This window comes from Octadecabacter sp. R77987 (genome assembly GCF_042466115.1).
Taxonomy (GTDB): domain Bacteria; phylum Pseudomonadota; class Alphaproteobacteria; order Rhodobacterales; family Rhodobacteraceae; genus SW4.
Genome location: NZ_JAXHBQ010000001.1, coordinates 225232 through 282370 on the forward strand (window position 1 = coordinate 225232; position 57139 = coordinate 282370).

The following is a 57139-nucleotide window of genomic DNA, read 5'->3' on the forward strand; positions in this document are numbered from 1 at the left end:
TTCCTCGATCTCTTCCTTGAGGCCATCATAAAGGTCGTCGAACATCTGCGCGACAAGGTCCTCGTCGTTGAGTTCGCTTAGAATGATGTCATCGTCTTCGGACATGGGTTGCTCCCGCATGGGTGTTTCTTGGGGGTCAGAATTGCGCCGAAACGTCGCAACTGGCTGAACCGATTGCGACACTGCCTGAACCGTGACCGACTTTGATGCAAATGAAAAATGTGTGGATTTGTGATGTGGCGCTTTCATTTGTTCCCGTTATGTTCTAAATTTTTGTCATGTCCCATGCACCGCCCCCCTTGCACGGTGCCGCCCTTGGGCGCGCAGCGCAAAGCAACGCCACCAACCGGTTCGAACCCTACGCCCGCGAGGCGGTGGATGACGGCTGGGCGCGCGATGATGATTTGCCGCCCCTGCGCACCCAAGTGCGCATAGAAACGCCGCGCCGTGCCATTTCGCGCAACACCTCGCCCGATCTGTCGTTTGACCGGTCGGTCAATCCCTATCGCGGGTGCGAACACGGCTGCATCTACTGTTACGCGCGCCCCGGTCATGCCTATCTGGGGATGTCGCCGGGTCTTGATTTCGAGACGCAGCTGGTGGCACGCCCCACCGCCCCCGACCGGCTGCGCGAAGAACTGTCGCGCAAAGGGTATGTGCCCGATACACTGGCGATTGGCACCTATACGGACCCCTATCAACCGATTGAAAAGTCGTATGAAATCATGCGCGCGCTGGTGCAGGTTCTGGCGGACTTCAATCACCCGCTGGCGATTGTCACCAAGGGTGTTCTGATTGAACGCGACATTGATCTTCTGGCGCCGATGGCAGCAAAGGGGCTGTTGCGGGTCGGCATTTCGCTTACCAGTCTGGATGCGCGCGTGTCGCGCCTGATGGAGCCGCGTGTGCCCGCGCCCAAGCGACGGCTGGCCACGATCCAGCGCCTTGCCGAGGCGGGGATACCGGTGCGTGCGATGGTGTCGCCGGTGGTGCCGGGGCTGACCGATCACGAGGTCGAGGGGATCTTGGCGGCTTGCGCGGATGCGGGCGCGGTCTCGGCCAGCTCGATTGTGCTACGCCTCCCGCGCGAGGTGGCGCCGCTGTTTGCCGAATGGGTGCAGGCGCATTTTCCCGACCGCGCGGCGCGGATCATGAACCGTGTGCGCGACCTGCATGGCGGCAAGGATTACGATCCGGCCTTTGGCACACGCATGACGGGGCGGGTGAATGGGCGGCGCTGTTGCGCGGGCGGGTCAGGGTTGCGACGGCGCGGCTGGGTCTGGATCGCAAACTTGCGCCGCTGCGCAACGATCTGTTTGCGGTGCCGCCGCGGGCGGGTGATCAATTGGCACTGTTCTAGCCGCGGCGTCGACCGCGGCGGGGTGCGCGCACGGGGCCGGCCCCGTCGGTGCCGTCCGAAGCCGAGGAAAACGCGCCAAGCTGCGTGGTGATCTGGTCCAGTGTCGGACGCGGACCTGCGGGACGTGTTTCAAGGGCGTCACGCATGGCGCGCAGGTGTTCGGGCATGGTGCCACAGCACCCGCCGATGATCGTCGCCCCCGCATCGCGCGCCAGGACCGCGTAATCGGCCATCAGCGCAGGCGTGCCATCATAGTGGATGTGGCCATCGTGGTATTTCGGAATGCCGGCGTTGCCTTTGGCGATGACCGGCTGTTCCGGTCCCACGGCGGCAAAGCCCAGGATCGTGCGCATCAGATCGGACGCGCCTGTGCCGCAATTTGCCCCGAATGCCAAGGGGTTATGGGCCAGCTTGCCGACCATCTTGACCATGTCGGCACTGGTCAGCCCCATCATCGTGCGCCCGGCCGTGTCAAAGCTCATGGTGCCGCACCAGGGCATGTCGGCCAGCGCGAAAGCTTCGCTTGCGGCGATGAATTCCTCGGCGGCGCTGATCGTTTCGACCCAAAGGACATCGGCCCCGCCTGCTTTCAGCCCCTCGGCCTGTTCGTGGAACAATTCCACAGCGCGTTCATGGGTCAGCGTGCCCATGGGCGCCATGATTTCACCGGTCGGGCCCACTGATCCGGCCACGACAACCGGCCGGCCGGCCTTGTCGGCAACGTCGCGGCCGATTTCGGCGGCGATGCGGTTCAGAGCATGGACGCGCGCTTCGGCCCCGTGCAGTTTCAGGCGCGAGGCATTGCCGCCAAAGCTGTTGGTGAGGAAAATGTCGCTCCCCGCATCGACGGCCCCTTTGTAAAGCGCGGTAATCCGGTCGGGGTGCTGTTCATTCCACATTTCGGGCGCGTCACCCGACATCAACCCCATGTTGAAAAGGTTCGTGCCTGTCGCGCCATCGGCCAACAGCCAGTCGCGGGTTTCAAGCAGGCGGGAAAGGGCGTTTGTCATGATCTGGCGGCCTGTTCATTTGGCCAGGGTCAGCCCCAGCCGGTAAGATTTGCCACAGGGCCATGACACGGGTTGCCCCCGTTTTCAAATGTATTTTCTGCATAAAGATTATCATCCTGCCGGGCGAGCGATGTGCCGCGCAGGCGCGGCGGGTGGTGAATGGCATAGGCTAGGACCAGACCGGCACGCAAAACGGCAATCCAGCTGGGCGCGCAAAGGTAAAGCGGCTGCCAGCGTGGTGCGAAACTTTGTTTGAAGCGGATCAACCCCGATGCAGGGCGCGCCAGTCTTTCAGGCAGACCAATCGGCGCGGCAGCAAGCCCAAGCGCGGCGATACCTTCGTGCTGCGCGGCCGTGATCGCGGCCACGATCAGCGCGTGCATCGTGCCATCGGGCAGATCATCGCCGTGGCGCATCAAATCAAGCGACCACGCATCGGCGCTGGTGTGAAAGGTGACGAATCCGATCAGGGTTTCACCTGCATGGGCCAGAAACACCCGTTGTTCGCGCAGGGCGTGCAGATCGAACCGGCCCATCGACACGCCTTTTTCGCCACCGTGGCGCGTCGCCCATGCGCGGGCCAGCAAGCGCATCTCGGCGATGGGCAGGGTGGCGGGCTGGCTGATTGTCACGGTCTTTTCGGCGTGGCGCAGTTTGCGGCGCAACTGGCGGTGTTGCGGCCCCTCAAGCGACCATTGCGCGGGTGTGATCAGCGCCTCGGCCCCGATCCGGCGCACGGCCCATCCGGCGCGGCGCGCGCGCAGGGCCGTGACGGCGCCGCATTTATACAAGGCAGGGCGGCGGCCCAATCGGCGCGCGATCCGCGCAATATCGGTATGGTCGGCGGCACCCTTGGGCGTACCGATGGCGCAGGCGTGCCCCATGACAGCTTGCACCATCCAGCCGTTTTGCCCATCGCTCCAGAGGGATGCGCCTTGCTGGCACAGCGCCCATTCGGGATGGGGCGGGTCCTGAAGGGCGCGGGCAAGGGGCAGGCCACGCAGGGGCATCAGTGATTGCGCCGCGCGCGGTGCGCGCAGCAATGTCACAAAGGCCAGCGCGGCCGGCACAGCGTAATAGGTCACGCGAAATGCGATCAAGGCTGCCAGCACCGCCGCGTCATCCACCATCGGCAGGCAGGCCAGCAATGCCAGATCAAACGCGCCGATCCCGCCGGGTGCATTTGACAGCAGCCCGGCTCCCAGCGCCAGCAGATAGGCCGTGAAAAACAGGGCAGGTGCGGGCGCGACACCGCTGGGCAAAAGGACATAAAGCGCAAGCGCGGCGCAGCCCGTATCAATCAGGCACCAAAGCAACATCGCCCCCAGATCGCCAAGCCCGGTGCGCGCACCAGTCTTGCGCAGCATGAAAAAGGTCGCCACGGCCGCAAGCCCGATCAGCGCTGTCGCCCCCGACAGGGTTTGCGCCATTGTGCCCGGAAGGGGCAGGCCGGTCAGCGCCACCATCAACGCGGCCACAACCGCCCAAGCGGCCAGAAACGACAGGCTGACCAGCACCGAAATCTGCGTTGTGCGCCACAGCCCAAGGGCGGGCAAGCAGCGCCAGCGCACCAGGGCGCCCGTCAGGCTGCCAAATCCAAGGGTCTGCCCGAGGGCAATCGCGCGCATTCCCGCGCGGCGCGCATCCACCGGTGCCACACCCGTGGCCATCAACTTGTGGACCCCTGCGTCATATTGCCCGACCGCGCAAAAACTGGCGAAAGTCGCCAATCCCGACAGCGCCCACTGCGCGGGCGTGGTTGCCTGCAGGCTGGCCCAGACATGACCGGTATCAATGTCGCCCATCCGTTGCGCCAGCATCACGCCAAACACGACAAGTGCCGCGATGGGCAACAGGCGGCCCAGGATTTGCCAGTCGCTACCGGCGGTGGCGCGCGGCCTGGCGCGCGGGTCCATGTGAGATTTCTGTGTCATTCCGGCCCCCCGAAAACGCCGGTCCACCGGCACGTGCCAAGCCTTAGGCCGCGCAGATGAAAGGCGCGTTAACAGCGCCCGTCACGATTGCGGCGCACCGGGTAATCACCCCGATGCGCCGCATTTTTTCATTGAAAACCGCGCGATTTGCCGCGCATGTTTATGAAAATCTTAGATTTCTTGCAAAAGCTGTGCCTTGGCCTGCGCCATGCATTCGGCCATCTTGGCGCGGATCGTGGCCTCGTCTGCCTTGTCACCGATATCGGCGAACAGCTTGCGATAAACGTCCTCGTGGCCCGCTTCTTCAAAGTCGGCCTTGACCACTTCCTTGGCGTATTCGGCGGCGTCCTCGCCTGTCTTGCCCAGCAAGTCCGCGGCCCAAAGCCCCAGCAGTTTGTTGCAGCGGGCCTCGGCCTTGAACTGCATTTCGGCGTCATGGGCGAACTTGGCTTCAAAGGCGTGTTCGCGGTCATCAAAGGTGGACATGGGCGGGGACCTCTTGGTTGAAATAACGTTACATCAGATATGCCCCGCTGGGCGCTTGCCCGCAAGGGGGGCTTGGCGTATGACGCGGCCTAAGTCGCGTGCTGCCCCGCGCCCCGCACCGGGGTGCCGCCGCGACAGATGGAGCAATGCATGGCACGTCGCAAGCTGGTCTATGAAGGCAAGGCCAAGATTCTTTACGAAGGCCCCGAGCCCGGAACGCTGGTGCAATACTTCAAGGATGACGCCACCGCAGGCAACGGTGAAAAGAAGGCCGTGATTGATGGCAAGGGTGTGCTCAACAACCGCTTGTCCGAATTTTTCATGACCGGATTGGCCGCCATCGGCGTGCCGACCCATTTCATCAAACGCCTCAATATGCGCGAACAGCTGATCCGCGCCGTCGAAATTATCCCGCTTGAAGTGATCGTGCGCAACTATGCAGCCGGGTCCATGGCCACGCGGTTGGGCATGGAGGAAGGCACGCAGCTGCCCCGCCCGATCATCGAATTCAGCTACAAGGACGATTCCCTTGGCGATCCGCTGGTCCCCGAAGAATATATCATCGCCTTTGGCTGGGCGACGCAGCAGGACATGGATGATATCGTGGCGCTTGCGTTGCGGGTGAACGACTTCATGTCCGGCGTCATGCACGGTGTCGGCATCAAGCTGGTCGATTTCAAGATCGAAGTGGGCCGCGTCTGGGATGGCGACTACCAGCGCCTTGTGGTGGCCGACGAAATCAGCCCCGACAGTTGCCGCCTGTGGGATCTCGAAACCGGCAACAAGCTGGACAAGGACGTGTTCCGCCGCGATCTGGGCAACCTCACGGACGCCTATACCGAAGTCGCGCGCCGATTGGGTGTGATGCCGACGAACACCGCAACAATGCCGAAACCGACGCTGATTAACTAAACGTCGGATTTTGAGTTGTAATGCCAAGATGAAGATAAAGGTGAGACCATGAAAGCACGGGTTTACGTCATGTTGAAAGACGGGGTTCTGGACCCGCAGGGCGCGGCGGTGCAACACGCCCTTGGCGCGCTGGGGTTTGGTGGCGTCAACGGCGTGCGTCAGGGCAAGGTGATCGAGCTTGATCTGGCCGATGGCACCACCGAGGACACGGTCACGCATATGTGTGAAAAGCTGCTCGCCAATACCGTCATCGAAAGCTACCGCATCGAGGTGATCTGATGCGCGCGATGCAGCTTGATCAGTGGCGTGCGCCGCTCCAAGCTGTGGACCTGCCGACACCTGATGCGCCTGCTGGTGGCGTCACCCTGCGCCTGCTGGCCTGCGGCGTGTGCCGGTCTGATTGGCATGTCTGGACGGGGGCCGACCCCGATGTAACGCTGCCCCATATCCCCGGTCACGAATACTGCGGTGAAGTTGTCGCCGTGGGGCAGGGGGTGACGCGCTGGCGCATGGGGGATCGCGTGATCGCGCCCTTCATTCTGGCCTGTGGGCAATGCCCCGCCTGCGCGCGCGGCCAGCAAACCACTTGCGACCGCCAGATTTTACCCGGCTTTACCGCCCAGGGCGCCTTTGCCGAAATGATCGCCGTGCCCTTTGCCGATACCAACCTCGCGGCCCTGCCAGACGGCATGGATCCCGCATTGGCCGCCGCCCTTGGCTGCCGTGTAACGACCGCCTGGCAGGCCTTGACGGGTCGCGCGGCGGTGCAGGCGGGTGAATGGGTTGCGGTGTTTGGAACGGGCGGCGTGGGATTGTCGGCGGCCCTGCTGGCGCGCGGATTGGGCGCGCGGGTGATCGCGGTGGATACAGTCGCCGACAAGCTGGCCCATGCACAGGCACTGGGCGTGGATCATGTGGTGGATGCCAGCGCGGGCGACACAGTCGCACAAATCCGCGAGATCACGGGCGGCGGCGCCGATGTCGCGATCGAGGCCTTGGGCATAGCCGCCACCGCCGTGCCTGCGCTGCAATCCCTGCGCAAACTGGGACGTATGGTGCAGGTGGGGATGCCCGCGGGCGATCATGCCACCATGGCCTTGCCGATGGACGCGGTTTACGGTGGCCAACTGGCGATTTTCGGCACGCGCGGGATGCCCGCGTGGCGCTATCCGACATTGCTTGACTTCATTCAAGCGGGCCATGTGGACTTGACGCCGCTGATCGCGCGGCGCATTGCGCTGGGCAAGGTCAGTGACGAACTGGCCGCCTTTGATCATCCTGCACCGCCCGGCGTGGCGGTCATCACCGACTTTAGCCAATAACGGAGCCCGACATGAAAGCTGGCGTCATCGTTTTCCCCGGATCGAACTGTGATCGTGACATGGCCGTGGCCCTGCGCGATGCAGGCGCGGATGTGCAGATGATCTGGCACAAGGACGCGGACCTGCCCCAGGGGCTTGATATCGTGGCGATCCCGGGCGGGTTTTCCTTTGGTGATTACCTGCGCTGCGGGGCGATTGCCGCACAGTCACCGATTTGTCGCGCCGTGGTGGCCCATGCGGATCGTGGCGGGTTTGTGCTGGGGGTGTGCAACGGCTTTCAGGTGCTGACCGAAACCGGCATCCTGCCCGGTGCGTTGCTGCGCAACCGGAACCTGAAATACATCTGCCGCACGATTGGTTTGCAGGTTGAAACCGCCGATAGCGCCTTTACCCAAGGGTATCGGGCCGGCGACACCCTGCAGGTGCCCATCGCCCACCATGATGGCAATTACTTCGCTGATACCGACACGCTGGCGCGTTTGCGCGGCGATGATCGCGTGGCCTTCACCTATACCGACAACCCCAACGGATCGGTGGCCGATATCGCCGGTGTCCTGAGCGCGAACCGCCGTGTGCTGGGCATGATGCCCCATCCCGAACGCGCCGCCGAAGCCGCCCATGGCGGCACCGACGGGGCGGCAATGTTTCGCGGATTGGCCGACCAGCTGGTGACTGGCTAGTTGCCCGAAAGGGTGGCGCGGCGTAAGCTGGTGAAATGGCGCAGAACACGGACACCGACACACGGCTGGCGGCGCGCGGCAAGCGGGCCGAACGGCTGGCTTTGGTGGCGATCTGTCTGGTTGCGATCGGCGTCATCTATTTCACCAACCAGCTGCTGACCAAACGGTTTACCGAAAACACCCGCAACCGCGCTGAAATCCGCCTTGCGCTTTATTCGGCCAACCTGATCAGCGAATTGCAGCGCAATTCCATCGTTCCGCAACTGCTGGCCCGTGATCCGGCCTTGATCGGCGCGCTCAATTCCGGGGATTATTCGCAATCGACCCAGCGCTTGCTGTCGTTTGTCGATGAAATCGGCGCGGCCTCGCTGATGTTGCTGGATGTGGACGGGCGCACGGTGGCCGCGACAGATCGCAACCGGCTGGGCGAAACCCACCGTGGCGCGCCTTATTTTACGGATGCATTGCGTTCAAACGCGACCGTGTTCAGCGTGCAGGAACGCGAAAGCACCGGCTATTCCTTTACCTATTCGCGCAAGCTTGATGATGGGGGCGTCTTTCTTGGGGTGATCACCGTCGAGGTTGATCTGGCCAAACTGGAACGCAGCTGGGCGGGTATTTCGGATGCGGTTTTCGTGACCGACAGCCAGGGCCAGATCATCCTGACCACGGAAGGGCGCTGGCGCGGGCTGACCGAAGTCGAGGCGCTGGCCCGTCAGGACGCCCCGTCAGCGATCCAGCGCGCGTTGCAGGCGACGCAGGACTGGACCTCGCTTCCGATTGACGCCTATTTGCAGGGCGAAGGTGTCATGCGCCGCGAGGCCCGCGTGCCGTTTCAGGGCTGGCGCATGGTCAGTTTCACCACCTATGCCAGCGTGCGCGAACGGGTGAACAGTGTTCTGGCCCTTGAAATCATGGGGTTCGCGATCCTGCTGGCGGCCGGTTTCTGGTTCACATCGCGCAAATCTGTAGTGCGGATGCGCGTGTTCCAACGGGAATCCGCCGAACTGCGCCTGCTCAACCAGCGGCTACAGCGCGAGATTGCCGAGCGCGAAAAGGTCGAAAAAACTCTCGAGGTGGCCGAACAGACCCTTGCGCAATCTTCAAAACTGGCCGCTTTGGGTGAAATGTCGGCCGCCGTCAGCCACGAATTGAACCAACCGCTTGCGGCGATGAAAACATATCTGGCGGGCGCGCGCCTGTTGCTGTCGCGCAAGCGCCCCGACGAGGCGCTGTCGTCGTTCCAGCGGATTGATGATCTGATCGAACGGATGGGCGCGATCACCAAACAGCTGAAATCCTATGCCCGCAAGGGGGCCGACACCTTTGAACCGGTGGATACGCGCGATGCCGTGACCTCGGCCCTTGGCATGATGGAGCCGCAACTGCGCCAGCGCCACGTCAGCATCACCCGCACCCTGCCCAGCGAACCGGCGATGATCTTCGGCGACCGGATGCGCTATGAACAGGTGATCATCAACCTGTTGCGCAACGCGCTTGATGCGACCAAAGGCGTCAAAGACCCGCAGATTGATATCGTTCTGGCGGTGGGCGAAACCGTCACGCTGTCGGTGCGTGACAATGGCGAAGGCATTGCCGATCTGGATGCGCTGTTCGAGCCGTTCTACACAACCAAGCAGGCCGGTGACGGGGTCGGGCTGGGACTGGCCATTTCTTCGGGGATCGTCAACGACTTGGGTGGGCGATTAACCGCCCGAAATGCCACATCGGGGGGGGCTGTATTTGAAGTTCGCCTGCCTATCTGGAAAGAAGAGAGCGAGATTTCCGCAGCAGAATAGGGCGTGGACGAATGGCACAGGCAATGAAGATCGCAATCGTCGATGATGAAAAAGACATGCGTCACTCGATTTCGCAGTGGTTGGCGCTGTCGGGATTTGACACCGAAACATTCGCCAGCGCCGAAGAAGCCCTGCGCGGCCTTGGCCCCGACTATCCCGGCGTGGTAGTCAGCGATATCAAGATGCCCGGCATGGACGGGATGCAATTCCTCAAGAAACTCAAGGGAGTGGACAGCACTCTTCCAGTGATCATGATCACCGGTCACGGCGATGTCCCGATGGCCGTCGAGGCAATGCGCATCGGCGCGTTCGATTTTCTGGAAAAGCCGTTCAACCCCGACCGGATGACCGAACTGGCCAAGAAGGCCACGAATGTCCGCCGCCTGACGCTGGACAACCGCGCACTGCGCCGCGAATTGTCTGACGGCAGCGCCCTGATAAAGAAACTGATCGGCGCCAGCCCGGTGATGGAACGCCTCAAGGAAGATATCCTTGATCTGGGGCAGGCCGACGGCCATGTGCTGGTCGAGGGCGAAACCGGCACCGGCAAGACCCTTGTGGCCCATGCGCTGCACGCCGTGGGCGCACGCGCCAGCAAGAAATTCGTGCTGATCAGCTGTTCGGCCTATGACGAGGACGCGCTGCAAAAGCGCCTGTTCGGCCCCGCAGGGCAGGACGATCCGATTCCGGCCATGGAAGAGGCCCGCGGTGGCACCCTGGTGCTGGAAGACATCGAATCTCTTGGGCCGACCGCACAGGCGCGCCTGCTGCAGGCAATCAACGATCAGGGCACGCCCGCCGAAACCCGCATTGTCGCGATCTGCAACCTGCAAGACGAAGGCAAGACCTGCGAAAGCGAGCTGCGCGCCGATCTGTTTTACCGCCTTGCAGCCCTGCGCATCACTGTCCCACCGCTGCGCCAGCGCGGCGAGGATATCCTGACGCTGTTCACCCGTTTGGGCGAACAATTCGCCGAAGAATACGGCTGCGACGCACCGCAGGTCAGCGCGCAGGAAGCCGCGCAACTGCTGCAAGCGCCGTGGCCCGGAAACGTGCGCCAGCTGATCAACGTGGCCGAGCGCGCCGTGCTGCAAAACCGCCGTGGCACAGGCACCATCGCATCGCTGCTGATGGCCGACAACGACGAAAGCCGCCCCGCGATGACCACCGAGGGCAAGCCGCTGAAAGATTTCGTCGATGCGTTTGAACGGATGTTGATCGACAACACCATGCGCCGCCACAAGGGCAGCATCGTCAACGTGATGGACGAATTGTGCTTGCCCCGCCGGACCCTGAACGAAAAGATGGCCAAGTATGGCCTGCAAAGGTCTGATTATCTGGGGTGATCGGTCCCGCGCGTGGCAGTGATTTATCTTTTCATGTATTTCCTGACCTACGGCGTGCCGTTGATCGGGACGGCAATCCTGATTGTGCTGATCGCGAAAGTCGTCTTTCGGGGCGCATGGTGGGGTTGGCTGCTTGCAGCGGCAGGCGTGATCGCGGCAAGTTGCGTGCCGTGGTGGCTGGACCGTCAGGAATTGCAACGCGAAGTCGCCGCATTTGCCCCTGACGAGATTATCCCCGACACCCTCACCTTGGCCCCCGGTGCTTTGTGGCATATCGAAGAGGGCAATCATGCGGGCGTGACCTGTTCTTGGGAATGTGATTTCGGTGATTTTCCCTTTGTAACCAAGGTGGACAGTGGCGGCGTTGAATATGCCCTACAGCTTGGCAGCTCTGGCCAACCCATTGATCGCCATAACCTTTGGGACGGTCTTTATGATGTGACGCGCGCCCCGGGTCAGGATTTTCCTTATCAATACGCCTATATCGGGTTGTCGATCTATCGCGACTACGGCGTGCCGCAATCGGGCGATTATCGCAAGCCGCATTGGCCGGCGTCGGGCAAAGGCGTGCATATGTTGGTGGTCTTGCCAGCTGACGGAATACTGGATTTCGCAACCGCTGACGTGCTTTATCGCCGCCATAACGTGCAGCGTGACATGGCGCAGCCGTTCTTTTGGGGGCAGGCAACGCAGACCGTTCAATACCCCTCTACCAAGATGATATTTGACGACCTGCACGCGGTTGCCACGCGCTAATTGCCTGTGCGACACACTTAGACGTTGTAATATGCGCCCATCCTCCCCTATGTATAAGCCACGGACGGTTGCCATGACGCTTTGCGCAAAAGTCCGGTGAGTTTCTCTGCCAAAGGCCGCGCGGCCACAGTCGCCCCTTCGTCAGACCAAGAATGTGGTCCCTCAAGTCATTTGACGGGACCAGATAAACAGCCCGCGGGCGCTGTTGGACAACCAAAGCGCCGGGCATTGAATGGGCCGCAGTTTTCTGCGGTCGGAGAAGAAACGCGATGCAACGCGCGCAAACGACAGGCACAAGTGAACGGGGCGCAATGCCCTGCATCAGTGCCTTTGCGCCAATCGCCCTTAATAGACATGCCAGCCAGACAATCGCGCCCCCCGGCGGGATTTATGCTGCCGTGTGATCGGACAACATGGCCAAGAAAATGCTTATCGATGCGACCCACCCGGAAGAAACCCGGGTCGTGGTCGTGGACGGAAACAAAGTCGAGGAATTCGACTTTGAATCTCAAGCCCGCCGCCAGCTGGCGGGCAATATCTACCTTGCCAAGGTAACACGGGTCGAACCCTCGCTTCAGGCGGCGTTCATCGACTATGGCGGCAACCGCCACGGATTCCTTGCGTTCAACGAAATCCACCCTGATTATTATCAGATTCCGGTGGCCGATCGCCAAGCGCTGATCGCCGAGGAAAAGGCCTATGCCGAAGCGCAGAAGGCCGAAGCCGAAGCCGAGGAAAGCAAGCCCAAACGGTCGCGCCGCCGCCGCAAACCCAAGGCCGCCGAGGCTGAAGGGCAGGACGCCGTAACCTCCGCCGATCCCGTTGAAACGACCGAGGATGAAACCTCGGGCGATATCGCGGGTATGGAAACCATTGATCTGGACGAAGGCGCCAGCCCGATGGAAACCGTTGGCGAAACCCCTGTGGAAACGCCTGCGTCAGATGATGACGAACAGCCCTATGTCGCGATGGATGACGCCGCCGAAAAGGACGAATCCATCGAAGTTGTCGCCGACGAGGACGACAGCGAAGATGTGCGCCCCGTGCGCAAACCCCGCCCCAAGCGCTATAAGATTCAGGAAGTGATCAAGGTGCGCCAGATCCTTCTGGTGCAGGTCGTCAAGGAAGAGCGCGGCAACAAGGGCGCGGCCCTGACCACCTATCTGTCGCTGGCGGGCCGTTACTGCGTGCTGATGCCCAACACGGCGCGCGGTGGTGGTATCTCGCGCAAGATCACCAATGCTGCCGACCGCAAGAAGCTGAAAGAAATCGCCAACGAAATCGACGTGCCCGAGGGGGCCGGCCTGATCGTGCGCACGGCAGGCAGCCAGCGCACCAAGACCGAAATCAAGCGCGATTACGAATACCTGCAACGCCTATGGGAACAGATCCGCGAGCTGACGCTGAAATCCACAGCGCCCGCGCCGATCTATGAAGAAGGTAACCTGATCAAACGCTCGATCCGCGATCTGTATTCCAAGGAAATCGACGAGGTGATCGTCGAGGGCGAGGGTGGTTATCGCACCGCCAAGGACTTCATGAAGATGATCATGCCGTCCCACGCCAAGAACGTGAAAAACTATACCGAAGCAATGCCGCTGTTCGCCCGTCATCAGGTGGAAAGCTACCTGTCGGGCATGTTCAACCCCACGGTGCAACTGCCGTCGGGTGGTTATATCGTGATCGGCGTGACCGAAGCGCTGGTCGCCATCGACGTCAACTCGGGCCGTGCCACCAAGGAAGGCAGCATCGAGCAGACAGCGACCAAGACCAATCTGGAAGCCGCCGACGAAGTGGCGCGCCAGTTGCGCCTGCGCGACCTTGCGGGCCTGATCGTGATCGACTTTATCGACATGGACGAGCGCAAGAATAACGCGGCAGTCGAAAAGCGGTTCAAGGACAAGCTGAAAACAGATCGCGCGCGCATTCAGGTGGGCCGGATTTCCGGTTTCGGCCTGATGGAAATGTCGCGTCAGCGCCTGCGCCCCGGCATGATCGAGGCCACGACCCAGCCCTGCGCCCACTGCCACGGTACGGGCCTGCTGCGCTCAGATGACAACCTTGCCCTGTCGATCCTGCGCCAGATCGAGGAAGAAGGCGTGCGCGGCCGCAGTAAGGAAGTGCTGGTCAAGGCACCCACAGCCATCGCCAACTATCTGATGAACCAGAAACGCGATCACGTGCTGGGCATCGAGGCCCGTTACGGGCTGTCGGTGCGGGTCGAGGCTGATCCCTTCATGATCTCGCCGGACTTTGCGATTGAAAAGTTCAAGACCGCCAGCCGCGCGGTGGCCGAACCTGCCGTCAATGTGATTTCGTCCGATACGGCGGTGATGGCCGGTGTGGTCGAAGATGACGAGACCGAGGAAACCGTGCCCCAGACGCGCGACGCGTCACAGGCCACACCTGAAAATGGTGACGGCGAAGGGCAACCCAAGAAACGCCGTCGGCGTCGTCGGCGGCGGCGCGGCGGCGGCAATGGTGAAGGCAACGGCGATAACCAGAACGGTGAAAACGCCGATGTCACTGCACAAGGCGATGACGTGAAAACCGCAGAGGCACCTGCCGAGGTTGCGGCCGCAGACGACGCCCCTGCCAAGCCCAAGCGCACCCGCACGCGCCGCAAGCCCAAGGCCGAAGACACAGCCGAGGCGGCCCCGGCCGAAACGGTAGTAGAAGCCGATGCGGTCACTGACGCTGAACCCGCTGAAAAGCCGGTGAAAAAGCGCGCCACGCGCAGCCGCAAAAAGCCCGAGCCAGCAGCCGAACCGGTCGCCGAGGCGGTCGCCGAACCGGCAGCCGAGGAAGCCCCCAAGGCACCGCGCAAACGTGCATCCCGCGCCAAGGCCAAACCGGCGGCCGACGTTGCCGAAGTTGCCGAGGCCGCCGCGCCCGAACCCAAAGTGACCAAGGCTGCGAAAGCCGCAAAGGCTGAAAAACCCGCAGCACCGGCCAAGGCCGCGGATGATGGCAAGCCCAAGCGCAAGGGCTGGTGGTCACTGGGCCGCTAGGGCAGACGAAAGCAAGATCAGGACCGCTGCGCATCACTGCGTGGCGGTCTTTTTATGGGCCACGCCTGATCAGATAGGCAGTCACGGCCCCGTCCTGGGTCATTGACAGCAATTCATGCCCCGCCTGATCGCAAAAATGCGGCACATCTATCACCGCCACGGGATCGTCCGCCAGGATGCGCAGGGTCTGACCCGCTTGCAGCCCCAGCAACGCCTTGCGCGCGCGCAACACGGGCAGGGGGCACAGCAAGCCAATCGCGTCGATGTCCTGATCAGGCGTCATGCCCAAGCGATTAGGCCGCATGTGACAGACTGTCCACCAAGTTGTGACCGTTTGACAGGTGACGCCGCGCGCGTGCTGCCCTAAAGCTGGGGGAAAGGAGACCCGATGCTGACGCCCGATCTATTGCTGGATGCAACCCTGCTGCCTGCCATCGCCATCGCGATCATGGCGGGGGTGCTGTCGTTTCTCAGCCCTTGTGTCTTGCCCATCGTGCCACCCTATCTGGCCTATATGGGCGGTGTGTCGGTCAGCGACATGGACGACAGCGGCGCAAAACGCGGGCGGGTGTTGCTTGCGGCCGCCTTCTTTGTGTTGGGTCTGTCGACCGTGTTCATTCTGCTGGGCTTCGCGTTTTCGGCGATGGGGCGTGCGCTGCTGGCCTGGCAGGACTGGTTCATCACGGTCGCGGGCGTGGTGATCATGATCTTCGGCGCGCATTTCATCGGCATCTTCCGCATTCCGTTTCTGGACCGCGAAGCGCGTGTTGAAACAGGGGATCGCGGTGGCTCGGCCCTTGGGGCCTATGTGCTGGGGTTGGCTTTCGCTTTTGGCTGGACACCCTGTTTGGGCCCGATCCTTGGCACCATTCTGGGGCTGGCCGCTTCCGAGGCAGACCTCTGGCGCGGCGCAGTGTTGCTGGCGTTCTATGCCCTTGGTCTTGGCGTGCCGTTCCTGTTGGTTGCCGCGTTCTTTCCGGCCCTCAAGGGGCCAATGGCATTCATGAAACGCCATATGGCGCGGATCGAGCGGATATCGGGCCTGCTTTTGTGGACCGTCGGCCTGTTGATGCTGACAGGGCAGTTCACCGCCTTCAGCTGGTGGCTTTTGGAAACATTTCCGGCGCTGGCCGTGCTGGGCTGATGTCGCAGGGGGCGCTGCCCCCGCCTGCGGCCCCCCGGAGGTATTTTTGAACAAAAGAAGCCTTTGTGTTGTGGCTTATTTTTGCCGAAGTTCCTGTTTAGGGTGGCGGTATGAGTGAGGCTGATCTGAATATGCAGGTGCGCAGGCGGCGGGTGTTTTACATTCCCGGCTATGATCCGATTCATCCGCGCCGCTACCGCGAGCTTTACCGCAAGGAGAGCGCCGCGCAGGCCGAAATTTCCGGCTATGCGATTGGCATCAGCCCCAAACAGGGTGGCGGCGCCTATGGCTGGCATGTGCAGGCCGAGATCGGCGCGCCGGTGCAGGCGGATGTCGATGTGCTGGTCTGGTCCGACATCGTGCGCGACAGCATGTCCAACACCATCGGCGCGACCTATCTGCAACTGGCGCGCACGGCATGGACCTATATTACCAGCGGGGCGTTGCGCCGGCTGATGTGGCTGCGCAAAGGGCCGGTGATTGCCGCGCTTTATCCGGTGGGGATGTTGTTGTTGCAACTGCTGCTGGCGCTGGTTGTCGGCGGACAGGTGGGGCGGCTGGCGCTGGCGGGCTTGGGCGTGGTCTGGGATGCCCCTGATCTGGTCAACTCCCTGATCTGGTGGCCGATTTTCCTTGCGCTGGCGGTGTGGATATTGCGCTGGTTCAAACGCATGGACGGCAGGTTTTTCGCCTATTACCTGATGCATGACTACGCCTATTCCGCCAATTGGAACGGTGCTAACCCGCCCGAACTTGAGGCGCGGATGGCCGAATTTGGCGATACGATCGCCGCCGCGCTGGAAACGGACGCCGACGAAGTTCTGGTCGTTGGCCATTCATCCGGCGCGCATTTGGCTGTGTCGATTTTGGCCGATCTGATCCGCGCTGGACGGGTGCGGGCAGATGGGCCAAAGCTGGCGTTCCTGTCGCTGGGGCAAGTTGTGCCGATGGTGTCGTTCTTGCGAGAGGCGCACCGCCTACGCAACGATCTGGCGTTCCTGTCGCTGCGTGACGAACTGACGTGGGTCGATGTGACCGCCCCCGGCGATGGCTGCGCCTTTGCTCTGTGCGATCCGGTGGCTGTGTCCGGTGTCGCGCCGGACGGGAAAAAGTGGCCGTTGATCATGTCGGCGGCCTTTACCCAGACACTGAGCCCGGAACGCTGGAAGGAGTTGCGCTGGAAGTTTTTCCGCCTGCATTTTCAATACCTTTGCGCCTTTGATCGCCCCAATGATTACGATTATTTCCAGATTACAGCGGGGCCAGTCACTTTGGCCGACCGGTATCGCGACCGTCCGCCATCCAAATCGCGGATCGACGTGCCCGCCTCGAAATACACGAGCGTGGCCCCATGATCCCGCCCAAGCCGCCCGCGCGCCCCGACAAGGTGTCGCTGTGGCGCTATGTGCGCCTGTTTCGCAGCGATATCCTGTCTGCCCAGCCTGCCAAGCTATACCGCGCCTGGATGGCCGAATTCCGCACGCCGTTCTTTCGCAGCTTCATGGCCAATGATCCCACGCTTGTGCAGACCGTGCTAAAGGACCGCCCCGATGATTTCCCCAAATCCGACCGGATTGGCGCGGGGTTGCGCCCGCTTCTGGGCGACAGCGTGTTCCTGACCAATGGCGCGGTCTGGAAACGCCAGCGCCGCATCATTGATCCCGCGTTCGAGGGCGGGCGGCTACGCGATACATATGGCGCGATGTATGCGGCCGCGCAGGCTGCGGTTGACCGCCTTGGCGCGCAGGCTGACGGCACCCCGCACGAGGTCGAGGCCGAAACCAGCCATGCCGCCGCCGATGTGATTTTCCGCACGCTGTTTTCCATTCCCATCGAGCACGAAATCGCCGCCGATGTGTTCACGAAATTTCGCGACTACCAGCGCAGCCAGCCAATCCTGAACCTGGCGGCCTTTATCCCCGTGCCCCGCTGGTTTCCGCGCTTTTTCAAGGGGCAAACCAAACGCACCGCGCGCGATATCCGCGCCCTGATCACGCAACTGACGACGCAGCGCATGGATGCGATCAAGGCGGGCACAGCGCCCGACGATCTGGCAACCAAGATCATGACCACGCCCGATCCACAGACGGGCGAAACGTTTACGACCGAGGAAATGGTCGATCAGGTTGCGATATTTTTCCTCGCGGGGCATGAAACTTCGGCAAGTGCGCTGGCGTGGACGCTCTATCTGATGGCGCTTTATCCCGATTGGCAGGACAGTGTGGCAAAGGAGGCGCAGGCGCTGACCGGCCCCGATTTCAAGCTGGTTGGCAAGCTGCGTCTGTCCAAGGACGTGTTCCGCGAGGCCCTGCGCCTTTATCCGCCCGTGCCGATGATGGTGCGCGAGGCGGGCTGCCCTGAACGGTTTCGCGACCGCGGTGTGCCGAAAGGATCGCAGATCGTCCTGTCCCCGTGGCACCTGCACCGCCATGAACGCTTGTGGGACAATCCTGACGGCTTTGATCCGACCCGCTGGGCCACAGAAAACGGCAAGAAATGCCAGCGCGAGGCCTACATTCCGTTTTCCGCCGGTCCGCGCGTGTGCACCGGCGCGGGGTTTGCGATGGTCGAGGGGCCGCTGATCCTGTCGATGCTGCTGCGCGCCTACCGGTTTGAACTGGTGGAAGGGCGCGAACCTGTGCCCGTGGCCCACCTGACTGTGCGCGCGAAAGATGGCATCTGGTTGCGGATCACGCCCCGCTAGATTGGGCGGCTTTCAGCACGTAAACGCGGATCGCCGAAGCAAGGCCAACATCGCCGCGTGTTTCGTCGATTTCAATCGCGAGGCCGTTCAGGGTTTTGCCCTGCGCGCGCGCCAAATCGCGAAACGCCACCCAGAATTCCGGCTCCAGCGACACCGATGTGCGGTGGCCGCGCAGGGTGAGCGAGTGCTTTTCGGGGCGTGTCATTCGTCCTCGAACTTCAACTGATCCAGCCGCGCACGCGCCTGATCCGATTGCGCCGTATCGAGCAACCGTTGCGCCTTGGTGCGCCCGAACTTCACCGCATTGGCATCGGCGCGGGCCTTCTTTGCGGCCCGCTCCTTTTCCTTGCGCGCGTGGTTCAGGTTCACAGGCTTCATTTCGGGCCGATCATATCCTCGGGGCGCACGACAGCATCAAAAGTTTCGCCATCAACGAACCCCAGCGCAATCGCTTCCTCGCGCAGGGTGGTGCCGTTCTTGTGCGCGGTTTTGGCGACCTTGGTGGCGTTGTCATAGCCAATCGTCGGGGCCAAGGCCGTGACCAGCATCAGGCTTTCCTTCATCAGCTTGTCGATGCGCGGCGCATTCGCCTCGATCCCCATCAGCATCCGTTCGGTGAAGCTGTCGGCCACGTCACCAAGCAGCTGCATGCTTTGCAGCAGGTTATAGGCCATCATCGGGTTATAGACGTTGAGTTCAAAATGCCCCTGTGATCCGGCAAAGCTGATCGCGGCGTCATTGCCAAGGATATGTGCGCAAACTTGGGTCATGGCTTCGGCCTGTGTCGGATTGACCTTGCCGGGCATGATCGACGAACCGGGCTCGTTTTCCGGCAGGATCAGTTCGCCAAGGCCGGAGCGCGGGCCGGACCCCAACAGGCGAATGTCGCTGGCGATTTTGTAGGCAGCCATCGCGGTGGTCTTGATCGCGCCGGACATGAACACCATCGCGTCATGGGCGGCCAAAGCCTCGAATTTGTTTGGCGCGGTGACAAAAGGCAGGCCGGTGATTTCGGCCATGTTCGCGGCCACGGTGGTGTCCCACCCCTTGGCGGTGTTCAATCCGGTGCCGACGGCGGTGCCGCCTTGTGCCAACTCGTAAATGCCGGGCAGGGCAAGGTTGATGCGCGCAATCCCGTTGCGGATTTGCGCGGCGTAGCCGGAAAACTCCTGCCCCAGTGTCAGCGGTGTGGCGTCCTGGGTATGGGTGCGGCCGATCTTGATGATGTCCTTGAATTCGTCCGATTTCGCCTCAAGCCCCTGCGCGAATTTATCCAGCCCCGGCAGCAGCACATCACGCACGGTCATCGCGGCGGCGATATGCATCGCGGTGGGGAAGGTATCGTTGGACGACTGGCCCATGTTGCAATGGTCGTTCGGGTGAACGGGGTCTTTGGACCCGATCACACCGCCCAGCATTTCAATGGCGCGGTTGGCGATCACTTCATTGGCGTTCATGTTCGACTGGGTGCCGGACCCTGTTTGCCACACGACAAGCGGGAAATGATCATCGAGTTTACCGTCGATCACTTCGCCCGCCGCGGCGATGATGGCATCGGCCAGCTTGCCGTCCAGCTTGCCGGATGCCTTGTTCGCCTGCGCGCAGGCCTTTTTGATCACGCCCAAGGCGCGCACGATGGCCACGGGCTGTTTTTCCCAACCGATCGGGAAATTCATGATGCTGCGCTGGGTCTGTGCGCCCCAATAGCGGGTGTTTTCCACCTCGAGCGGGCCAAAGCTGTCGGTTTCGGTGCGGGTATCGGTCATGGCGCGGTCCTTTGGTATGCGGTTGTATGCCGTTTACGCCAGCGCGCGCCACGCTGCAACGGGCGTGTTGCCGCAACCGTTATTTGCGGAAACTGTCAAGGCTGACGACTTCGGCCTCGCTTGGGGCAAGGTCTTCGGCCATCTCCTCCATCGGCGCTTCGGGGTGGTCATCTTCGGCGTCATCATCATCGTCCTGGGTTTCAAAGCGCAGGCCGAATTCAACCGACGGATCGACGAAGGTCTTGATGGAATCGTAAGGGATATACAGCGGTTCGGGGTTGTCACCAAAGTTGAGGGTAATCGCGAACCCTTCGTCGGTGACGGTCAGGTTGTCGAACCAGTGCTGGATCACCACGGTCATTTCGCCGGGATAGCGGTCTGACAGCCAGTCGGCGATTTCCACCTCAGGGTGCATCGTATCAAAGGTGATGAAAAAATGGTGTTCACCGGGCAACCCGTGTTCGCTGATATCGGTCAATACCTGCTGGATCAGCCCGCGCATCGCGCGGTGCATGAGGTTTCCGTAGTCGATTGAACGGGTCATGCGCATCATCCCTTGGTCGTTGGTGCCAGCATACGGGATTCGGAAGCGGATGAAAGGGGCGGTTGGGGAAAAGAAATGCCCGCCCTAGATCATTCCAGCAGCCACGCCCGCCAGCGCCGTCACGACCAGCGTCAGCACCAAACCGCGCTGCATCCCCGGCATCATCACACCCGCCAGAGCGATCAAGGCGAGGGCGGTGAGATCAACACTGCCCCAGACCGGCCAAAGCAGGTTCAGGCGCCCCAAGCTGCCGATGTCTGCAAACAGCAAATGCGCGGCGAACCACAGCGACAGGTTGGCGATCACCCCGACAACGGCAGCCGTTATCGCGCTTAACGCGCCTGCAACCCTTGGCCGCCCTTCCAGCCAGTCGATCAGCGGCGCGCCAGCGAATATCCAGATAAAACAAGGCACAAACGTCACCCAAAGGGCCAACACGGCGGCCTGCACCGCCAGCCATGGCCCGCCCGCACCAAGGCCCGACTGAAACGCCACGAACTGCGTCACAAGGATCAGCGGCCCCGGCGTTGTTTCCGCAAGCCCCAGCGCGTCCATCATTTGTGCGGTGTCGATCCAGCCGAAATCGACGACAACCACTTGGGTCATATAGGCCAGCACGGCATATGCCCCGCCGAATGTGACGACCGCCAATGTGGAAAAGAACAGCCAGATATCGGTCAGGAATTCCGACCCTTGGATCAGCGCCAGCGGCGCGACCCAGATCAGCCCGCCAATGGCGATCACCCGCAGGGATTGGCCCCATGGCAGGGCAGTGGGCGCGGCGGTGGCAGTGGCGCGGGTCGTCAGCGCGCCGTAAACCGCAGCACCCCCGATGATCAACGGAAAGGGCAGGTTCAGCGCGAACAAGCCGACAAAAGCCAGCATCGCAATCGCCCAATCGGGCGGGCCGCGCAGGGCCTTGCGGGCGATGCGCAGGATCGCCTCGATCACGATGATCACCACGGTGGCCTTGATCCCGACAAACGCCGCCTGCACCAGCGGCAGGTTGCCATAAGCGGCATAGGCAAAGGCCAGCGCGAAAATCACCAGCGCGCCGGGGATCACGAACAACCCACCCGCGAGCAAGCCACCAATGATCCCGCGCATCCGCCAACCGGAATAGGTGGCCAGCTGCATGGCTTCGGGGCCGGGCAGCAACATGCAAAACGACAGCGCGCGCAGGAATTGCGGTTCTGTCAGCCACGGGCGGTCCTCGACCAGTTCCTTGTGCATCAGGGCGATTTGCGCGGCGGGGCCACCGAATGAAAGCAACCCGATCCGGCCAAAGACGCGGACCATGTCTGCGTAGCTGGTCATTTCGCCGCCCCTGCGGGCCAATCATGCCCTTCGTCAAACCCGTCGCGTGCCCAACGATAAAGCGCGTCGTAGATGTTCATGCCTGCTTCTAGTTGCGCCATGTCATCGCGATACATCCGCGACAATCCCACCGAAAGGGCCAGCAATCCGGCGGCTTGCGGACTGGCGGCGTGATCATCGGTATCAGCGGCGCGCACGACCAGCGCAAGGCGGTCCAGCGCGGGATGGGCTAGCCCGAAGGTGGCGATCATCGTATCGAACGTGCAAAGTGGGCCGCGATGGCTGAAGTGCGTGTCTTCAATGTCAAAGGGCGTGGCGTCGAACTTCTCGGCGACCGCTGGCACCTCGGACGGGGGCACAAACAGAAACTGCGCTGCAGGATCGACAAACCGACGGATCAGCCACGGGCAGGCGATGCGGTCAATCTTGGGGCGGTGGCGCGTGACCCAAAGCGGGGCAGGGCGTGCGGCAGCCGGAACACGGGGCAGGCCCGCATCACGCCAACCATAATTGCCGCCCTCAAGCACCTGCGCGCCGATCCCTTGCGCGCGCAACCACGCGGCAACCCCATGCGACAGTTTCTTGCCCTTCTGGCAGATCACAACGCAATCGCGTCCGGCAAGGCGCGCGGACAGCCCGTCACGATCGGTATGGGCCGCCCGAAAGGCCGTGGGCACCAGAAAGGGATCATCGGCGTGATCGGCGTCAATGCTGACGTCCACCAGCACGGGGGCAGCGGGGGTGCCGATCAGGCGCATGAGGGTGGCGGGGGTAATTTCGTTGAAGGCCGGCATGGCGCATCCTTTCTGAAAGGGTCAGTGGATGCATCGCTTGGGCCAAAGCCTTACGGGGCGGACGCGGACCCCATGGATCATGGGTAAGCGCCGCCAGCGGGTGCGTCAACCCAGCACGCGGCTGACCTCGCGCAGGATCTTGGCACGGATCGCGCGGGGATAATCGCGGTGGGTCAGCGCGGTTATGACAAACCCGTTGCGGGTAATCACCGCCCGCTGGAAAAAGCCGGTGATGGCCAGGCCCATGCCTTCGATGGCGATGCCGTTGATGGTGACACCTGCGCGTTCCGCCGCGATACGCGCGGCGCGCACATCCGTGCCCGCGTTTGGCGTGCCGTCACCGGAAATGTCAATCACGCGGCGCAGGCAATCGGGCGCATCAGCAAACTGGCGCAAGGAAAACAGCACCGCGTCACCAATCGCCGTATCCGATTGCACAAAGGCGCGCGGCATCGTGCGGGCGCGCACCGACAGGCCCACCACATCGGCTTCGGCGCGGATTTGGGTCCAGGGAATCGACACCTCCTGGCGGCCCACACCCGACCACTGGATCACCATGATCGCGACTTGCCCGCGGATCAGTTCATCCATGATTTCAGGGTCGATCAGTGCGTCCGCCATGCCATCGGTTTGCAGGCGGTACTCAGCCACATCAATGGAATTGGACACATCAATCGTCAGGATCAGCGCCGTGTCACAGGCCTGCGCCACCGGTGCTGCAAGCCCCAGAGCAAGTGTCACGATATGGCGCAATCCGATCCCCATCGCGCCAAGTCTATTACAGCAACCGCCAAAAGAATACCGCGCACATCGTGAAACCAACCGCGGCGATCAGCGTGATCACCGTCAGGCGGATCATCTGCTTGCGATCAAACTTGGCCAGTTCGCCGCGAAACCCAAGTGCGCCGCCCAGATAGCCCGGAAAGACTGCGACCGCGCTGGTGGCATTCGCCATCACGGGCGGCACGCCGATGAAAACCAGCGCCGGAAAGGTCAGGAATGTGCCGCCGCCGGCGATGGTGTTCAACACCCCCGCACCAAAGGCCGCCACAAGGATCAGCGCAATATCCATCACTGTTTGCCTTTCAAGGGACTCGTTTCGCCTGTTTTGCGATATTCGCGCCCGACCTGCCAGCCACCTGTGACAAATGCCCCCTCATTAAGACTTTTGTGCAAATCGCGACGAAATTGATGTTCGCGAAAGGATTCCCCCGTTATGCAGGCAGCACCAAGACCAAGAACAAGCAGGCACATGTCAGATCATATCAACGCGCAGCATGAACCGGTGGCGCGGGCACCTATTGAGTGGGTCAAGACCCTTGCGAAATACCGCGAACCGCGCGTCGGGCGCAGCTGGTTTGAACTGGCAATCACCGCAGGGCCGTTTGTCGGTCTGTGGGCGCTGGCATGGTGGAGCCTGACTTACAGCTACTGGCTGGCCCTTGCGATCGCCGTATTCAATGGCGCGTTCCTGTTGCGCCTGTTCGTGATCCAGCATGATTGCGGGCATGGATCGTTTTTCAACAACCGTGCGCTGAGCGATTGGCTGGGTCGCGCCCTTGGGGTGGTGACACTGACACCCTATGACGTGTGGCGGCGCACCCATTCCATTCACCACGGCGCACACGGCAATCTGGCGCGGCGCGGGATTGGTGATGTCTATACTATGACGGTCGCGGAATATAACGCGATGGGTTGGCTGCGCCGTTTGCAATACCGTGCCTATCGCCACCCGATTGTGTTGTTCGGGCTTGCACCCGGCTATCTGTTCTTTTTGCAGAACCGCCTGCCGCTGGGGCTGATGAACGGGGTGAAATACTGGATCAGCGCGATGGGGACGAATGTCGCGCTGGTGGTTGGGCTGTCGGTGATCTGTTACTTTGGCGGGGTCATGCCGATCCTGCTGGTGTTCCTGCCGACCACGCTTTTGGCGGCAACGGCTGGCGTGTGGCTGTTCTATGTCCAGCACCAGTTCGAGGGGGCCAGCTGGGATCACGATGCCGACTGGCAGATGCATGACGCCGCCCTGCACGGCAGTTCGCACTATGTCTTGCCAACACCCCTGCAATGGCTCAGCGCCAATATCGGCATCCACCACGTGCACCACCTTTACAGCCGTATCCCGTTTTACCGCCTGCCCGAAGTGCTGCGCGATCATGGCGAACTTGCCACCGGCAACCGGATGACGATCCGGCAAAGCATCGGGTCCGCGCGCCTGAAACTGTGGGACGAAAAGACCCGCCAGTTGTTATCGTTCGCACAGGCGCGCGGTCGCTAGGGTCGCAGCGCTATCAAAAGGGGGCGAGAGTGGCAAACGCAATCGCCGGGGTGCCTGCCTTTTCTGGATAACAAATCAACAGATGCGGGCCGGCGCGCAGCCTTGTTCCACTTGCGCCCCGGCGCGCATGCGCCAAGCCCGACCTCCCCCACGGGAGGGCTTTCATCAACGGCTGTTGTGTGTGTAAGCTGGGTTGGTTTGTGCAACACCCGTTCCGTTCGGTTTCACGCCTCCCGAGGTCGGGCTTGGCGCATGCGCGCCTGCATACGCGGCGGGTTGGGATTGCAGGGCAATCTCGCTTCCCTGACAGAACAATTGGCGCAGCCAAATGTGGAGTCAGTCGTCAACAGGCGCGGCGGGTCCGATTGTAGTGAAGTAAAGTGCAGGCTTCCGCGGGATTGCAGGGCAATCTCGTTCCCCTGACAGAACAATTGGCGCAGCCAAATGTGGAGTCAGTCCTCCACAGGCGCGGCGGGTCCCGATTGTAGTGAAGTAAAGTGCAGGCTTCTGTTGCCAGGTGCCTGCGAACCCCGCCTTACGCTGCTAGGCGCAAGGGCTTAATTTTCGACGTTTCGCACAGCTTACGCTGCGAGAGCCATCGGAGCTTTGTTGTCATTTGCAACTAGCTTTGATGTACCGATAACGGTGGTAACTCACCGAAACAAAGCAAACACCTTTAGACGTTTGTCGATCCTATTTCGCCCCCAAAGTCCCCAAATGAAGGATGATGGTGGAGGCGCAGGGTACCGCCCCCTGGTCCAATCCGGTTATTACGTGCGCGTTTATGTTCATAGTCCCGAAGGACACCCCCAAGGTAAGCGCGCGTGGGCGCAATTTCAATGGGTTTCGCACCACCTTACCGCATATGGGGTATGATCGCTGCAGCGCCCGCGCCATAGTGTGACGCAGTGCATTTCGCTAAAACCATTGATCGGAGTCTGTGATGTTGAACCCAAAACCTTTTGTTGCCGCCTTGTTCATGACCGTGCTTGGCGCGCCGGCCGCCTTTGCCGAGGCCCATAGCGTCACGGCTGATGACATCGCCAATGCGGGTGCGTGCCCCACGTCGGCGGACGGGCGGGAACGGCTGGTTTGCGCATGTCCGACGGGGGCGGGCGGTGGCTCGGTCTGGGGCAGTGGGCCTTACACGGGCGACAGCAACACCTGCACGGCGGCGCGCCACGCGGGCGCGATCGACGCGCAGGGCGGTGTGATTGTCGTGACACCTGCGGGGCGCAATGGCGAATATCCCGCGTCCACGGCCAACGGGATCACGACCCAAGGCTGGGGGTCGTGGGATCGCAGTTTCAACGTGGCGCGCGCCCAAGCCGCCGCCGAACCCGCAACAACCGCCGCTGCGGCGGATGCCATGCCAACCTTTTCGCAGGCCGAAATGGACAACGCGCCCGTTTGCACCAGCCTTGGGATTGACGCGCCCGACATGGCGCTGTGCCGCTGCCCCGAAGGCGGTGCTGCGAAATCTGTCTGGGGCAGCGGGCCTTATACCGGTGACAGCGACATCTGCACCGCCGCGCGCCACGCAGGCGCGGTTGATACCGCAGGCGGCGCTGTGCTGGTGATCAAACGCGGCGGTCAGGACGCCTATGAGGGCGGGTCGGCCAACGGGGTGACAACGCGCAACTGGGGCAGCTACGGGCGCAGCTTTGATGTGGTCATGGCCAGCAGCCCCGCCACGATCGCCGCCTGTTCGGTGATGCCTGCGGATGCGGATACGCTGGCCTGCACATGCCCGGCCGACGATGGCACCCGCCGTCCGGTCTATGGCAGCGGGCCTTACACCGCCGATAGCGATATCTGTTCCGCCGGACGTCACGCGGGCGTGGTCCCACGCGAAGGCGGCACCGTGCATGTGATCCGCATTGACGGGCTGGAAAGCTACAGTGCGACGGCCACCAATATGGTCGAAACCCGTGCCTGGGGCAGCTACCGTTCGTCGATCATCTTTGATCGCAACCAGTAAGCCCAACAGATTGGCGGCGATGCGCCAGACAGCCATCGCCGCCGGTATCAATGCGCCCTTGATTGACTTGCCCTTCGTGATCAACCACGCTGGGGCGGTTGGGGGCAGAACCATGAAAAACGACGAAGAAACGCTTGATCCGGGCGATTGGTCGCTGTCACGTGACCTTGCGCACCAGATGGTTGATGACGCGGTGCAACATATCGCCGATGTGCGGGACCGGCCTGTCTGGACGGAAATGCCCGATGCGGTGCGCGCCCATTTCAAGACACCGGCCCCCGGTGCGCCGACACCGCTGGGCGACGTTTACGACGACCTGCGCAAGAACATGCTTCCCTATTCCATGGGCAATATCCATCCGCGCTTTTGGGGCTGGTATATGGGGTCGGGGAACTTCACCGGCGCGCTGGGCGATTTTCTGGCAGCGGTCGACGGGTCCAACCTGGGCGGCGGCAACACCGCTGCGGCGATGATCGACACTCAGGTGGTGGATTGGTTCAAGGAACTGATGGGCTTTCCTGCCAATGCAAGCGGCACCTTGACCAGTGGCGGGTCCATGGCCAACCTTGTGGCCCACACGATCGTGCGCAACGCCAAGGCCGGCGTCGATGTGCGTGCCGAAGGGATCGCGGCGATGCCGCAGCCATTGCGGTTTTATGCCTCGGATCAGGTGCACAGCTGCCATCAAAAGGCGCTGGAAACACTTGGCCTTGGGGCCAAGGCCCTGTGCGAAGTCGCAACCGACGATCATTTCCGGATGGATATCCCCGCGCTGGAACGTGCCATCGCCGCGGATCGCGCAGCAGGGATCAAACCCGCCTGTGTCATCGCCACGGCTGGCAGCACCAATACCGGCGCGCTGGACGATCTGCGTGCGATTGCCGCGATTTGCGCGCGCGAGGATATCTGGTTTCACGTGGATGGCTGTATCGGTGCCTTCGTGCGGATTGCGCCGAAGAACGCGGCGCTGGTGGACGGGATCGACCTTGCGGATTCCATCGCCCTTGATCCGCACAAATGGCTGCACACCCCGTTCGAGGCGGGATGTGTCCTTGTGCGCGACGCGCAGCGCCACTTTGAAACATTTGAAATGCATGGCGAATACCTGCAACTGCAAACCCGTGGCCTGATCGCGGGCAAGTTCCTTGCTGATTATGGCTTTGAACTCAGCCGCGGGTTCAAGGCCTTGAAAATCTGGATGTCGCTCAAGGAAAATGGCTTTGAAAAGCTGGGGCGTTTGATTGACCAGAACATTGCCCAAGCGCAATATCTGGAAACGCTGGTCCGTGCCGACCCAAGGCTGGAACTGGTCGCACCTGTCGATCTGAATATCGTCTGTTTCCGGTTTGTGGACGGGATCACAGATGAAGCTGCCCTCAAGGCGCTGAACACCGAAATCATGTTGCAAGTGCAAGAGGCGGGGATCGCCGTCCCGTCAGATACGACCGTATCGGGCAAACATTGCCTGCGCGTGGCGATCAACAATCACCGCACGCGCAACGACGATCTTGATCTCTTCCTGTCCGAGGTTCTGCGTATCGCAAACGGATTGGTGGACAGCTACCGCGGCTAGATGTTCGCAACGATCAGCCAAAGGGCCATTGCCGCCTCGACACCCAGATAAAGCAGCGCCTTGTTGCGCGGTGGATTGTCCAGCACCAGCGCGGTCGCGCGGCCCACCGATGCTCCCGCATAGGCCACGCCCATCATCAGATAGGCCATGGGTTCGCCGATGATCAGACAGCCAACCCCAAGACCCACAAACAGACAGCCCACGGATGCGCGCACTTCGCTGACGCCCATTTCGCTGTCGCCCTGGCGCAGGTCCAGCGCCGACATGGTGTAACGGGGGGCCAGCCAGCCGAACGCACCAAACGCGATGCTGGCAAGCGCCATGAGGATGTTGATGATATCGACCATGATCTGTCCTTTTGCTGTGCCTTAACATGGCCCAGCCACATGCTGGGTCAAGCCGTGCTTGCCGCATTGGGGTGTCTGCGCTAACGCTGGGGTGTTCGCTGTTGCGGGGTGCAGATGCCAAACGGTTTTTCGATTTTCACGGGCGCGATTGGTGCCTTGCTGCGGCATCCCCACGTCGTTTTGCAGATCACGCTGGTGCTGTTCCTGATCAACCTTGCGATCGAGGCATGGGATCTGCGCAACTACATCACCTATGCACCAACGGGGTTCAGCACGGTTCTGCTGACCCTCGCCAACTGGGCCTTGGTGTCGATTGTCGCCGTAAGCTGGCACCGCTTTGTGCTGCGCGATGAACACCCGCACGGCCTGTTCCCACACGGGCGGGCGGGGCTGTGGTTTCGCTATTTCATTTCGTGGTTTGTCTTGGGAATCGTTGCTGGGCTGATTACCGTGGCCGTTGGTTTTGTGTTCTTCATGCTGTTCAACCTTTTGGCGCCGTTCGCGCAATCAGCCACTGGCCTGTGGTTTCAACTGCTTGAAGGCGGATCGGGCCAAGGATACGGGTTTATCGCACTGGCCGCCTGCGTGTTGGGCTGGGTGTTCCTTTATGCGCTGTTCCGGCTGGGCATGGGCCTGCCACATCTGGCCGCATATGGCGACAACCTTGCGATGGGCGCATCGCTGGCACGCACGCGGCCCCTGCGCGGGGCCATTGCCGTGACGGCGGCGCTGGCGTCACTGGGGCAGGCTGGATTGCTTAGTGCCATGATGCTGCCCTATGCCTTTGTCACGCCAAGCGCGCAGGACCTGTATCTGGCGCTGGTCTTTCAGGTCGCGCTTTATGTGATCATGGTCCTGTGCGGCGCAGCGCTTCTGACGCGGATTTATCAGGCGAGCGAACCCTGACGACACCGACCAACGCGCGCCGTGCATCGTCAGGCCGCGGGGTGGCGATCCAACAATGATGCATGGCACTTTATGGTAGCCAAGCACGTCCACCCTTTTAGATTTGCGCCTGAATCAGCCACATCGCCAGTCCGGCGGGGCGGCCTGACGCCGCACGGCGGCCTGCGGCCTTGATTGCTGTCTGCGGCGGCCTGCCCGATCAGCGCGCCGCCCGCTGCGCCATGACTACTTCGGCCAGTTCCATCGTATAGCGGGCGAGGGCGGCCAGATGGTCGTCACAGGCCCCGCCATCGCGCGCTTCCAATGCGTCGGCAATCGCGTGGTGCAGCGCGACGATCCGTTCGCGATCACGCGCGGTAAAGGTGATCATGTTCATCAGCGGCTGCATGGCTTCGACGGCGCCAGCCAGTTGATAGGACAGCACAGGATTGCCCGCACCGTCCACCAGCGCACGGTGAAAGGCGACGTCAGAGGCGCAAAACGCTTCGTCCGTGAGGCCCGGTTGGGACTGGCGAAAACACTCGGCGCGCATGGTGGCCAGATGATCAGGCGTGCGGCGCTGGGCCGACAGCGGCGCACAGGCGCGTTCCAGCGCATAGCGGGCTTCACAGGCGGTGGTGAAACTGACGTCATTCATGCTCAGTAGCAGGGTCGAAGTGGTGATTTGCTGCGCGTAGGCATCCTCGAACCGCAAACGGTTCACAAACGCGCCCCCTGTGGCGCCGCGCTGTGTGCGGATCAGGCTTTGCGCCGCCAGCCGTTTCAGCGCCTCGCGCACGGTGGGGCGGGACACGGCGAATTGTTCGGCCAGTTCCGCCTCGCTGGGCAGGCGTTCATCCACCGGCATTGCGCCGGAAATAATGGCATCGCGGATCGCCTTGGCGATCTGGGCGGACAGGTCGGCGGGATTGTTGGGATCAATTTTCATTTGTCAGACATTTAAAAGTCTGACATTTAAAACGCAAGAGCTGAGTCGGGGAGGACAGATGCTTGCACGCGTGATCAGAACGATGACGGCACCCCATTGGCTGGGGCTGTTCGGGCTTGTTCTGGCGGGCTGGATGGCACTTTACCTGATGGCGATCCCCGCCGAGTTGCGCAGCCTGTCACGGATTTACGGCAGCGATTTCTGGGCGGACCTGTGCCGCGTCACACCGGACGGCGCGGGTTTGGTGAAACTTTGGGGCATGTGGGCACTGATGTCGGCGGCGATGATGCTGCCCACAGCACTTCCGGCATTCGCGACCTTTGACGACCTACCCACATCGCGGCGTGATTTCGCGGCCCTCGCGGGGGGCTACCTTGCGATCTGGCTGGGCTTTTCGGCTGTCGCGGCGCTGGCGCAAATGGCGCTGTGGCAGGCGGGGCTGGTTGATCAAACCGGCCTGAGCCTAAGCCGCATTCTGTCAGCCGCGCTGTTGATCGGGGCGGGCGCATACCAGTTCACCGCCCTGAAAAACGCCTGTGTCAGCAAGTGCCGCGCGCCGATGGCATTCTTTATGGATCACTGGGCCAGCGGGGCGTGGCGGATGGGACTGCGCCTTGGCGCGGTTTGTCTTGGCTGCTGCTGGGCGCTGATGGCGCTGGCCTTTGTCGGCGGCGTGATGAGCCTTGCCTTTATGGGCCTCGCGACCCTGCTGATGGTGTTTGAAAAACTACCGCAATTGGGGGATCGCCTGACGCGACCCCTTGGATTTGGTCTGATCGGCGCGGGCGCGCTGGTGCTGGCCGGCATTTAAAGGAGAGCGATCATGGACGGCAATTCACACCCGCTGCGGCGCAAGATCAGCGCAACCGACTGGGCCATCAAGGGCGAGCTGTTCTTGAACTGCAACTGCACTGTGTTCTGCCCCTGTGTGGTCAGCCTTGGGGCGCACCCCCCGACCGAAGGCTACTGTCAGGCCTGGATGGCCGTGGCGATTGACGAAGGTCATTTCGAGGGCGAGGACCTGTCGGGCCTCAACATCGGCATTCTGGCCGACATTCCGGGGCGCATGGCCGAGGGCAACTGGAAGGTCGCGCTCTATGTGGATGAACGGGCCTCTGATACCGCCTATGACGGTCTGGGCCGTATCTTTAGCGGCACGGCAGGTGGCACCACGGGGCTGTTCACGATGCTGGTCAGCGAAATCATCGGCATGGAGCGCGAAAAGGTCGATATCATGCGCGAGGGCACCAAACGTGGCCTTTATATCGGGCGCAAGATCCATGGCGAGATCGAGATGATCACCGGCACCGATCCCAGCCAGCCCGTGACCATGACCAATACGCAATATTGGATGGGGCCGGATGTGATCGCCGCGCGCGGATTGAAATCCAAGGTGCGCGACTATGGCCGTGTCTGGGATCTGTCTGGCAAGTCGGGCGAGATTTGCGCGATTGACTGGAAAGGTGCGGCCAAGTGATCGACGCGGGCTACTGTCAGATGATGGCGCGCTACAACGCGTGGCAAAACAAAGGCTTGCGCGCCATTGTTGATGCGATGGATGAAGAAGAGCTGCGCCGTGATCGTGGTGCGTTCTTTGGCTCGATCCTTGGCACGCTGAACCACCTGCTGTGGGGCGATCTGATCTGGATGGCGCGGTTTCAGGGCACACCGCCCCCCGCACAGGGCATTCCCGAAAGCCCCGCCATGACATCCACGCCAACCGAATGGTCCACACAGCGGTTTCGCACGGACGGGCGCATCACCCTTTGGGCGGACAAATTGAACACGATTGATCTGATCGGCCCGCTGACGTGGTATTCCGGCGCGATGGATCGCGAGATGCACCAGCCGCTGCAAACCTGCATCGTGCATTTCTTCAACCACCAGACCCATCATCGCGGTCAGGTCCATGCCATGCTGACGGCGGCGGGGGCCAAACCCGGCCCGACCGATCTGGCCTTCATGCCCGAGGATTTCTGAATGGCGCTCATTTCCCCGTCACGCCGGCTGCGGCGCACTCCGTTTTCCGATGGCGTCGAAGCCGCGGGTGTGAAGGGCTATACGTCCTATAACCACATGCTGTTGCCGACGGTGTTCCGGTCTGTCCAGGAAGATTACCGGCATCTGAAAACGGCCGTGCAGGTCTGGGATGTGGCTTGCGAGCGGCAAGTCGAAGTGCGCGGACCCGATGCGGGGCGTTTGATGCAGATGCTGACCCCGCGTGACCTGCGCAAGATGGAACCGGGCATGTGTTACTATGTGCCGATGGTCGATGAAACCGGCGGGATGCTGAACGATCCGGTGGCCGTGAAACTGGCCGAAGACCGCTATTGGATTTCCATCGCCGACAGCGATTTGCTGTTCTGGGTCAAAGGGTTGGTCTATGGCTTCCGGCTGGACGTGCTGGTGGGTGAACCCGATGTGTCGCCACTTGCGATTCAGGGACCGAAAGCAGATGATCTGGCGGCACGTGTCTTTGGTGACGGCGTGCGCGATATCCGGTTTTTCCGCTTTGGCTGGTTTGAATTTCAGGGCCGTCAGATGCTGGTTGCCCGTTCCGGCTATTCCCGGCAGGGTGGTTTCGAGATTTACGTCGAAGGCGGCGATATCGGCATGCCCCTGTGGCACGCCCTGATGGAAGCGGGGCGCGATTTGGACGTGCATGCGGGCTGTCCCAACCTGATTGAACGGATCGAGGGCGGTTTGCTGTCTTATGGCAACGACATGACCCGCGACAACACCCCCCACGAGGCCGGATTGGGGCGGTTCTGTTCGACCCAGACGGCGATCGGTTGCGTGGGGCGCGATGCGTTGTTGCGTGTCGCCAGCGAGGGGCCGGTGAAGCAGGTGCGCGCCCTGCGCATCGAAGGGGACATCCCCCCTTGTGACCGTGTCTGGCCCTTGATGGACGGGCAGCATCAGGTCGGCGCGATCACTTCGGCGGCGTGGTCGCCCGATTTTGAAACCAATGTCGCGATTGGCATGGTGCGGATGACCCACTGGAACCCGGCGACCGATCTGGACGTTGTGACCCAGAACGGCGTGTTTCCGGCTGTGGTGCAGGAAACATTCTGGATTTAGCGCCTGTTGCGCCGTCGGAGCCTCCGGCGGGGATATTTCAGGCAAGATGAGATTGAAGGAGAGATGCGATGTTCAACGCTTTGGTGGTTGAGAAGGATGATGAAGGCAAGACGAGCGCGGCGGTGCGCGAGATCGGCCTTGATGATCTGCCCGAAGGGGATGTGACCGTCGCGGTGGAGTATTCCACGGTGAATTACAAAGACGGGCTGTGCATCGGACCGGGCGGCGGGCTGGTGCGCAATTATCCGCATGTGCCGGGGATTGATTTTGCCGGCACCGTCGAGGCATCAGATGATCCGCGCTACAAGGCGGGCGACAAGGTTGTCCTGACCGGCTGGCGCGTGGGCGAGGCCCATTGGGGCGGGTATTCCCAGAAAGCCCGCGTCAAGGCCGACTGGTTGGTGCCGCTGCCCGAGGGGTTGGATGCGCGCCAGGCAATGGCCGTGGGCACCGCCGGATTCACGGCGATGCTGGCGGTGATGGCGCTGGAAGATCACGGGATCAAGGACGGGCCGGTGCTGGTCACGGGAGCCGCGGGCGGAGTCGGGTCGGTCGCGACGGCGATTCTGGCCAATCTGGGGCATCAGGTGGCCGGTGTCACAGGGCGCCCCGAAACGGCCGATTATCTCAAGGACCTTGGCGCGACACAGATCGTGGCCCGTGCCGAGCTGAACGAGACCACCAAACGCCCGCTCGAGGCGGAAACCTGGGGCGGATGCGTCGATGCGGTGGGCGGCGAGATGCTGGCCCGTGTGTTGGGGCAGATGCAATACGGTGCTTCGGTCGCCGCCGTTGGTCTGGCAGGGGGGGCGGCACTGCCCGCCACGGTCATTCCGTTCCTGTTGCGTGGGGTGAACCTGTTGGGAATCGATTCGGTCATGCAGCCCTATGAAACCCGTGTCCGCGCATGGCAGCGTATCGCCCGCGACCTGCCGATGGCCAAGCTGGACGCCATGGTCCAGCCCGCCGTCCTGTCGGATTTGCCAGGGCTGGGACGCGATATTTTGAAGGGTCAGATCAAGGGCCGCGTGGTTGTCGACGTGAACGCCTGACGCCCCTTGTCGGCCGCTCCGTGTCGCGATTTGGTGCAAAAGTGCCTTTGCGGGGTGTTTTTTGCACAAACTGCCTGTTAGCGTTTCCCCATGTGGGGGGACGTTTGCAGCGATCCTTTCCAATTGAACAGGCGAATAGGGGCAGCGCCCCAGGGCGCACCTCTGCATTCGTCAGAACAGGAGGGATATATGTTCAAGCGTATCATGATGCCCGTGGATTTGGCCCATGTGGATAGTCTTGCGCAGGCAATGACTGTCGCGGCCGATCTGGCGGGCCACTATGGCGTCGAGCTTGTGTTTGTCGGCGTCACCGGGACGGCGCCCAGCGGTGCGGCGCGCTCACCCGAAGAATACCGCGACAAGCTGGCGGGCTTTGCGGCCGAAAAGGCCAGCCGCCACGCGATCAGCACCGCATCACATACCGTCGTCAGCCATGATCCTGCGGTCGAACTGGATGATGTGCTGGTCCGGGCCGTGGCCGAGGTCGGCGCCGACCTTGTCGTCATGGCAACCCATGTGCCCAACATGTCCGATATGATCTTGCCGGCACATGGCGGCGCCCTTGCGCGCCATACGGATGTTTCCGTCTTTCTTGTACGTCACGCCTAGGCGAGCAAGACCACAAACAACAAAACAACAAAACAACAGGGGGGCCATTCATGGTCGACGAAACAACAAACCAAGGGATACCGGAGCCCGAAGGACACTCCGAAGTGATCCAGACCGATTACGAAATCGGTCAGGACAATATCGAAACGAAAATCGGGCCGTTCAAGATCGACATTCACAACCCGGTTTTCGTGATTTCATCCGTGATGATCGTGCTGTTTGTCGCCATCGCGCTGATCTGGCCCGAAGGGTCCAAGGAAACGTTCCTTGCGGTGCGCAACTATGTGAAATCAACCTTTGACTGGTTCTTCCTGCTGTCGGCTAACCTGTTCGTGCTCTTTGCGCTGCTGCTGATCGTGACCCCGTGGGGCAGCGTGCGCCTTGGCGGAACCGAGGCCACGCCGGACTACAGCTATCCGGCATGGTTCGCGATGCTGTTTGCCGCCGGTATGGGCATCGGGCTGATGTTCTTTGGTGTGCTTGAACCGGTTTACTACTTTGGCACGCCCTGGGGCGATCAGCCGCTGGGGGGCGAATTGGGCATCGTTGACGGTGTTGTCGCAGATGCGGCCGCACTCGAGGCGGCCCGCCAGATGGCCATGGCCGCAACGATCTATCACTGGGGGCTGCACCCTTGGGCGATCTATGCGATCGTCGGTCTGGCGCTGGCATTGTTCAGCTATAACAAGGGTCTGCCGCTGACGCTGCGTTCGGCCTTTTATCCGCTGCTGGGTGAACGTGTCTGGGGGGCGTGGGGCAATGCGATTGATACCATCGCCGCCTTTGCCACCCTGTTCGGGCTGGCCACATCGCTGGGCTTTGGTGCCACGCAAGTGGCTTCGGGTCTGACCGAAGTGTTCGGGTCGGGCGTTGCCGAAGACGGTACGCGCAACTTCCTTGGGTTCCTGTGGGGCAATGCCGATACCAGTTCGGACAGTTCGTTCCTGCTGGTGCTGATCATCGCCTTCATCACGGCCATCGCGCTTGTGTCGGTCGTGCGTGGCCTTGATGGCGGGGTCAAGGTGCTGTCGGAAATCAACATGGGGCTTGCGGGCCTGCTGCTGGCCTTTGTCTTTCTGGCCGGTCCAACCCTGTCGATCCTTGGTGATTTCTTTGGCGGGCTTGTGGGCTATGCCAAGAACATCGGGCCGCTGTCCAACCCCTTCGGGCGTGAAGACACAGGGTTCCTGCACGGCTGGACCACGTTCTACTGGGCGTGGTGGATCAGCTGGTCGCCTTTCGTGGGCATGTTCATCGCCCGCGTCAGCCGGGGCCGCACCGTGCGCGAGTTCGTGATCTGCGTGCTTCTGATCCCCTCGCTGGTCTGTGTGTTCTGGATGGCGACATTCGGCGGCACTGCCATCACCCAGGTGATCGAGGGCGCAACCGAAAGCGGCGTGTTCCAGAACGTGATCGCAAGCTACAAGCCTGAAATCTCGCTCTTTGCGATGTTGGGTGAATTGCCACTGGCCTCGATCACATCGGTGCTTGCGGTGGTGCTGGTCATCATCTTCTTCGTGACCTCGTCGGATTCCGGCTCGCTGGTGATCGACACGATCACGGCGGGTGGCAAGGTCGACGCGCCTGTATCGCAGCGTATCTTCTGGTGCATCTTTGAGGGTGCGGTTGCGGGTGTGCTGCTGCTGGGGGCTGCCGGCACGGCGGGTCTGGATTCGCTTCAGGCGATGGTGATCTCGTCGGGGCTGTTCTTTACCGCAGTCCTGCTGGTCATGTGCTTTTCGATCATGCGCGGGCTGATGTCCGAAAAACGCTGATCGGGCGCTGACATGTTGTGATGGGGCCGCTCCGGTTGGGGCGGCCCTTTTGCGTTTGGCCCATGCGGGCGCCCAAACGCAAGCGGCCCACTTCACGATTGCAATCGTCACAAACTCGCGAAACACTGCGCCCATGAAACTCGATATTGCATGGGTGCGGGCCCAGTTTCCCGCCTTCGCCGAGGCACCGTTGCAGGGGCAGGCCTTTTTTGAAAATGCAGGTGGATCATATACTTGCGCACCAGTCATCGACCGCCTGACGCGGTTCTATCACCAGCGCAAGGTGCAGCCCTATGCGCCCTACACAGCTTCGGAACTGGCAGGGGCCGAAATGGACGAGGCGCGCACGCGATTGGCACAGATGCTGGGGGTCGCCACGCACGAGGTATCGTTCGGGCCGTCCACCACGCAAAACACCTATGTGCTGGCCAATGCCGTGCGCCGCTGGCTGAAACCCGGCGACGCGGTGGTAGTTACCAATCAGGATCACGAGGCCAATTCCGGCCCGTGGCGCAGGCTGGCCGAGGAAGGGATCGACGTGCGCGAATGGCGCATCGACCCTGAAACCGGCCATCTGGACCCTGACAAACTGACCGACCTATTGGACGAAAAGGTGCGCGTGGTCTGTTTCCCGCATTGCTCCAACGTGGTCGGTGAAATCAATGATGTGGCGGCGATCACCGCGCTGGCCCATGCGGCAGGGGCCTTCACGGTTGTGGATGGTGTCAGCTATGCGCCACACGGCTTTGCCGATGTGGGCGCGCTGGGGTGCGATGTTTATTTGTTCAGCGCCTACAAGACCTATGGCCCCCATCAGGGCGTCATGGTCATCCGCGAAGCGTTCGGAATGGACCTGCCCAATCAGGGGCACCATTTCAACGGGGGCAGCCTTTATAAACGGTTCACGCCCGCAGGGCCGGACCACGCCCAGGTTGCGGCCTGTGCGGGCATGGCCGATTACATGGACGCGCTGTCGGCCCAGCATGGTGGCGGGCAGGGGGCCGATGCGGCACGCCTGTCCCACGATTTGATGCGCGCGCATGAAATCGCGCTGATGGAGCCGCTGCTGGAGTATCTGGCGGCGAAAAACTCGGTGCGGATGCTGGGGCCAAGCGCGCCCGACACCCGCGCGCCGACCATTGCCTTGGAGCTGGCCGAACCGGGTGAAGGGGCGGCGGCGCGCCTCGCCAATCACGGGATCATGACCGGTGGTGGTGATTTCTATGCAGGTCGCGCGCTGGCGGGCATGGGCGTGGACCCCGACAAGGGTGTGCTGCGCCTGTCGTTCACCCATTACACATCCGCCGCCGAGGTGGACAAACTTATTGGCGCGCTAGATCAGGAGATATAGCAGCAAAACAGGCGCGCCGTGACTGATAAATCCCCGATAATCCTGTGGTTTCGCCGTGATCTGCGGCTGGCCGATCATCCGGCACTGACGGCGGCGGCGAAAACGGGGCGGCCCGTGATACCGCTGTTTATCCTTGATGAGGTCGTCGAAACGCACGGCGCTGCGCCAAAATTCCGCCTTGGGCTGTCTGTTGGCAGTCTGGCCACATCCCTGCACCGTCACAACAGCCGCCTGATCCTGCGCCGTGGGCGTGCGCTGGACGTGCTGCGCAAGGTGATTGCGCAGACGGGGGCAGGGGCCGTCTATTGGTCGCGGCTTTATGATCCGGCGGCCAAGGACCGCGACACAGGTGTGAAAGCCGCGCTGAAAGACGACGGGATCGAGGCGCGTAGCTTTAACGGGCATCTGCTGTTTGAGCCTTGGACGGTGGAAACCAAAACCGGCGGGTTCTACAAGGTTTACACACCGATGTGGAAATCCGTGCGCGACCGCGATGTTGATGCAAGCCTGCCCGAACCCGCGCTGACCTTGCCTGATACTTGGCCCGCATCGGACAATCTGGACGATTGGCAAATGGGGGCAGCGATGAACCGCGGGGCCGATGTGCTGGCCCGGCATGTCTGCGTAGGCGAGGGCGCGGCGCGTGACCGTTTGGACCAGTTCATCGCTCGGCGGGTCGCCGATTACAAAACCTTGCGTGATTTTCCCGCCGCCGAGGCCACATCACGCCTGTCCGAAAACCTGACCTACGGCGAAATCGCGCCGCGTGCGCTATGGCACGCCGGTTGGCGCGCGGTGCAGGACGGCAAGGCAGGCGCGGAACACTTCCTGAAAGAAGTCGTCTGGCGCGAGTTTGCCTATCACCTGGTGCATCACACGCCGCGCATCATGGACAGAAACTGGCGTGACGACTGGGATGCATTCCCTTGGAACGAAACGGAAAATGCTGATGTGCGCGCGTGGAAGATGGGCCGCACGGGCATACCCTTTGTCGATGCGGCCATGCGCGAGATGTATGTGACAGGCACCATGCACAACCGCGCGCGGATGATTGTCGGGTCGTATCTGACGAAACACCTGATGACCCATTGGCGGATCGGGCAGGCGTGGTTTGACGACTGCCTGATAGATTGGAATCCGGCGGCCAACGCGATGGGCTGGCAATGGGTCGCGGGCAGCGGGCCGGACGCGGCACCCTATTTCCGCATCTTCAACCCCGAAACCCAGCTGGACAAATTCGACGCCGACCGCGCCTATGCGCGGGCGTGGATTGCCGAAGGGCACGGCGATCCCACCGCCACCGCGTTGTCCTATTTTGACGCCATTCCGCGCAGTTGGAATCTGGCGCCCGATACACCCTATCCGGCGCCTGTCGTGGCGCTGGACACGGGCCGCAAGCGCGCGCTGGATGCCTATCAAAACAGGGATGGCGGGTGATTGCCCTTGGGTCATTCTTGGCCGAAGCGGAAAAAATGAAACCCTTTCCGTGACTTCCACGTAACTTGTATTAAGATATATGCGCGCCGCAAGGGTGGGGCGCGCCACTTGCAGGGGGTTGGGATGATCCTGACGACAACACAAGGGCAGGATAACCTGCCGCGCTATTTCGCATCCGTCTTTGATGTGATCAGCCGCATTCCGCGTGGTCGGGTGGACATCATCCTGCCCGACGGGCGGCATTTTCGGGCCGAGGGGCTGGATGCAGGTTTTGTCGCGCAGCTGCAGGTGCACAACGACGATCTGTTCGCCCGCCTGATCCGCGAAGGCGATCTGGGTTTCTGCGAGGCCTATATGGACGGGTGGTGGACGACACCGGATTTGCAGGCCTTCATGGACCTTGTGCATGATGACGCCGAAGAAATGTATGACGGCTTTCCGGGGCAGCGGTTCGTGCGTGCCTATGAACAGTTGCGCTTTTGGTTGCAGTCAAACTCCAAGCGACAGGCCAAGAAAAACATCAGCTATCACTATGATCTGGGCAATGATTTCTACGGGCTGTGGCTGGACGACACGATGACCTATTCGTCGGCCAAGTTTGAAACCGGACAAGAGCCGCTGGAAAAGGCGCAGGAACAGAAATACGCCAGCATGGTTGACCAGATGGGCGCAAAGGCGGGTGATCACGTGCTGGAAATCGGCTGTGGCTGGGGCGGCTTCGCCGAATACGCCGCGCGCGAACGCGGGATCAAGGTGACGGGGCTGACCATCAGTCAGGAACAGTTTAACTATGCCACGGACCGCATTGAAAAGGCAGGCCTTTCCGACATGGTGACCTTCAAGTTGCAGGATTACCGCGACGAGACCGGCAGCTATGACGGGATTGCCAGCATCGAGATGTTCGAGGCCGTGGGCGAAAAATACTGGCCGGTTTATTTCGACACCCTGCGCGACCGTCTGAAACCCGGCAAGAACGCCACGCTGCAAATCATCACCGTGCAGGATGCCCGCTGGGACGTGTATAAACGCGGCGTCGATTTCATCCAGAAATACATCTTCCCGGGGGGCATGCTGCCCAGCCCGACAGTGCTGCGCCAGCAAGTCGAAAAGGCGGGGTTAAAGGTGGCCCATTCGATCGAATTCGGCGAAAGCTACAGCCAGACCCTGCGCCGCTGGCACGATGATTTCAACGCGCGCTGGGATCAGGTGGCCGCGCTGGGATTTGATGACAGGTTCCGGCGGATGTGGAACTTTTATCTCACCTCTTGCGCGGGGACGTTTCATAGCGGAAACTGTGACGTAACACAGATCACGGTGACACGGCCCGCGTGAAGGTTGGCACCGCTGGGACAAGGAGCAGTGCCATGCCTACTTTCGGACGTTTGACCGCGGCGATCCTGTTTGCGCCGCTTTGCTGGTATGTGTCGCTGCTGGCCCTGCCGCTGTTCCCCGAAGGGCGCACCCCACCCATGTGGGCCGAAATCAATGCCGTGATCGGCCTGTTGATGGGCTGGATCATCGCCGGAAAACGCGCCGGTGACGGGACAAGTGCCGCCATCGGCTATGGCCTCACGACCTTTGCGGCGATCATATTCTGGTCGCTGTTTGCCCATTCCTTTGTGGAAATGATCGACCGGTCTTTGAACAAACGCTACGATGGCCCCTCCGAAGCGGTGATCAGTATCATGGAACTGGCTGCCGAACTGGGCATGTGGCTGGCCACGCCGCTGGTGCTGGGCACCTTGGTTGTCGGCTCGCTGATTGCCGCACTGATCACCGAATACATCGGCAGCAGGTATTCCTGAGGATGACCCCGGACAAGGGATTGGTCATTTTCGGCACCCTTCTCGACCCGGCGCTTGTGGCGCTGGTGCTGGGGCGCGATGTGGACGTTCATGAAACCGAATGGGCCGTGCTGACAGGGCATTCCGTGCGGTGGGCCAAGGGGGAAGACTTTCCGCTGCTGGTGCCCGACAAGGACGGCGCTGCCAAGGGCGTGCGCTTTACCAGGCTGACGCAGGCCGACTACGCCCGCCTTGATTACTACGAAGGTCTGTTTGGCTATCGCCGCCGCGATATCGGTGTCATGGATGCCAGCGGCACATGGCACGAGGCCGAGGTCTATTGGCCCACCAACGCCCGGTGGGATGCGGGTGTGTTGTGGGACTATGACACATGGCACAGCGAATTCGGTGCGCAGAACCTGATCGCCGCCGCCGACAAGATGGCCGGTTATGACGCCGCCCCCGATACCGTGCGCCATATCGCCCAACGCCGCGTCTATGAAAACTTCTTTGCCATGGACGAATACGATCTGCAGTTTCGCAAGTTCGACGGCAGCATGAGCCCGACTGTGGAACGCGCGGTTTTCGTCGGCTGTGAAAGCGCGATCGTGCTGCCATATGATCCTGTGCGCGACCGCGTTTTGGTGATCGAACAGTTCCGCACGGGCGTTTACGGCACGGGAGACGACAACCCCTGGACGATTGAACCCATCGCGGGCCGGATTGATCGTGGCGAAACCGCCGAGGATGCCGCCCACCGCGAGGCCGAGGAGGAAGCGGGGATTACGCTGCGCGACCTGCTGCCCGTGGCCACGGCCTATCCCAGCCCCGGTTCCTCGACCGAGGTGTTCAATCTTTTTGTCGGCTTGTGTGACCTGCCCGATGACATCACCGGCATTGGCGGTGAACTGGCCGAGGACGAGGATATTCGCAGCCACCTGTTGTCGTGGGATGAATTTGATGCGCGCCTGAATGCAGGCGGCTTTCGCGTCTTGCCCCTGATCGCCGCAGGGCATTGGTTGGCACGAAACCGTGAGGGGTTGCGTGCATCTGCTTGAGTTCGCACCAGCGCGCCCCTAGACAGGAGGGCAAGCAAGAAAGGCCCGAAAGATGCAGATAAAATCCGACCTCGCCGATACTGTTGGCAACACCCCCCTGATCAAACTGCGCGCCGCGAGCGAGGCCACAGGCTGCACCATTCTGGGCAAGGCGGAATTCATGAACCCCGGCCAGTCCGTCAAGGACCGCGCGGCGCTGTTCATCATCCGTGATGCGATTGCCAAGGGGCAGCTGAAACCGGGTGGCACGATTGTCGAAGGCACCGCCGGAAACACAGGCATCGGCCTTGCGCTGGTCGGGGCCTCGATGGGGTTCAAAACCGTGATCGTCATTCCCGAAACGCAATCGCAGGAAAAGAAGGACATGTTGCGCCTGGCAGGGGCCGAACTGGTGCAGGTGCCCGCCGCGCCTTATCGCAATCCCAACAACTATGTCCGCTATTCGGGGCGGCTGGCGGAAAAGCTGGCGCGCGAAACCAATCAGGGTGTCATCTGGGCCAACCAGTTTGACAATGTGGCCAACCGGCAGGCCCATATCGAAACCACGGGGCCGGAAATCTGGGACCAGACGGGCGGCAAGGTTGACGGGTTCGTCTGTGCTGTCGGGTCGGGCGGCACGCTGGCCGGTGTCGGCATGGCGCTGCAACCCAAGGGCGTGAAAATCGCGCTGGCCGATCCCGATGGCGCAACGCTGCACAGCTTTTACACGACGGGCGAACATGCATCGTCCGGCAGTTCGATTTCCGAAGGGATCGGGCAGGGGCGTATCACCGCCAACCTTGAAGGGTTCACGCCCGATATGTCGTTCAACATTCCCGACAGCGAGGCTTTGCCGATCGTGTTCGACCTGCTGGAACACGAAGGGCTATGTCTGGGTGGATCATCGGGCATCAACGTCGCCGGTGCAATCCGCATGGCGCGCGAAATGGGGCCGGGCAAGACCATCGTGACGGTGTTGTGTGATTACGGCACGCGGTATCAATCCAAGCTCTGGAACCCCGAATTCCTGCGCGAAAAGGGTCTGCCGGTCCCCGGCTGGCTGACGGCCGCGCCGCAATCCATCCCTGGTGTATTCGAGGACGTATGACCCTGATGCGCATCATTCGCTTCGCGGCGCTGTGGTTGCTGCTTGTCCTGCCCCTGGACGCCATCGCGCAGGACACAAGCGACGACACAGCCGCCGCCGAGGCCGTTCAGGCTGAAACCCTGACCCGTGAAACCGTTGCAGGCATTGATTATGGCCAGTGGGACAGTGTGGCCAGCCGCGCCGAATCCGCCCTTGAAGCCGGGCGCGCATCAAGCTTTGCGCTGGAACAACTGCGCGCTGAACTGGTTGAGTGGCGCGACACGTTTCTGGCGGGTCAATCGGTCAACAGCGCGCGGATCGAAACCGTTTCGGCCCAGATCAGCGCGCTTGGTCCAACAACCAACGAAGCGGGCGATCCGATCGAGGAATCTCCGGCGATTGCCGCGCGCCGCTCGGTTCTCAACGATCAGCTGGATCGCTTGCAAGCGCCTGTGATCCTTGCCGAGGAGGCGCATACACAAGCCAACGGGCTGATCAGCGAAATTGACACGCTGATCCGTGACCGTCAGGCGCAGGCGCTTTATGCGCGCGACACGTCCCCCCTGATGCCGCAGAACTGGACCGCGACCTGGGACGCGGTAAAGTCGGGCGGCGTGGCCATCTACAACGAAGCGCGCGCCACCCTGAACAACCAGGTCCGCCGTGCGGTCGTGATCAGTGCAGCGCCCGCCGCAGGCCTGTTGGCGCTGGTCGGTTTTGTGCTGCTCTTGCGGGGGCAGCGATGGGCCGCGCGCTTGCAAAACCTGGTGGTCGCGCGGTCGCGGCGTGGGCGCGGTGTCTGGGATTTCGTAATTTCCCTCAGCCAGATCATCCTGCCGCTGCTGGGTGTTGTCGCGGTGACGGCAGCGGTTGATGCGCTTGGGGTATTGGGCCAGCGGGGCACGGCGCTGCTGAATGTGCTTCCTGCAGTGGCGCTGTTTGTGCTGTTTGCCCGCTGGCTTTCGGGGCACTTCTTTGCGGATGCGGACGGGCAGGTGGGCGTTGCCCCGCTTGACTTCGCGCCCGAGAAACGCAGCCAGGGCCGCTGGCTTAGCACGTCACTGGGGTGGTTGCTGGGCGCGCGTATCCTGCTGGAATCGTTCCTGACGGTGATTGATGCCTCCGCGGCGGTGCAAGCGGTGGTGTTGTTACCTGTCGCGGTGCTGGTCGCGCTGATGTTGTTCCGGCTAGGGCAGATGCTGGTGCGCTACGGCGCAGCGCCACCTGCGCCAGCCGATCAGGACGACATGCCCGCGCCACGGCCCTATACGGATCGCCTAGTTGCGCTGGTCGGGCGCATTTTGGTGGTGATTGCCGCCATCGCGCCGCTGCTGGCGGTGTTGGGGTATACGGCGGCGGCCAACACGCTGCTTTATCCGGCCGTCATGTCGCTAGGTGTGCTGGGTGTCGTATTGCTGCTGCAAATCCTTGTGTTTGACATCTACACCCTGCTGACCCGCGCCGAGGACGGCAGCCGCGATGCACTTATCCCGGTGTTGATCGGCTTTGTGTTGATGCTGCTGGCGCTGCCCGTCCTGTCGCTGGTCTGGGGCGCGCGGGTCGCGGACCTGACCGAGCTTTGGACACGGTTCCGGCAGGGCTTTTCCATTGGCGCGACACAGATTTCGCCGACCAGCTTCCTGACATTCGCGATCGTGTTCGCCATCGGTTACACGGTGACGCGACTGGTGCAGGGCACGCTGCGCACCACCGTGTTGCCCAAGACGCGCATGGATATCGGCGGGCAGAACGCGGTCGTGTCCGGCCTTGGCTATGTGGGGATTTTCCTGGCGGCGCTGGTCGCGATTACCACTGCGGGCATTGATCTGTCCGGGCTTGCGATTGTCGCAGGTGCCCTTTCGGTGGGCATCGGTTTCGGTCTGCAAAACATCGTGTCGAACTTTGTTGCCGGTATCATCCTGCTGATCGAACGGCCCATCTCCGAAGGTGACTGGATCGAGGTCGGCAACCAGATGGGTTATGTGCGCGATATTTCCGTGCGCTCGACCCGGATCGAAACTTTTGATCGCACCGATGTCATCGTGCCCAACGCCGATCTTGTCAGCGGGCAGGTCATCAACTGGACCCGTGGCAACAGTATCGGCCGCGTGATTGTGCCGGTTGGCGTGGCCTATGGCACCGACACCGATCGTATTTCCGACATGCTGCTGGAACTCGCGCAAGAGCACCCGATGGTGCTGGCTAACCCTGCGCCCAGTGTCGTGTTCCAGGGTTTTGGCGCAGATTCCCTTGATTTCGAGATCCGCGCGATCCTGCGGGATGTGAACTGGGTGCTCAAGGTCAAGTCCGACCTGAACCACGCCATCGCCCGCAAATTCGCCGAGGAAGGGATCGAGATACCCTTTGCCCAGCGTGACGTCTGGCTGCGCAATCCCGAGACCCTGCCCGGCGCGGCCAAGCCCAAACCAAAGCCCAAACCAAAGGCGAAGGACGGCACATCATGACCACGCCCCTGTTTCGCGATAACGCCTATTTGCGCGATGCACCTGCCACCGTCACCGCGATCACCGACGAAGGCGGGATCGTGCTGGATCAAACGGTGTTTTATGCCACAGGTGGTGGCCAGCCCGGCGATAGCGGCCAGCTTTCATGGGACGGTGGTGCAATCGAAATAGCCACGACCGTCAAAGGCGAAACGGACGCGATCATCCTTGTGCCTGCCGAACCCGCGCCGCTGCCGCCCCTTGGCGCGCCTGTGACCCAGTCCCTGCACTGGGACCGCCGCCACCGGCTGATGCGCGTGCACACCGCGTTGCACCTGTTGTCGGTCGTGATCCCGTTGCCTGTGACGGGCGGGTCCATTTCCGCCGACAAGGGGCGCCTTGATTTCGATATGCCCGGAGCCCCCGACGACAAGGCCGAAATCGAAGATACCCTGAACAAGCTGATCGCCTGCGATTTCAAGGTCAGCGAAGAATGGATCGCCGAGGCCGAACTGGATGCCAACCCCGCGCTGGTGAAAACCCTATCCGTGCAGCCGCCGCGCGGGGCAGGGCGCATTCGCCTGATCCGTATCGGCAGCGGCGAAAACACCGCCGATCTGCAACCCTGTGGCGGCACACATGTGGCCTATACCGGTGAAATCGGCAGGGTGCGCATTGGCAAGATCGAAAAGAAGGGCAAGCAAAACCGCCGCGTTTACATGCACTTGGTGTCATGAGCTTTGCCTTGGTTGCGCGGAGTGTCGCCGCGATCTGTGCGGTGCTGTTTGTGATCCTGCTGGTGTTTCCAGCCGCCTACGCCCCGACCTACGGGGTGGGCGCGGATGCGGATGTGCAGTTCATCACACGCCGCGCTGCGCCGATGTTCATCGCGCCCGCGGTCATTTTGTGGCTTGCCGCTGGTGCGCCTGACAGCCCGCTGCGCCGCGCCGTGGCGCTTGGCTTTGCCCTGACCTTTGTCGGGATTGCCGTCACTGGCGTGGCTGCATTTCTGGAAGGGTCCGCAAGCGCTGCAATCGTGATCGCGGCCTTGGGTGAATGCCTGATGGCCACGGCCCTGTGGATCACGCGCAAAAACTGACGCCTTTGGTGAACTGCCCCTTGAAACTGCCATACCGCTTGGATTAAGGACACCCCACGGACAGGTGGCCGAGTGGTCGAAGGCGCACGCCTGGAAAGTGTGTAGGCGGGAGACCGTCTCCAGGGTTCGAATCCCTGTCTGTCCGCCACCTCACCTAATAGACAACAATAGAGACAGCCGATTACGGATTTTCAGGTCCGTTGCAGGGTTTGGCGGCGGTTTGGCCGCAACGCCCGCAGGCGCATGGTGCGCGCGGCGCCGGCCGTCCATGGACGCTGTCAGCCGACCTTCTTGACCGCTTCGTTTTTTGCGCTTTCCAGTGCGGCAAAGGCGGCGTTCAGACTGACCTCCAGATCCTGATCCAGACGGGCAATCCCTGTGGCATCGGGGCTGTCACGCAGTGTTTGGGCGGTGGTGGCCAGATATGCCAGACCCAAGGTTGCGGTTGCCCCTTTGAGGGTATGCAGCGCGTGATCATAGGCGGGGCTGCCCTGCGCGGCACCTTTGACATCCGTGACCAAGCCAGCGCCATCGCGCGCAAGGTTTTCCAGCATGTCATGAAACAGATCCGGCCCAAGGTCCGACAGCATGGGCGCGAATTGGTCCATGTCCAGCAGCGCGCTGCCGGCCTTGGCGGGCGTGCCAACGCTGCCAGGATCGGCGGCGCGCACATGTTTGGCAAGGATCGCGGCGATTTTCTTGCGCGTGACTGGTTTGGCAACGAATTCGTCCATCCCCGCATCAAGACAGCGCTGCCGGTCCTGGGCAAAGGCGTTTGCCGTCAACCCGATCACCGGCAGCGTAAAGCCGCGTTCGCGCAAGGCTTTCGTGGCCTCAATTCCGTCCATGACGGGCATTTGCTGGTCCATGATGACCAGATCAAACGCGCCGAATTCCAGGGCTTGCAGCGCCAGTTCACCGTTCGCCGCAGTCGTGACGGTCGCGCCAAAGCTTTCCAGCAAGGCAGTGGCGACCTCGCTGTTGATGGCGTTGTCTTCGGCCAGCAGGATATGTGCTTCAATGCCCGTGTCGTGCGGCGTTTGCGCAAGGGCCCGCGCGTGTTGTGCGGGCGCATCGCCCAGCACCTCGACGGGAATGTCGAACCAGAAGGTGCTGCCCTGGCCGGGGGCACTGTCCACACCGATCTGCCCGCCCATGCCGGTGACGATCCGTTTGGAAATCGCAAGTCCCAGCCCCGTGCCACCAAAGCTGCGCGAGGTCGCGTTGCCGATCTGGCTAAAGTTCTGGAACAGCTTGTGCTGGTCCGCGACCGCGATCCCGACACCGCTGTCTTGCACTTCAAAGCGCAGCAATGTGCCGTCTTGCAGGGTTGCACGCAGTTGGATGCCGCCTTCGGGCGTAAACTTGATCGCATTGCCGATCAGGTTCAGCAGTACCTGGCGCAGGCGCACATCGTCCGTCGACACAATGATCGGTGGCAAATCAATGGCAAAGGCCAGTTGGGCATCGTCAAGGCGGTGCTGAAACACATCGGCCAGAAGATCGGCCAGTTCCGGCAGGGACACCGGCAAATTGCTATAGGTCACACCATTGGCGTCAAGGTTCGAATAATCCAGAATATCATTGATCACATCCAGCAAAATATGGCCCGACCGGCGGATTGTCTGGGCGCGGCGCGCCTGCGTCGGCGCAAGATCGGTATCCATCAAAAGGTCGGCCGCACCGATGATCCCGTTCAGGGGTGTGCGGATTTCATGGCTCATCATCGCAAGAAACAGCGACTTTGCCTCGCTTGCGGCCTGCGCCAGCTTGGCGGTTTCGGAATTGCGTTGGGAAAGGTCGCGCAGCTGTCGCTGGGTTTGGGAAATCGTGCGCAATTGCTTGAATTGCAAGGTAATCGTTGCGGCAAACAACAGGGCTGTGATGGCAACAACTGTGGCAAGGCGTTGATAGTCCGCCAACAATTGTGCGCGATCGCGGGTGCGGGCGACGCTCAGGCGTCGGTTGGTGGCAATGACCAATGCATTGCTTTGCGTCTGGATTGCGCGGGCATCACGTAAAAGACCGGGAAGGGCCGCAGTGAAGACGGCATCGTCGGCGGCAAGCGCGTCGATGGTTTGCGCCAGCGAAAGAATGTCCCGTCGCACCTTGTCGGCACCGCTTTGCAGGTCGGCTGATCCCTGGAAGGGTTCGGCAAACACCCCCGCCGACAACAGCGTCACACGGCTATACAACAGATCAAAGTTCATCCGCACAGCGCCAAGGGTTGCGGCATCGGGTTGGGATCGCGCAACCAGGATCGCATCCACAAGGCGCGATGCCTCGCGGTGGGTCTGGAATACCGCCCACATCGCATCTTCGCGCACGCTTTGCGAGACATCCTGCTGTTTGTCACGCAAGCTCAGGAACAGATAGACCGTGGCGGCGATCATGATCACGCCGAGGATGATCAACGTCGCCGTTACCCAGCCGATCGACCGAGGGATCAGTTTTCGCAGGATCGCACCCACATTACCCCTGCACGTCGATGCGGGTGATTTGCCAGACCGAGCGACCAAAATACACTTCGTTAAACAGGTCGGGCACTTCGTCAAACGGATAGATCAGGAACAGCGGGCCCTTGTCGCGCACCGACATCAGGTTGCCGTCCAGATGGGTGGCGAACACCACATCAAAGTCGCGCAGGTCTTGTGCTGGCACCTCGGCTGCGTAGTCATTCAGGGCGACCACTTGCAATGTGTCACCGGTCGCACCGACAGCATCCAGAATGGCCGCGCCCAGGGGGCCGCTGAACGTATGGGGTTCGCCAAACCATGGCGTGTTTGTCACCGTGTCGCGTTGCGCCAGATCAGCCAGCATCGCCTGATCAAACTGCGCGATGCCATCGCCGTTGGTGTGGGCAATCTGGCCCGTGACGGTCAGAACAACCGGGCCAGTGGGCATTGACAGGGTGTCGGCATTGGCCAGCCCTGCAAACATGATCATCGCGAGCGTTGTAAAAAATTTCATGACAGTCCTTCAGGGTCAGGCGACGTCAGTTGAACTGGACGCCGGTTGGTAAATCTTGCGAATGTCGTCGATCCCCGCACAAAAGGCCGCGACACAGTCAGGATCAAAGTGTTTACCCGATTGGGTTAAGATTTCGTTGTAAGCCGCATCAAAAGACCACGCCGGTTTATAGGTCCGCTCGGAGCACAGGGCGTCAAACACATCGGCCACCGCCGCGATCCGGCCGGGCAGGGGGATATCGTCGCCCGCAAGCCCGCCGCCATAGCCGCTGCCATCCCATTTTTCGTGGTGATAAAGCGCAATTTCGTGCGCCATGCGGATCAATTCGCTTTCGCCGTCCTGCAGGATGCGCGCACCGATATCAGTGTGTGTTTCGATTTCCTTGCGTTCGGCGGGCGTCAACGCGCCGGGCTTGTTCAAGACCGCATCGCTGATGCCGATCTTGCCCGTGTCATGCAGGGGCGTGGCCAGATAAAGCGTGCGGCAATAGGCGCGGCTTAGCCCCAACTCGCGCGCGATGACCTTGGCAACCGAGGCCACGCGTGAAATATGTTCGCCCGTCGATCCATCGCGCGTTTCAATGGCACGCGACAGCCGCCAGATCAGTTCTTCCTCGCGCGCGACCAGCTTTTGCGTGGCTTTTTGCACTTCGTAGTCAAGATGTTTGGCGCGGTCCATCAGGGCCAGCTGCGCCTCGCGCAGGGCCAGCAGGTTCTTGGCCCGCACGCGCAGTTCTTCGGGGTCAAAGGGTTTGTTCAGGAAATCTGTCGCCCCTGATTTCACCGCCTCAAGGCGCAGATCACGGTCATTGTCCGCCGTCAGCATGATGATTGGCACGACTTGATACTGCACCATCGCGCGCAGTTTTTTCAGGCATTCGATGCCGTTCATTTCATCCATGCGGTAATCGACCAGCACCAGATCAAAGGTGGTTTCAGCGCAGCGATCCAGCGCTGCCTGCGCGCTTTGGAAGGCTTCGACATCATAGGTTGCGTGGCGCGACAGCACCGCGCGGATCACGTTCAGACTGATACGTTCGTCGTCGATGATGCAAATGCGCATGGCTAACCCCGTGTGACACCTCACACTGGTTTAGGTCAGGTCACACCCATCATGTAAGCCCCTAAGAAGATAGAATTTTAATTGAAATGCGCGGGTCTAGCGGAGCGCCGCCAGCACATCACGGGTTGCGCGCCCTGTCACATCCATCCCCTGACGGCGTTGGAAATCGCTGATCGCGGCTTCGGTTTTCGCACCGATTACACCGTCGATCGTGCCGATGTCATAGCCGCGCGCGGCCAGCGCACGCTGCATCGCCAGCCTGTCGTCGCGCGTCAGCCCGTTGGCATCGGGTGGAAAGCTGCCGCGCAAGGGGCCCGCACCGCCGATCCGGTCAGCCAGATGCCCGACACCAAGCGCATATAGATCGGAATTGTTATAGGTTTTCAGCACGTCGAAATTGCGCGTCACCGTGAAACTGACACCGCCCGCCTGTGGCTGGATCGTGCGCCCGGATGGCCCGCCCGTGCCAGCCTCGGCCCCCCATGGCAGTCCTGTGCGCCAGCCGTTGCGCGCCAGATAGCTGGCCGTCGAGGCCAGCGCATCGGCGGGGTCGTCGCCCCAGATGTCGCGCCGCCCGTCACCGGTGAAATCCACCGCAAAGGATTGATAGGACGTGGGAATAAACTGCGTATGACCCATGGCGCCTGCCCAGCTTCCGGTCAGGCGGGAAGGGGTCGTGTCGCCGTTTTCAAGGATGCGCAGGGCGGCAATCAGCTGCGATTCGTAAAACGCGCCGCGCCGCCCGTCATAGGCAAGGGTCGCCGTGGCGGACACCACGGGAATCTGGCCGCGTTTTTCGCCAAACTGGCTTTCCATTCCCCAGATCGCCGCGACGATCAGCGCATCCACACCGTAACGCGATTCAATCGCCGACAGGGTGCTGGCGTGGCGGGCAAAGGCGGCGCGCCCCTTGCTGATGCGTTCGTCCGAGGTGGCGATGGACAGGTATTCTTCAAGGGTGCGGCGCGTCTGGATCTGGGTGCCATCGCGGGTGATCACACCGGGCAGGTAGCCCGCATTGGCAAAGGCCGCGTCCAGCGTGGCGGCCGAAATGCCGGCACTGCGCGCGCGCGGCCGGAATGCCGCGACCCAGCGGGTAAAACCATCGTTTGGCACGGGGCGCAGATCGGCTGGCAATCCGTTGGTGCTGACCCGCTGGATGGCCGGGGCGGCGGTGCAGGCCGCCAACCCGAAAGCGCCTGATGCGGCAAGAAAGACACGTCGATTGAGTTTCATACCGCCACCTTAACCCGCCCTTGATACAATACCACCGCTATCGCCGCCCCGCCGCATGGACGCGAAATTCATCGGCGCATTTTCGCTGGAATTTGGCGTGGGTCGCCTCCGACAGCTCCAATGGCATCCGCGGTGAGACATTCATCTGTGGCAGGGCAATCTCGACGCCCAGACGATCCTCAAGATAGGCAATCAACTGATCCTGTTGTTCGTATTGGAACAGATGGTTCACGCCAATCTCGCCCTCTTTATCAAGCAGGAACTTGGCCTGACTGCCGACCTGCGCAAAGGGCGGCTTGGCGCCTTTCATATAGGCCTGCACGAAATCATCGAAACTGATGTCGCGGGTGCTGTTCTTGTGACCAATCAGATCATCGCGGTGGCGATAGCGATACCAGCTGCCCAGCCAGTCGACGGGTTCGCGCACCACGGCAAGGGTTTCCATCTCCTGACCACCGGCCTGCTTGAAATAGGGGTGAAGGAATCGCCGGTAGCGGTAAACGGGCGCGTGTTTCAAAAGCGGCGGATCGCGCATGACCATCGACGCCTTTGGCGACAATGCCCGTTCCAGCGCGGTCGTTCCGGTCTTGGGAACCGCCAGCATCACCAGCTTTTCGCTCCAGAAAACAAGCATTTAACACTACTCCTTGGCGTTGAGCCATTTCACCGCGTCTTTGTAAACTACTCCTTAACCACTTGGGGAAAAAGTGGGGTCAGGAAAGATTTATCTTGAAATGTTCTCATTTTGGTCCCATCAACGGAACAAGAGGTGAACAACAGCAGTGATTGCAGCCCACAGATTGCAGATTTGGGGCGCGCATGGAATAAGGACAAAACACATGGCAACGGCAGAACTTCTCAGCATGACCGACAAGAAATCAGCGGACAAACAAAAGGCGCTCGACAGTGCCCTGGCCCAGATCGAACGGCAGTTCGGCAAAGGCTCGATCATGAAACTGGGCGGGGACAATGTGCTCGCCGATATTGAATCGACATCGACCGGCTCGCTGGGCCTTGATATCGCCCTTGGCATTGGTGGCATCCCCAAGGGGCGGATCGTTGAAATCTACGGGCCGGAATCATCGGGGAAAACCACCCTGACCCTGCATTGCGTGGCCGAAGAACAGAAAAAGGGCGGGGTTTGCGCCTTTGTTGACGCCGAACACGCGCTGGACCCGCAATATGCCCGCAAGCTTGGCGTCAATCTGGACGAACTCCTGATCTCGCAGCCCGATACGGGCGAACAGGCGCTGGAAATCGTTGACACGCTGGTGCGTTCGGGTGCCGTCAGCATGATCGTCGTTGACTCGGTCGCCGCGCTGACACCCAAGTCCGAACTTGAAGGCGATATGGGTGACAGCAGCGTGGGCGTCCATGCCCGTCTGATGTCACAGGCCATGCGCAAGCTGACAGGTTCAATCCACCGCACCAATTGCACGGTGGTGTTCATCAACCAGATCCGCATGAAGATCGGCGTGATGTTCGGCAGCCCCGAAACCACCACGGGCGGCAATGCGCTGAAATTCTATTCTTCCGTGCGTCTGGACATCCGCCGCATCGGTGCCCTGAAAGACCGTGACGAGGTTGTCGGCAACGCCACCCGCGTCAAAGTCGTGAAAAACAAGGTCGCGCCGCCCTTCAAGCAGGTAGAATTCGACATCATGTATGGCGAAGGCATTTCCAAGACCGGCGAACTTCTTGATCTGGGCGTCAAGGCGGGGATCGTCGAAAAGTCCGGCGCGTGGTTCTCGTATGGCGATGAACGGATCGGGCAGGGGCGTGAAAACTCCAAGGTGTTTCTCAAGGATAACCCGGGCATCGCCATGGAGATCGAGGACAAGATCCGCGCCGCCCACGGCCTTGATTTCGAGATGGAACCGGGCGAGGCGAAAGCTGCCAACGACAGCGATGATGACGCGCTGATCGACGGGTAATCCACCACATTCACAATGTCCAACGACAGGGGCGCAGCACAGGCTGCGCCCTTTTCGCATGTCCCATTTTTAACAGACTGTGGACACTGCCTTGGGGCAGGGCTATTTCAGGCGCAACCAACCAAAAGAGTGCGCCATGACCAGCCTTGCCGACATCCGTTCGACCTTCCTTGACTACTACAAACGTCAGGGCCACCAAGTTGTCGCCTCAAGCCCGCTGGTGCCGCGCAACGACCCGACCCTGATGTTCACCAATTCGGGCATGGTGCAGTTCAAGAACCTGTTTACCGGACTGGAACACCGCGACTACAAACGCGCCGTGACCAGCCAGAAATGCGTGCGCGCGGGCGGCAAACACAACGATCTTGATAATGTCGGTTACACCGCGCGCCACCTGACATTCTTTGAAATGCTGGGGAATTTCAGCTTTGGCGATTACTTCAAGGAAGACGCGATTCCGTTCGCCTGGGAGTTGCTGACCAAGGATTTTGGCATCGACAAATCACGCCTGCTGACCACCGTCTATCACAACGACGACGAAGCCTTCGATCTGTGGAAGAAAATCGGTGTCCCCGAAGACCGGATCATTCGCATCGCCACCGATGACAATTTCTGGCAGATGGGGCCGACCGGCCCCTGTGGTCCCTGCACCGAAATCTTCTTTGATCACGGCGATCATATCTGGGGCGGCCCGCCCGGTTCACCCGAAGAGGACGGCGACCGTTTCATCGAAATCTGGAACGTCGTTTTCATGCAGAACGAACAGTTTGCAGATGGCACGATGACACCGCTTGATATGCAAAGCATCGACACCGGCATGGGACTGGAACGGATTGCATCGTTGCTGCAAGGCTCCAATAGCGTTTATGAAACCGACCTGATGCGCGCCCTGATCGGCGCTTCGGCCAATGCCACGGGCGTTGATCCCGATGGCGACCAAGCGGTGCACCACCGCGTGATTGCCGACCACCTGCGCTCGACCTCGTTCCTGATTGCCGAAGGGGTGATGCCAAGTAATGAAGGGCGCGGATATGTGCTGCGCCGGATCATGCGCCGTGCCATGCGCCATGCCCACCTGCTGGGGGCCAAAGACCCTGTGATGCACCGCCTTGTGCCTGAACTGGTGCAGCAGATGGGCGCGGCATACCCCGAACTGGTGGAACGCAAGGCCACCATCGCGGAAACCCTGCTGGGCGAGGAAGAGCGCTTTCGCCAGACCCTTGATCGCGGGTTGAAACTGCTGTCCGACGAGGCATCGGGGCTGTCCGAAGGGCAATCCCTGTCCGGCGATGCGGCGTTCAAACTTTACGATACCTACGGCTTCCCGCTGGACCTGACCCAGGACGCCCTGCGCGACCGGGGCATTCTGGTGGACACAGACGGGTTCGATGCCGCCATGGCGCAGCAAAAGGCCAAGGCGCGCGCGGCCTGGGTCGGCACGGGCGAAACTGCGGACGCGGCCGTCTGGTTCGACATTGCCGATACCCATGGCACCACCGATTTCCTTGGCTACGAAACCGAAACCGCCGAAGGGCAGGTGCTGGCGCTGGTCGCTGATGGCGCGCAAGTCGCCAAGGCCGCCAAAGGCAAAGTGCAGATCGTGCTGAACCAGACACCGTTCTATGCCGAAAGCGGCGGGCAGGTGGGCGACACGGGCCTGATCAGGACCGACACAGGCCAAGCCTCCGTGACCGACACCCGCAAGGAGGCGGGGCTGTTCATCCACATCGCCGAAGTGAGCGAGGGCGAGATCAAGACCGGCCAGGGCGCGGAACTGATCGTCGATCACGCCCGCCGCACCGATATTCGCGCCAACCATTCCGCCACGCACCTGCTGCACGAAGCCCTGCGCGAGGCTTTGGGCGATCATGTGGCGCAGCGCGGATCATTGAATGCGCCCGACAGGCTGCGGTTCGATTTCAGCCACGGCAAGGGGCTGAGCCTTGCGGAACTGCGCAAGGTCGAGGCCGATGTGAACGCGATGATCCGCCAGAACACCCCCGTGGAAACCCGCATCATGACTCCCGATGATGCCCGCGCCATGGGGGCGCAGGCGCTGTTTGGTGAAAAATACGGCGACGAGGTGCGCGTGGTGTCCATGGGCCGTGCCGATACCGGCAAAGGCGCCGACGGGCAGACCTATTCGATTGAACTTTGCGGTGGCACCCATGTGCGCCAGACCGGTGATATCGGCGCGTTTGTGACGCTGGGCGACTCTGCGTCGTCATCGGGCGTGCGCCGGATCGAGGCGCTGACCGGACAGGCCGCGATGGATTACCTGCA

Annotated in this window: 53 protein-coding genes, 1 tRNA gene, 1 other RNA gene and 1 pseudogene (2 of these 56 running past the window's edge); 35 read left to right on the plus strand and 21 right to left on the minus strand. The window is 61.6% G+C overall.

Annotated elements, in window-relative coordinates:
- Window positions 1-105: the beginning of a corrinoid protein gene (locus SJY21_RS01140; RefSeq protein ID WP_377504975.1), read on the minus strand. It extends 597 nt beyond the left edge of the window; only the first 105 of its 702 coding nucleotides appear in the window; the start codon lies at window positions 103-105; its stop codon lies beyond the left edge, outside the window.
- Between the two features lie 173 nt (window positions 106-278).
- On the opposite strand from SJY21_RS01140, the pseudogene SJY21_RS01145 reads away from it, so the two are divergent.
- Window positions 279-1360, plus strand: a pseudogene (locus tag SJY21_RS01145) (PA0069 family radical SAM protein).
- Here SJY21_RS01145 and bmt read toward each other — a convergent pair.
- The 3 genes from bmt to SJY21_RS01160 all read right to left on the minus strand — a co-directional run bounded on the left by bmt (window position 1357) and on the right by SJY21_RS01160 (window position 4790).
- Entirely contained in the window at window positions 1357-2370 is a 1014-nt protein-coding gene (gene bmt, locus SJY21_RS01150) for a betaine--homocysteine S-methyltransferase (RefSeq protein ID WP_377504978.1), read from the minus strand. The pseudogene SJY21_RS01145 and the gene bmt sit on opposite strands and share 4 nt — an antisense overlap.
- A gap of 29 nt (window positions 2371-2399) precedes the next feature.
- A complete protein-coding gene (locus SJY21_RS01155; RefSeq protein WP_377504981.1) occupies window positions 2400-4304 on the minus strand; it encodes a phosphatidylglycerol lysyltransferase domain-containing protein in 1905 nt (634 codons plus the stop codon).
- Between the two features lie 171 nt (window positions 4305-4475).
- Entirely contained in the window at window positions 4476-4790 is a 315-nt protein-coding gene (locus SJY21_RS01160; RefSeq protein ID WP_377504984.1) for a DUF1476 domain-containing protein, read from the minus strand.
- Window positions 4791-4940: 150 nt separating this feature from the next.
- On the opposite strand from SJY21_RS01160, the gene purC reads away from it, so the two are divergent.
- From purC to SJY21_RS01200, 8 genes are all read left to right on the plus strand, one after another.
- Window positions 4941-5702: a phosphoribosylaminoimidazolesuccinocarboxamide synthase gene (gene purC, locus SJY21_RS01165; protein ID WP_377504987.1), complete on the plus strand. Its 762-nt coding sequence runs from the start codon at window positions 4941-4943 to the stop codon at window positions 5700-5702.
- A 48-nt stretch (window positions 5703-5750) separates the two neighbouring features.
- Window positions 5751-5981 (plus strand): phosphoribosylformylglycinamidine synthase subunit PurS, encoded by a 231-nt coding sequence (purS, locus tag SJY21_RS01170; protein WP_377504989.1) that lies wholly within the window; start codon window positions 5751-5753, stop codon window positions 5979-5981.
- Window positions 5981-7024 (plus strand): zinc-dependent alcohol dehydrogenase family protein, encoded by a 1044-nt coding sequence (locus SJY21_RS01175; RefSeq protein ID WP_377504992.1) that lies wholly within the window; start codon window positions 5981-5983, stop codon window positions 7022-7024. The genes purS and SJY21_RS01175 overlap by 1 nt, the downstream gene beginning before the upstream one ends.
- An 11-nt stretch (window positions 7025-7035) precedes the next feature.
- Window positions 7036-7704 (plus strand): phosphoribosylformylglycinamidine synthase subunit PurQ, encoded by a 669-nt coding sequence (gene purQ, locus SJY21_RS01180; RefSeq protein WP_377504994.1) that lies wholly within the window; start codon window positions 7036-7038, stop codon window positions 7702-7704.
- Window positions 7705-7739: 35 nt separating this feature from the next.
- Window positions 7740-9503, plus strand: coding sequence for an ATP-binding protein (locus SJY21_RS01185; RefSeq protein WP_377504997.1), 1764 nt, complete (start codon window positions 7740-7742; stop codon window positions 9501-9503).
- A gap of 11 nt (window positions 9504-9514) precedes the next feature.
- Window positions 9515-10849: a sigma-54-dependent transcriptional regulator gene (locus SJY21_RS01190; RefSeq protein ID WP_377505000.1), complete on the plus strand. Its 1335-nt coding sequence runs from the start codon at window positions 9515-9517 to the stop codon at window positions 10847-10849.
- 18 nt (window positions 10850-10867) lie between these two features.
- Window positions 10868-11605 carry a hypothetical protein gene (locus tag SJY21_RS01195; protein ID WP_377505003.1) on the plus strand — a complete coding sequence of 246 codons (738 nt, stop codon included), beginning with the start codon at window positions 10868-10870 and terminating at the stop codon, window positions 11603-11605.
- 413 nt (window positions 11606-12018) lie between these two features.
- Window positions 12019-14616 (plus strand): ribonuclease E/G, encoded by a 2598-nt coding sequence (locus tag SJY21_RS01200; RefSeq protein ID WP_377505006.1) that lies wholly within the window; start codon window positions 12019-12021, stop codon window positions 14614-14616.
- A gap of 52 nt (window positions 14617-14668) precedes the next feature.
- Here the strand turns inward: SJY21_RS01200 and SJY21_RS01205 are convergent, their stop codons facing one another.
- Window positions 14669-14920: a sulfurtransferase TusA family protein gene (locus tag SJY21_RS01205; protein WP_377505009.1), complete on the minus strand. Its 252-nt coding sequence runs from the start codon at window positions 14918-14920 to the stop codon at window positions 14669-14671.
- 84 nt (window positions 14921-15004) lie between these two features.
- On the opposite strand from SJY21_RS01205, the gene SJY21_RS01210 reads away from it, so the two are divergent.
- From SJY21_RS01210 to SJY21_RS01220, 3 genes are all read left to right on the plus strand, one after another.
- Complete coding sequence (locus SJY21_RS01210) at window positions 15005-15760, plus strand: cytochrome c biogenesis CcdA family protein (RefSeq protein WP_377505012.1); 756 nt, start codon at window positions 15005-15007, stop codon at window positions 15758-15760.
- A 110-nt stretch (window positions 15761-15870) separates the two neighbouring features.
- A complete protein-coding gene (locus SJY21_RS01215; protein ID WP_377505015.1) occupies window positions 15871-17115 on the plus strand; it encodes a hypothetical protein in 1245 nt (414 codons plus the stop codon).
- Window positions 17112-18464, plus strand: coding sequence for a cytochrome P450 (locus SJY21_RS01220; RefSeq protein ID WP_377505018.1), 1353 nt, complete (start codon window positions 17112-17114; stop codon window positions 18462-18464). Before SJY21_RS01215 ends, SJY21_RS01220 begins: the two co-directional genes overlap by 4 nt.
- Here SJY21_RS01220 and SJY21_RS01225 read toward each other — a convergent pair.
- The 8 genes from SJY21_RS01225 to SJY21_RS01260 all read right to left on the minus strand — a co-directional run bounded on the left by SJY21_RS01225 (window position 18451) and on the right by SJY21_RS01260 (window position 23957).
- Entirely contained in the window at window positions 18451-18669 is a 219-nt protein-coding gene (locus SJY21_RS01225; RefSeq protein WP_377505021.1) for a ribbon-helix-helix domain-containing protein, read from the minus strand. The genes SJY21_RS01220 and SJY21_RS01225 overlap by 14 nt on opposite strands.
- Window positions 18666-18842 (minus strand): DUF4169 family protein, encoded by a 177-nt coding sequence (locus tag SJY21_RS01230; protein ID WP_377505024.1) that lies wholly within the window; start codon window positions 18840-18842, stop codon window positions 18666-18668. The genes SJY21_RS01225 and SJY21_RS01230 overlap by 4 nt, the downstream gene beginning before the upstream one ends.
- The gene (fumC, locus tag SJY21_RS01235) at window positions 18839-20230 is read right to left on the minus strand and encodes a class II fumarate hydratase (protein WP_377505027.1); all 1392 of its coding nucleotides are present in this window, start codon (window positions 20228-20230) and stop codon (window positions 18839-18841) included. The genes SJY21_RS01230 and fumC overlap by 4 nt, the downstream gene beginning before the upstream one ends.
- A gap of 79 nt (window positions 20231-20309) precedes the next feature.
- The gene (locus SJY21_RS01240) at window positions 20310-20774 is read right to left on the minus strand and encodes an SspB family protein (protein ID WP_377505030.1); all 465 of its coding nucleotides are present in this window, start codon (window positions 20772-20774) and stop codon (window positions 20310-20312) included.
- A gap of 84 nt (window positions 20775-20858) precedes the next feature.
- Entirely contained in the window at window positions 20859-22091 is a 1233-nt protein-coding gene (gene chrA / locus SJY21_RS01245) for a chromate efflux transporter (protein ID WP_377505033.1), read from the minus strand.
- The gene (locus tag SJY21_RS01250; RefSeq protein WP_377505036.1) at window positions 22088-22885 is read right to left on the minus strand and encodes a chromate resistance protein ChrB domain-containing protein; all 798 of its coding nucleotides are present in this window, start codon (window positions 22883-22885) and stop codon (window positions 22088-22090) included. The genes chrA and SJY21_RS01250 overlap by 4 nt, the downstream gene beginning before the upstream one ends.
- 105 nt (window positions 22886-22990) lie before the next feature.
- Window positions 22991-23650 carry a DUF1194 domain-containing protein gene (locus SJY21_RS01255; RefSeq protein WP_377505039.1) on the minus strand — a complete coding sequence of 220 codons (660 nt, stop codon included), beginning with the start codon at window positions 23648-23650 and terminating at the stop codon, window positions 22991-22993.
- A 13-nt stretch (window positions 23651-23663) separates the two neighbouring features.
- Entirely contained in the window at window positions 23664-23957 is a 294-nt protein-coding gene (locus SJY21_RS01260) for a TSUP family transporter (protein WP_377505042.1), read from the minus strand.
- 180 nt (window positions 23958-24137) lie between these two features.
- Between SJY21_RS01260 and SJY21_RS01265 the strand changes: the two genes are divergently transcribed.
- Window positions 24138-25163, plus strand: a complete 1026-nt coding sequence (locus SJY21_RS01265) for a fatty acid desaturase (protein ID WP_377505045.1) — start codon at window positions 24138-24140, stop codon at window positions 25161-25163.
- Window positions 25164-25659: 496 nt separating this feature from the next.
- On the opposite strand, the gene ssrA is transcribed toward SJY21_RS01265, so the two are convergent.
- Window positions 25660-26007, minus strand: a transfer-messenger RNA (tmRNA) gene (gene ssrA / locus SJY21_RS01270).
- 99 nt (window positions 26008-26106) lie between these two features.
- Here ssrA and SJY21_RS01275 point away from each other — a divergent pair.
- Together SJY21_RS01275 and SJY21_RS01280 are read left to right on the plus strand one after the other, a co-directional pair.
- A complete protein-coding gene (locus tag SJY21_RS01275; protein ID WP_377505048.1) occupies window positions 26107-27144 on the plus strand; it encodes an LCCL domain-containing protein in 1038 nt (345 codons plus the stop codon).
- Between the two features lie 112 nt (window positions 27145-27256).
- Window positions 27257-28717, plus strand: a complete 1461-nt coding sequence (locus tag SJY21_RS01280) for a pyridoxal phosphate-dependent decarboxylase family protein (protein ID WP_377505051.1) — start codon at window positions 27257-27259, stop codon at window positions 28715-28717.
- Here SJY21_RS01280 and SJY21_RS01285 read toward each other — a convergent pair.
- Window positions 28714-29064: a DUF4345 family protein gene (locus SJY21_RS01285; protein ID WP_377505054.1), complete on the minus strand. Its 351-nt coding sequence runs from the start codon at window positions 29062-29064 to the stop codon at window positions 28714-28716. The two genes, SJY21_RS01280 and SJY21_RS01285, sit on opposite strands and share 4 nt — an antisense overlap.
- A gap of 114 nt (window positions 29065-29178) precedes the next feature.
- Here SJY21_RS01285 and SJY21_RS01290 point away from each other — a divergent pair, with 114 nt between their 5' ends.
- Window positions 29179-29970, plus strand: coding sequence for a hypothetical protein (locus SJY21_RS01290; RefSeq protein WP_377505056.1), 792 nt, complete (start codon window positions 29179-29181; stop codon window positions 29968-29970).
- Between the two features lie 199 nt (window positions 29971-30169).
- On the opposite strand, the gene SJY21_RS01295 is transcribed toward SJY21_RS01290, so the two are convergent.
- Window positions 30170-30898 carry a FadR/GntR family transcriptional regulator gene (locus SJY21_RS01295; protein ID WP_377505059.1) on the minus strand — a complete coding sequence of 243 codons (729 nt, stop codon included), beginning with the start codon at window positions 30896-30898 and terminating at the stop codon, window positions 30170-30172.
- Between the two features lie 82 nt (window positions 30899-30980).
- Between SJY21_RS01295 and SJY21_RS01300 the strand changes: the two genes are divergently transcribed.
- From SJY21_RS01300 to SJY21_RS01380, 17 genes are all read left to right on the plus strand, one after another.
- Entirely contained in the window at window positions 30981-31709 is a 729-nt protein-coding gene (locus SJY21_RS01300) for a DUF2182 domain-containing protein (RefSeq protein ID WP_377505062.1), read from the plus strand.
- A 12-nt stretch (window positions 31710-31721) separates the two neighbouring features.
- Entirely contained in the window at window positions 31722-32375 is a 654-nt protein-coding gene (locus tag SJY21_RS01305; protein ID WP_377505065.1) for a DUF1326 domain-containing protein, read from the plus strand.
- Window positions 32372-32878: a DinB family protein gene (locus SJY21_RS01310; RefSeq protein ID WP_377505068.1), complete on the plus strand. Its 507-nt coding sequence runs from the start codon at window positions 32372-32374 to the stop codon at window positions 32876-32878. Before SJY21_RS01305 ends, SJY21_RS01310 begins: the two co-directional genes overlap by 4 nt.
- Entirely contained in the window at window positions 32879-33979 is a 1101-nt protein-coding gene (locus tag SJY21_RS01315; protein ID WP_377505071.1) for a dimethylsulfoniopropionate demethylase, read from the plus strand.
- Window positions 33980-34047: 68 nt separating this feature from the next.
- Window positions 34048-35031 (plus strand): acryloyl-CoA reductase, encoded by a 984-nt coding sequence (gene acuI, locus SJY21_RS01320; protein ID WP_377505074.1) that lies wholly within the window; start codon window positions 34048-34050, stop codon window positions 35029-35031.
- Window positions 35032-35220: 189 nt separating this feature from the next.
- Window positions 35221-35640: a universal stress protein gene (locus SJY21_RS01325; RefSeq protein WP_377505075.1), complete on the plus strand. Its 420-nt coding sequence runs from the start codon at window positions 35221-35223 to the stop codon at window positions 35638-35640.
- Between the two features lie 50 nt (window positions 35641-35690).
- Window positions 35691-37415, plus strand: coding sequence for a BCCT family transporter (locus tag SJY21_RS01330; RefSeq protein ID WP_377505078.1), 1725 nt, complete (start codon window positions 35691-35693; stop codon window positions 37413-37415).
- A 133-nt stretch (window positions 37416-37548) separates the two neighbouring features.
- Entirely contained in the window at window positions 37549-38766 is a 1218-nt protein-coding gene (locus SJY21_RS01335) for an aminotransferase class V-fold PLP-dependent enzyme (RefSeq protein ID WP_377505081.1), read from the plus strand.
- Between the two features lie 18 nt (window positions 38767-38784).
- Window positions 38785-40203, plus strand: a complete 1419-nt coding sequence (locus SJY21_RS01340; RefSeq protein WP_377505084.1) for a cryptochrome/photolyase family protein — start codon at window positions 38785-38787, stop codon at window positions 40201-40203.
- 123 nt (window positions 40204-40326) lie between these two features.
- Entirely contained in the window at window positions 40327-41535 is a 1209-nt protein-coding gene (locus SJY21_RS01345) for a class I SAM-dependent methyltransferase (RefSeq protein ID WP_377505087.1), read from the plus strand.
- Between the two features lie 32 nt (window positions 41536-41567).
- Window positions 41568-42008 (plus strand): TrgA family protein, encoded by a 441-nt coding sequence (locus SJY21_RS01350; protein WP_377505090.1) that lies wholly within the window; start codon window positions 41568-41570, stop codon window positions 42006-42008.
- Window positions 42009-42010: 2 nt separating this feature from the next.
- Entirely contained in the window at window positions 42011-43045 is a 1035-nt protein-coding gene (locus SJY21_RS01355; RefSeq protein ID WP_377505093.1) for an NUDIX domain-containing protein, read from the plus strand.
- 52 nt (window positions 43046-43097) lie between these two features.
- A complete protein-coding gene (locus SJY21_RS01360) occupies window positions 43098-44132 on the plus strand; it encodes a cysteine synthase A (protein WP_377505096.1) in 1035 nt (344 codons plus the stop codon).
- Window positions 44133-44137: 5 nt separating this feature from the next.
- Window positions 44138-46576 carry a DUF3772 domain-containing protein gene (locus tag SJY21_RS01365; protein WP_377505099.1) on the plus strand — a complete coding sequence of 813 codons (2439 nt, stop codon included), beginning with the start codon at window positions 44138-44140 and terminating at the stop codon, window positions 46574-46576.
- Window positions 46573-47292, plus strand: coding sequence for an alanyl-tRNA editing protein (locus SJY21_RS01370; RefSeq protein WP_377505102.1), 720 nt, complete (start codon window positions 46573-46575; stop codon window positions 47290-47292). Before SJY21_RS01365 ends, SJY21_RS01370 begins: the two co-directional genes overlap by 4 nt.
- The gene (locus SJY21_RS01375) at window positions 47289-47654 is read left to right on the plus strand and encodes a hypothetical protein (RefSeq protein WP_377505105.1); all 366 of its coding nucleotides are present in this window, start codon (window positions 47289-47291) and stop codon (window positions 47652-47654) included. The genes SJY21_RS01370 and SJY21_RS01375 overlap by 4 nt, the downstream gene beginning before the upstream one ends.
- Before the next feature lie 58 nt (window positions 47655-47712).
- Window positions 47713-47802: transfer RNA gene (locus SJY21_RS01380), tRNA-Ser, on the plus strand.
- Window positions 47803-47932: 130 nt separating this feature from the next.
- Here the strand turns inward: SJY21_RS01380 and SJY21_RS01385 are convergent.
- From SJY21_RS01385 to SJY21_RS01405, 5 genes are all read right to left on the minus strand, one after another.
- The gene (locus SJY21_RS01385) at window positions 47933-50125 is read right to left on the minus strand and encodes an ATP-binding protein (protein WP_377505108.1); all 2193 of its coding nucleotides are present in this window, start codon (window positions 50123-50125) and stop codon (window positions 47933-47935) included.
- 1 nt (window position 50126) lies between these two features.
- Window positions 50127-50624, minus strand: a complete 498-nt coding sequence (locus tag SJY21_RS01390; protein WP_377505111.1) for a hypothetical protein — start codon at window positions 50622-50624, stop codon at window positions 50127-50129.
- 15 nt (window positions 50625-50639) lie between these two features.
- Window positions 50640-51686, minus strand: a complete 1047-nt coding sequence (locus tag SJY21_RS01395; protein ID WP_377505114.1) for an HD-GYP domain-containing protein — start codon at window positions 51684-51686, stop codon at window positions 50640-50642.
- Window positions 51687-51782: 96 nt separating this feature from the next.
- Window positions 51783-52922 carry a lytic murein transglycosylase gene (locus SJY21_RS01400; RefSeq protein ID WP_377505117.1) on the minus strand — a complete coding sequence of 380 codons (1140 nt, stop codon included), beginning with the start codon at window positions 52920-52922 and terminating at the stop codon, window positions 51783-51785.
- A 37-nt stretch (window positions 52923-52959) separates the two neighbouring features.
- Window positions 52960-53556 carry a gamma-glutamyl kinase gene (locus SJY21_RS01405; protein ID WP_377505120.1) on the minus strand — a complete coding sequence of 199 codons (597 nt, stop codon included), beginning with the start codon at window positions 53554-53556 and terminating at the stop codon, window positions 52960-52962.
- A 205-nt stretch (window positions 53557-53761) separates the two neighbouring features.
- Here SJY21_RS01405 and recA point away from each other — a divergent pair, with 205 nt between their 5' ends.
- Together recA and alaS are read left to right on the plus strand one after the other, a co-directional pair.
- Complete coding sequence (gene recA, locus SJY21_RS01410) at window positions 53762-54856, plus strand: recombinase RecA (protein ID WP_377505123.1); 1095 nt, start codon at window positions 53762-53764, stop codon at window positions 54854-54856.
- A gap of 136 nt (window positions 54857-54992) precedes the next feature.
- Window positions 54993-57139, plus strand: partial view of an alanine--tRNA ligase gene (gene alaS, locus SJY21_RS01415; protein ID WP_377505126.1) — the 5' portion only. It continues 505 nt past the right edge of the window; 2147 of the gene's 2652 nt are visible here — the first part of the coding sequence; its start codon is at window positions 54993-54995; the stop codon falls past the right edge of the window.

Bases quoted from the DNA above. Each gene is read 5' to 3' on its own strand.
- bmt (WP_377504978.1), bottom strand. From the start codon at position 2,370: ATGACAAACGCCCTTTCCCGCCTGCTTGAAACCCGCGACTGGCTGTTG.
- SJY21_RS01155 (WP_377504981.1), bottom strand. From the start codon at position 4,304: ATGACACAGAAATCTCACATGGACCCGCGCGCCAGGCCGCGCGCCACC.
- SJY21_RS01160 (WP_377504984.1), bottom strand. From the start codon at position 4,790: ATGTCCACCTTTGATGACCGCGAACACGCCTTTGAAGCCAAGTTCGCC.
- purC (WP_377504987.1), top strand. From the start codon at position 4,941: ATGGCACGTCGCAAGCTGGTCTATGAAGGCAAGGCCAAGATTCTTTAC.
- purS (WP_377504989.1), top strand. From the start codon at position 5,751: ATGAAAGCACGGGTTTACGTCATGTTGAAAGACGGGGTTCTGGACCCG.
- SJY21_RS01175 (WP_377504992.1), top strand. From the start codon at position 5,981: ATGCGCGCGATGCAGCTTGATCAGTGGCGTGCGCCGCTCCAAGCTGTG.
- purQ (WP_377504994.1), top strand. From the start codon at position 7,036: ATGAAAGCTGGCGTCATCGTTTTCCCCGGATCGAACTGTGATCGTGAC.
- SJY21_RS01185 (WP_377504997.1), top strand. From the start codon at position 7,740: ATGGCGCAGAACACGGACACCGACACACGGCTGGCGGCGCGCGGCAAG.
- SJY21_RS01190 (WP_377505000.1), top strand. From the start codon at position 9,515: ATGGCACAGGCAATGAAGATCGCAATCGTCGATGATGAAAAAGACATG.
- SJY21_RS01200 (WP_377505006.1), top strand. From the start codon at position 12,019: ATGGCCAAGAAAATGCTTATCGATGCGACCCACCCGGAAGAAACCCGG.
- SJY21_RS01205 (WP_377505009.1), bottom strand. From the start codon at position 14,920: ATGCGGCCTAATCGCTTGGGCATGACGCCTGATCAGGACATCGACGCG.
- SJY21_RS01210 (WP_377505012.1), top strand. From the start codon at position 15,005: ATGCTGACGCCCGATCTATTGCTGGATGCAACCCTGCTGCCTGCCATC.
- SJY21_RS01215 (WP_377505015.1), top strand. From the start codon at position 15,871: ATGAGTGAGGCTGATCTGAATATGCAGGTGCGCAGGCGGCGGGTGTTT.
- SJY21_RS01220 (WP_377505018.1), top strand. From the start codon at position 17,112: ATGATCCCGCCCAAGCCGCCCGCGCGCCCCGACAAGGTGTCGCTGTGG.
- SJY21_RS01225 (WP_377505021.1), bottom strand. From the start codon at position 18,669: ATGACACGCCCCGAAAAGCACTCGCTCACCCTGCGCGGCCACCGCACA.
- SJY21_RS01230 (WP_377505024.1), bottom strand. From the start codon at position 18,842: ATGAAGCCTGTGAACCTGAACCACGCGCGCAAGGAAAAGGAGCGGGCC.
- fumC (WP_377505027.1), bottom strand. From the start codon at position 20,230: ATGACCGATACCCGCACCGAAACCGACAGCTTTGGCCCGCTCGAGGTG.
- SJY21_RS01240 (WP_377505030.1), bottom strand. From the start codon at position 20,774: ATGACCCGTTCAATCGACTACGGAAACCTCATGCACCGCGCGATGCGC.
- chrA (WP_377505033.1), bottom strand. From the start codon at position 22,091: ATGACCAGCTACGCAGACATGGTCCGCGTCTTTGGCCGGATCGGGTTG.
- SJY21_RS01250 (WP_377505036.1), bottom strand. From the start codon at position 22,885: ATGCCGGCCTTCAACGAAATTACCCCCGCCACCCTCATGCGCCTGATC.
- SJY21_RS01255 (WP_377505039.1), bottom strand. From the start codon at position 23,650: ATGGGGATCGGATTGCGCCATATCGTGACACTTGCTCTGGGGCTTGCA.
- SJY21_RS01260 (WP_377505042.1), bottom strand. From the start codon at position 23,957: ATGGATATTGCGCTGATCCTTGTGGCGGCCTTTGGTGCGGGGGTGTTG.
- SJY21_RS01265 (WP_377505045.1), top strand. From the start codon at position 24,138: ATGTCAGATCATATCAACGCGCAGCATGAACCGGTGGCGCGGGCACCT.
- SJY21_RS01275 (WP_377505048.1), top strand. From the start codon at position 26,107: ATGTTGAACCCAAAACCTTTTGTTGCCGCCTTGTTCATGACCGTGCTT.
- SJY21_RS01280 (WP_377505051.1), top strand. From the start codon at position 27,257: ATGAAAAACGACGAAGAAACGCTTGATCCGGGCGATTGGTCGCTGTCA.
- SJY21_RS01285 (WP_377505054.1), bottom strand. From the start codon at position 29,064: ATGGTCGATATCATCAACATCCTCATGGCGCTTGCCAGCATCGCGTTT.
- SJY21_RS01290 (WP_377505056.1), top strand. From the start codon at position 29,179: ATGCCAAACGGTTTTTCGATTTTCACGGGCGCGATTGGTGCCTTGCTG.
- SJY21_RS01295 (WP_377505059.1), bottom strand. From the start codon at position 30,898: ATGAAAATTGATCCCAACAATCCCGCCGACCTGTCCGCCCAGATCGCC.
- SJY21_RS01300 (WP_377505062.1), top strand. From the start codon at position 30,981: ATGACGGCACCCCATTGGCTGGGGCTGTTCGGGCTTGTTCTGGCGGGC.
- SJY21_RS01305 (WP_377505065.1), top strand. From the start codon at position 31,722: ATGGACGGCAATTCACACCCGCTGCGGCGCAAGATCAGCGCAACCGAC.
- SJY21_RS01315 (WP_377505071.1), top strand. From the start codon at position 32,879: ATGGCGCTCATTTCCCCGTCACGCCGGCTGCGGCGCACTCCGTTTTCC.
- acuI (WP_377505074.1), top strand. From the start codon at position 34,048: ATGTTCAACGCTTTGGTGGTTGAGAAGGATGATGAAGGCAAGACGAGC.
- SJY21_RS01325 (WP_377505075.1), top strand. From the start codon at position 35,221: ATGTTCAAGCGTATCATGATGCCCGTGGATTTGGCCCATGTGGATAGT.
- SJY21_RS01330 (WP_377505078.1), top strand. From the start codon at position 35,691: ATGGTCGACGAAACAACAAACCAAGGGATACCGGAGCCCGAAGGACAC.
- SJY21_RS01335 (WP_377505081.1), top strand. From the start codon at position 37,549: ATGAAACTCGATATTGCATGGGTGCGGGCCCAGTTTCCCGCCTTCGCC.
- SJY21_RS01345 (WP_377505087.1), top strand. From the start codon at position 40,327: ATGATCCTGACGACAACACAAGGGCAGGATAACCTGCCGCGCTATTTC.
- SJY21_RS01350 (WP_377505090.1), top strand. From the start codon at position 41,568: ATGCCTACTTTCGGACGTTTGACCGCGGCGATCCTGTTTGCGCCGCTT.
- SJY21_RS01355 (WP_377505093.1), top strand. From the start codon at position 42,011: ATGACCCCGGACAAGGGATTGGTCATTTTCGGCACCCTTCTCGACCCG.
- SJY21_RS01360 (WP_377505096.1), top strand. From the start codon at position 43,098: ATGCAGATAAAATCCGACCTCGCCGATACTGTTGGCAACACCCCCCTG.
- SJY21_RS01365 (WP_377505099.1), top strand. From the start codon at position 44,138: ATGCGCATCATTCGCTTCGCGGCGCTGTGGTTGCTGCTTGTCCTGCCC.
- SJY21_RS01370 (WP_377505102.1), top strand. From the start codon at position 46,573: ATGACCACGCCCCTGTTTCGCGATAACGCCTATTTGCGCGATGCACCT.
- SJY21_RS01375 (WP_377505105.1), top strand. From the start codon at position 47,289: ATGAGCTTTGCCTTGGTTGCGCGGAGTGTCGCCGCGATCTGTGCGGTG.
- SJY21_RS01390 (WP_377505111.1), bottom strand. From the start codon at position 50,624: ATGAAATTTTTTACAACGCTCGCGATGATCATGTTTGCAGGGCTGGCC.
- SJY21_RS01395 (WP_377505114.1), bottom strand. From the start codon at position 51,686: ATGCGCATTTGCATCATCGACGACGAACGTATCAGTCTGAACGTGATC.
- SJY21_RS01400 (WP_377505117.1), bottom strand. From the start codon at position 52,922: ATGAAACTCAATCGACGTGTCTTTCTTGCCGCATCAGGCGCTTTCGGG.
- SJY21_RS01405 (WP_377505120.1), bottom strand. From the start codon at position 53,556: ATGCTTGTTTTCTGGAGCGAAAAGCTGGTGATGCTGGCGGTTCCCAAG.
- recA (WP_377505123.1), top strand. From the start codon at position 53,762: ATGGCAACGGCAGAACTTCTCAGCATGACCGACAAGAAATCAGCGGAC.